Genomic DNA, 56224 nt, shown 5'->3' with positions numbered 1-56224 from the left:
AACACCCCGGCCCGGCTGCTGCGGGCCGCCCGCTGGGTCCGCGCCGAGGCCCCGGAGGACACCGCCGTGCTGCTCAAGGGGGCGCTGCGCGGACTGCTCGGCGAACGCCTGCGCGCGGCCCGCCGCTGACCCGCGCACCGACGCCGGCCGGGCGGTCCCGCAGGAGCACCACCCCCTTCCCCCATCCCCCGACACCGATCGCCGTAGCGCCACCGTCCGGGCGGGCACCGCCCGGTGCGAGACCGACCCCGCGACACCGCCCCTCACGAAGGCGGCCGTCGCGGGGAGACGACCGACAAGGAGACAGGACATGGAGCCACGGGGCACGCAGAGGTACGACGTCGCGATCCTCGGGTCGGGGGTGGCCGGGTCGATCCTGGGCGCGATCCTCGCCCGGCAGGGGGTCAGGACGCTGCTGCTGGACGCCGGCTCGCACCCACGGTTCGCCATCGGCGAGTCGACGATCCCGTTCACGCTCGTCTCGCTGCGCACGCTCGCCGAGCGCTACGACGTGCCGGAGATCGCGCACCTGGCGTCGTTCACGGACACCACCCGGGCGATCGGCCCGCGCTTCGGCGTCAAGCGCCACTTCGGGTTCCTGCTGCACCACGAGGGCGCCCCGCAGAACCCGCGCGAGGTCAACGAGTTCGCCACCCCGCCCCAGCTGCTGCACGAGGCCGCGCACCTGTTCCGGCAGGACACGGACTCCTACCTGTTCCACGTGGCGGTGAAGTACGGCTGCGTCGCGCGGCAGAACTTCCGCGTCACCGACATCGACTTCGACGGCTCGGGCGTCACCCTGTCCGGCCAGGACGGCGAGTACCGGGCCCGCTACCTGGTGGACGCGAGCGGCTTCCGCTCCCCCGTCGCCGAGAAGTTCGGCCTGCGCGAGGACCCCTGCCGGTTCAAGCACCACTCGCGCTCGGTGTGGAACCACGTCGTCGGCATCACGCCCACCGACCGGCTCTTCGACACCGTGCCCGAGAACTGGCGCCCGCCGGTGCCCTGGTACGAGGGCACCGTGCACCACATGTTCGAGCGCGGCTGGGGCTGGGTGATCGCCTTCGACAACAACAAGTGGTCCAAGAACCCCCTGTGCAGCGTGGGCATGACCGTCGACCCGCGCCGCTACCCCAAGCCGGCCGGGCTGACGGCCGAGGAGGACTTCCACGCGCTGGCGGCGCCGTTCCCGGACGTCGCCCGGCAGTTCGAGGGCATCAAGCCGGTGCGCGAGTGGACGGCGACCGGCCGGCTGCAGTACTCCTCCTCGAAGACCGCGGGCGACCGGTGGTTCCTGCTGTCGCACGCGGCCGGCTTCATCGACCCGCTGTTCTCCCGCGGCCTGTCCAACACCACCGAGGCCCTGAACCTGCTCGCCTGGCGGCTGCTGCGGGCCGTGCAGGACGACGACTTCTCGGCCGAGCGCTTCGCCCCGGTGGACCGGCTCCAGCAGGGCCTGCTCGACCACAACGACACCCTGGTCAACTCGTCGTACATCTCCTGGACCGACTACGACCTGTGGAGCGCGGTGTTCAGGATCTGGGCGTGGGGCGCCAACGCGGGGGTGTACCGCATGCAGAGCGCGCTGACCAAGTTCCGCCGGGACGGCCGCGACAGCCACTTCACGGACCTGGAGGAGGTGCCCAACCCGGGCCTGTACTGGCCCGACCACGACGGTTTCGCCGACCTGTACGAGACGATGGTCAAGCAGTGCGAGGCCGTCGAGGCCGGCGCGGTGACCGCCGCCGACGCCGCCGACCTGCTCTACGACCGGCTGCTGGCCGCCGACTTCGTCCCGAAGAACTTCGGGTACGCCGAGCGCGAGGTGCGCTTCCTCAACCCGCGGCCCAAGACCCTGCTGAAGATGGTCCGCTGGGCCGCCACCGAGGCCGACCCGGTCGTGCGCCGGATGATCCTCGGCAACGGCCGCGAGGCGGTCAAGGCGCGGCTGAAGGGCACCAAGCTGTTCTGAGGCACCCCGCCCACGGGCGCACCCCCGGGCCCGGCCGGTCAGGCACCGGCCGGGTCCGGGCCGTTGGTCAGGGCGCGCAGGCTGTCCGGGTCGGGCTGGCCGTTCGGGGACTGCTGCTCGCGGGCGGCGTCCCAGAGCTGGTCGAAGCGGCGGATCAGCGGCTGCACCAGGTCGGCGCGGGCGTTGACGGTCGTCGAGGAGTTCACGCTGAGCTGGTCGGCGTGTATCTCGTAGCTCAGCGCCCCGTCGAAGACGATGAAGTCGATCATCTTGCCCCGGCGCAGGTGCGCGGGCAGCTGGTCCAGCGCCACCACCCGCACCTCGATGCCCATCAGCCGCTGCTCCTCGCAGATCGGGGCGAGGGCGGCCCGCTCCCCGCGTTCCTTGACGATGAACAGCCGCCGCACGGTGATGTGCCGCTCCAGGATCGCCTCCCGCTGCGCGGTGAGGTAGCGGCTGGCGGGCTCGGTGGACCAGAAGCCGTCGTCGACGACCGTGGTGCTGATCGCGTCGATGCTGCTGCGGGTGCACTTGGTGAGCGTCATCAGCCAGTCGTGGTTCTCGCCCGGCGTCTCGGCGCTGAGGTTGGTGAGGTCCTCCATCTGCGCGGCGAGGCGGTTGATCTCCTCGTGCGCGAAGTCGTGCAGGATGTCGGGCCCGGTGGAGACGACCTTGGTGGCGTGCTCGGCGAGCCGGGGCACGCCGTCGCCGCGTAACTTCTCCACCTCGTTGAACAGCTTGGTCGCCTCGCCGATGTCGGCGAAGCGCTTCTCGACCACGTACTTCAGCTCGGTGAGCTGGTGCGCGAACGAGATCATGAACTGGGTGAGCAGCACCGCCCCGCCGCACAGCACCGACAGCACGAGCTGCCAGGGGCCGTCGTCCTCGGGCAGCAGGACGTTGGTGAGGACGTAGACGACTCCACCGATGACGATGGTGACCAGGACCTTCTGGGTCACCCGGCGGGCGCTGTCGGCGTCGGAGCGGCGCGGTACGTCGGTGCGGTCGGGATGGTGCGGGTGCGTCGGGCCAGGCATCTCGTGTGTCCCCCCGTTGGGATGGTGCGCGGACCGTCTGTCTGTCGTGGGTCGTGCCGTGTGGTTCCTTCTCGTGCCGTGGTGGTGCGTGCGGGTGGCTCAGCGGGTGGTGAGCCGGGCGTCCAGCGCCTCGCGGCGGGCGAGCAGGGCGCGCAGGGCCAGCTGGTCGCGGATGCGCTGGGCCAGGGCGTCCCACTGGCGGGTGAAGCCCGGCGCCTCCTCCAGCGCGTCCCACAGTCCCGCGAGGACGCGTTCGAGGCGGGCCCGGGGCATCCACAGGTGGAGCAGGTGGTCGACGAGCGGTCCGAGCACCTTGCGCACGGCGGCCTGGTCGTCGGTGCCCAGCCGCACCCCGTCGAGTTTGTCGCCGACGGTGGTGAGCAGCCAGTCGTGCAGCGCCAGGTCCTCGCAGAGCCCGGCGACGGCGGCGGGCGCCGTGCCCTCGGGCAGCCGCAGGGCGACGGTGCGCAGTCCCTCCTCGCCGACGGTGAAGCGCAGGGACGGCTCGCCGTCCGCGGGCGCCGGCCGGGCGGACCAGCGCAGGACGGTGCTCGCCGTGTTGAGCGGGGTGTCGTAGTCCAGCAGCGGGGCGCGCGAGATGCGGGCCAGCAGGCTCTCGGCGACGGAGCCGACGTCCAGCTCCCCCTGCCGGTGCCCGGCGAGGAAGCCCTCGGCGACGGCGGGCGCGGGCAGGCGGCCCACCGGTACCAGCAGGCCGGGCCGCACCAGGTAGTAGCCCCAGGGGCGGCGGCCGTCGGGGCCTTCGGCGGGGGCGGCGAAGTACGCCGTGGACTGGAGCACCCGGCCCTCGGTGAGGACGGCGCGGGCGGCGACCGTGCCGATCGCGCGGACCTTTGCGCCGTTGGCGGTGGGCAGCCGGCAGTCGATGCCGGTCAGGACGTCCGGGGAGACGGCGCAGCGGTTGGGGCGCCGGGAGACCCGGACGCGTTCGTCGGCGCGCAGCCGCAGCAGCGCCTCGGCGGCCCGCTCGTCCACGGCGTCCCGGGTGGGCAGCAGACAGGTGCGCACCTCGCCGCAGGCGAGGACCGGACGCACCGGACGCGGGGTGCTCTCCTGGGCGCCCACGTCACAGTCCCGGCGGGAACACGTAGGAGGTGCGCTCGACGACCCCGCCCGGTAACGGGTACCCCTCGGCTTCGGAGCGCCGCGCGGCCTGGTCGAGCACGTCGGGTTCGAGCTGCACCTGGTCCAGGACGACCCGTACGGCGTGCTCGACGGGCAGGAAGCGGCCCGGGAGCACGCTGCACGTGCCGTAGGCGGTGAACGGCGCCGCGTCCGGGGTGAGCCGCACGACGGGCGGCAGGGCGTCCCAGTCGGCCGGGAAGGCGGCGGGGTCCCACGGGGCGGGGGTGAGGACCGCGCGTCCGTTGTCGCGGAGCAGCCCCAGGCGGGCCAGCTGCCACACCGAGGCCAGGAAGGCGCAGGACCAGGTGCGGTCCTCCTCGGTGCCGCTGAACAGCTCGACGTCCATGAAGACGGAGTGGCCCCGGGCGAGGGTCTCGCTGGGCGGCTGCCAGACGTCGCTCGCGTCGAGCGCGGCGGAGGTGCGCCGCGAGGGGGTGCGGCGGCCGTTGGTGAGCCAGCCGGTGCGGCCGACGGGCGGGCGGTACCCGGTGCTGCCGGGCGGCGGCGACTCGACCAGCCGGTGCAGCACGGACTCGGCGAGCGGCGCGCTGCCCGGGTGGGCGGGGTCGGGTGCGGCGCAGCCGGACTCGCGGGCCAGGTAGTCGATGGTCAGGCCGGCCTCGCGGGCGGCGGCGAGCAGCGGCGGGAGCAGCTCGGCCGGGGTGGCCAGACGGCTGAAGTAGTCGTCGACGAGGAAGCAGGTGCTGATCCGGGGGCGCCGGCCCTCGGGCAGCGGTCCCACGCCGGCCCGGACGGCGTCCGCCCAGGGCCGTACGGCGGCGAAGTGGCGGCGCAGCCGGTCCGGGCCCTCGGCGAAGTCCTCCATGTACAAGTGCCCCAGTTCCAGGGACAGGTGGGAGAACGGCACGGACGCGGTGTGCGGCTCGGCGCTGGTCTCCCGGAAGGAGGTCTCCTCCTCGGGGAGGGAGCCCTTCACAGCTGCCCCCAGTACTTGTCGTCGCCCAGCCGCTGCGCGAGGTCCCCCATCGCCTGCCAGGTCTCGAGGTTGGCGACGCGGCTGTCGACGACGTCCTCGTAGGTGATGAGCTGTTCCCGCCATTGCAGGACGGGTTCCAGCGGAATGGACGCCAGCGCGCGGGTCTTACCGATCCCCAAACCCGCTGCCATTGCTTCCAGTTGACGGTCGCGTTCGTGCATCCACACGGATTGTTCGGGGCGCGCCTGGGACCACAGCGGTGATTGCAGATCGGGCACGGCGGCCCGTACGAAGCGGATCGATCCGGAAAGGGCCGTCTCGTCGTGGCCCATGGCGACTCCGGCCCGGACAATGCCCTGTTTTCCTGACACGAGTTCGGCGGCCGCCATCACGTGCTGGCGGGTCCAGCGGTGATAGACGAGCCAGCGCGTGGTGATGCGGGCGAGCGCGCTGCGCGGAACGGTCGCGGCGAGTGCGAGGTCCATGGCATAACTGCGGCCGGCGCTCAAGTCGACCACGATGACGTCGAATTCGCGTTTCAACCGCAGGACGAGGTCCACGCACCGGTGCAGGTTCTCCTCGTCGGTGACGAATTCCCCGCCGGTGCGGTCGCCGGGCAGCAGCACCAGGCGGCCGGACCCGGAGGGCCGGGTGCGCAGCACGGGGTGTTCGGTGCGGGCCCACACGTCGACCCGCAGGGGTTCGCCGGTCTTGCCCTTCAGGTACGAGTGCAGCCCCTTGCCCTCGGCCTCGGCGAGGACGTCGGGCAGGTCGAAGACGGCCGGGGCGGTGGGCGAGCCGAAGTCGAAGTCCAGGTAGCAGACGTCGTCCCCGTCCAGCGCGCGGTGGTAGGCGAGGTTGGCGCTGGTGACCGAGCGGCCGGTGCCCCCCTTGTCGGAGGCGGCGAAGACGAGCACGCCTCACACCCCCGAGCCGGTGTTCTCCCGGGCGCGCGCCAGGGAGTCGAGCCGGGTGAGCACCCCGAGGGCCAGCGCGTAGGCGGTGCCGGGCTGGACGTCGACGAGGGCACGGGCGCGGCGCAGGTCGACCTCGACGGCCATCATGGCCTCGCCCTGCCGGCTCTTGGCGGGCGGCGCGGGCTGGTCCATCTGCACCTTGCCGAACAGGTGGGCCGCCTCACTGATCATCTCCCGGGCGAGGCCGGCGAGTTGGGCGCTGCGGATCGGTGGCTGGGCGTACAGGCCGTACGCGGCGACCATGCACTCGGTGACGCGCTCGGTGACGCTCCAGGAGATGCCCTGGGGGACCGGGCCGCCCTGGCGGGTCGGCGACTCGGGGTAGACGGCGTGGACGTTGTCCCACAGGCCGGTGCCGGACCCGTCGGCGATGCGGCGCTGCCAGAGGTGTTCGAGGATGTCCTCGGCGAGCCGGAGCAGCCGGTCCTGGGCGTCGCTGCGCCGGGACAGCGAGCACAGCTGCACCGTCCGTTTGAGCAGCTGCGCGGAGAAGTCGGACATGGTCCACTTCATGGCCGGGCCGATGTCCTCGCTGCCGAGCAGCGGCAGGCTGATGCCCGGGTTGTGCAGGGCGATCGCCGGGTCGTCACGGGTCATGCCGCTGGTGATGCGGCCGCGTTCGGCGAGGCGCTCCATGACGGCGACGGTGCGGGTGAGGTCGTCGTCGGTGGCGCGGCGGCGGACCAGGTCGTGCACCAGGATGGAGGCCACGGACAGGGAGAAGTACTCGGACTCCAGCTGCTGGAGCGTGGTGCGCCAGGGGATCTCCTCCAGCGGCCAGGTGCCGTCGCCGAAGCGGGCGATGGCCGACCAGTACTGCTGGGTGATCTCCCAGCGCAGCCGGAGCGCGTCGGCGAGCTTCTGCTGTTCGGCGTTGAGCAGGCCGAGGACGAGGGTGCGCTCGGAGAACAGGTCGGGGATGCCGTCGAGGGCGACGACGGTGAAGTACAGGTAGGGCACCGCGCCGGCGACGCCCTGGGGCTGCTTGCCGACCGGTTCGCCGGTCTCCACCTCGGGGGCGTCGCGCACCACGCTCCAGGACCAGCCGCACTCGAACAGGCGGTTGTCGTTGCGCAGTTGGTCGGCGATGTCGCTGTCGAGGCCGAGGGTGACGCTTTCGCTGATGACGGCGCGCAGGGCCTTGAAGCGGTCCTGGAAGCGCTGCACGACCTGCCGTTCGGAGAGCCGGCCCTGGCCCAGCAGCCGGACCAGGGACTGGCCCTGCGGGGAGGGCACGTCGACGACGTTGACCGTGAAGGAGCGCAGCAGGGCGACCATGGCGGCGGTCAGCCGGGTGCTGGTGGCCTCCTGGAGCCGGTCGATCAGCTCCAGGGTGCTCGGGCGCTGGGTCTTGGTCCGGTACACCTTGAGGAAGCCGAGGGTGGCCAGGCACAGCGTGACCGACATCGAGTAGGAGTCGACCACGCCGGTCTCGCGCTGCTCCTTGGCCAGCTCCTGGGCGGGGTCCGCGGCGGTGAAGTAGTGGCCGCCGGAGAAGGTGGGGCTGTCGCCGGTGCGGTGCCGGTCCATGAACGCGGTGAGGACCTTCACCAGGTTGCCGGGGATCTCCGCGGAGTCGCCCGCGGCGCGCAGGGCCCGCTCCACGTCCTCCTGGGTGGTGTCCGGGTCGTCCAGGCGGAACGAGGTGATCTCCGTCGCCGGGTACAGCAGGCAGAGCAGCCGCTCCGCGTCGGCGACACTGCTGCGCCCTCCCGCCTCACCCCAGTCCCACTCCCCGTCCTCGAAGGAGTGGCGGGCCACTGACTGCCACACCTCGAGCAGGTTCTGACGCGGTTTGATCTGCATGCCCATTCCCCTCAAACAGGCCCGACTCCCTGGCGGCGAAAAGGAGGCCGGTCATTCCTTCCGGCGGCCGCAGACGAGAATCATTCCGGTGTGCCCGTGGCGCACGAGATGGCCGACGTCGGCCATGCGGTGCACGTCTTTCTTGTCGATGTAGGCGAATTTCTGGAACGCGGTCAGCACCTCGGTGGTGTCGATTTCATAGGTGGCCGGGAATTCCAGATCGCCCACCCGATACCCCTCGGAATGCTCCATGAACGCGGCGGCGAAAGGCGCGCCGGGCCTCAGGACGTGCATGAAGCAGCTGACTCCGCGCCGGAATTCTTCCAGGGATTCAGTGATGGACTCGGCGACGAAGAACATGGTCCCGACGTCCCATTGCGGATCTTTCCGGCAGAGGTCGAAAAGGCTGCCCTGAACGGGTTCGGCGGCCCTACGAAAATAAGCCTTGGGATCGAACCCTCGGTATGCCCGGTCCTCGCGCAGCACCTTCCAGAACGGCTCCCAGTGCGCGTCGTAACTGGGCCGCTGGCGCTCCAGGTACTCGATGTTGTTCGCCGACCACTCCAGCAGGGTGATGCGTTCGCACCACGGGAGCATGGCGAGCGAGGGGTAGAGGTTGGGACCCGCACCGACGTCGATCCCCGCCAGGACCCGGCCGCTCCCCCGCAGCCGATCACTGAAATGATCGCGTACACGGGAAACGATCTCCTCGTCCACGGCCTTCATGTCGAGGTAGTTATTGCCGATGTACGCACCGGGGTCAAAGGAGTCCCATGGAACATCCTTATTGAGCGTCGGCTGCTCAGCGGTGTGCGGTCCCGAGGTCATGGTTCAGCCTAGCAGCAGCCCGGGGGTTGTAGGACCTGCCCACATGGGGCAATCATGGACGATCATAAGGTAATCACGCAAGGTCCGATGCGTACTTAAGGGGAACTCATGATTCCTCCCAGGGATCGCTATCCGTCGGCCCCGGGTTCGTTTCTGAGCCGGACCGCACGGAATAGACCAGCACGGATCAGAGCGGTCACCGAGACGGACCTACCCGAGATCGTCCGTGTCGACAAGGAGGCATTTCCGGCCGCGCCCTATCCATTCTTCGTGGTGCGCCAGTTCTTCGACGCCTTCCGTGAGCACATGTTCGTGCTGGAGGACGGCGACGGCGAGCTCAGGGGCTACGTGATGTCCACCGGCACCGACGACGCCGAGAGCTGGATCCTCAGCCTCGCCGTCACGGCGGAGATGCGCCGGCAGGGGTGGGGGCGGCAGCTGATGACCGAGGTGCTGAGCCACCTGCGCGGCCGGGGCGCGCACACCGTGGTGCTGTCCGTCGAGCCCGACAACGCCACCGCCGTCGCGCTCTACGACTCCCTCGGCTTCACCCCGTCCCCCGGCGGCCCCGTGCGCGACTACTTCGGCCCGGGCGAGCACCGCCTGCTGATGACCCTGGCCCTGTGAACGCGGGAGCGGGTGAGCCTGTGACCGGAACCGGAACCGGTGCCGTCGACCTCGGAGCGGCGCCGGTTCCGGTCAACTTCCCTGAGCATCAGGGGCGTTGTCCCCCTACCGCTCCGAACCGCCGTACGTAGCGCGCCTGCCAGGGGGTCTCCACCGCGCGCCGGTGGTAGTGCCGGCGCACGTAGGCCACCGCCTCCTCCGCCGGGACGCCGTCCAGCACCGCCAGACACGCCAGCGCCGTCCCCGTCCGGCCGCGCCCGCCACCGCAGGCGACCTCCACCCGCCCGGTCGCGGCGCGCCGCCACGCCTCGGTGAGCGCGTCGGCCGCCGCGTCCGGGTCGGCGGGCAGCCGGAAGTCGGGCCAGCGGATCCAGCGCGCCTCCCAGGGGACGGCCGGCGGCGGCCCGCCGAGCAGGTAGAGCCCGTACGTCGGGTCCGGACCGCTGGTCCCCGGCCCCCGCCGCAGCCCCCGTCCGCGCACCAGCCGCCCGGACGGCAGCCGCAGCACCCCGGCCCCGCCCGCCTCCCAAGGGCTCACCCCACCGTCACTCCCCATCGACCTTCACGCTCCCCTCCTCCGACCGGGCTCCCATCCGAGCGCACGCCCCGCTCGCCGGGCAACCGGCGCCGCCCCCGAAAAACCTCCGCGCCCCGGGCAACCCCCCGCCACCCCCCGGTGGTCTGGTGGGCGAGGAGGGGGTGCTGGATGCAGGACGGGCTGGAGGACCAGTTCCAGGAGTTCGTCAGGGCGCGGTGGTCACGGCTGGTGCGTACCGCGTACCTGCTCACGGGCGACGCCCACCACGCGGAGGACCTGACACAGACCGCGCTGGCCAAGGCGTACCGCTCGTGGCGGCGCGTGGCGCGCGCCGACAACCCGGAGGCGTACGTCCGGCGGATGCTCGTCACCTGCAACAGCGACCGCTTCCGCAAGCGCCGGGTCACGGAGTCGCTGACGGCGGCTCCGCCCGAGGTGGCCTGGCGGGACGAGGGCGCCGGTCGCGTCGAGGAGCGCGGGGTTCTCCTCGACGCGCTGGCCGCCCTGCCGCCGAAGCAGCGGGCGGTGGTGGTCCTGCGCTACTGGGAGGACCTGTCCGAGGCGGAGGTCGCCGAGGTGCTCGGCTGTTCGCCGGGCACGGTCAAGAGCCAGGCGTCCAAGGGCCTGGCCAAGCTGCGTGCCTGCCCGGGGCTGGCCCCGGCGGTGGGCGCGTCCACGAGGGCCGCGGGTCAGGGAGGCGAGCGGTGAGCGAGGAACCGCGCACGACGGAAGAGGACCAGGACGGCGAGGGGATGCGGGACTTCGAGGAGCGCCTGCGCCGGCTGCTCGCCGAGGACGCCTACGCCTTCCACCCCGCGCCGGCGCCGTACCCGGTGATCCGGCGGCGGGGCGTGCTGGAGCGGCGGCGCCGGCTGGCGGTCGCCGGGCTGGCACTGGCCGTGCTGGCGGTGGCGCCCGTGGGGGCGTACGCGTGGGCCGGGGGGAGCGGGGGACGGGGCGCCGGCCCGGCGGCGGCAAAGCCGTCGGCCGGCGCCTCGCGGACCCCCTCGCCGACGGCCGCGGCGACGCCCGCCGGGCCCGGACGGCCCGCCACGCCGGGGCAGTTGCTGGACGGCATCACGTTCGAGCAGGCCGCGGACGGCCTGGCCAAGTGCCTCGTCTACGGCCGGGAGGGCGACACGACCGCGGGTGCCGAATCCCTGGGCGTGCCCGCCGACTACCGGATCCTTCTCGCCCAGCGCAGCACGGGCGACTCCAACTCCCCCGGTGACGGGCGGTTCCTGGTGGCCGTCTCGTCGTCGTACCGGCTGATCTGCAAGCTGGTGGACGGCGCGGTGACCGCCATGAACACCAGCGGCGGCGCCCTGTCCGGCGACGGTCCCGGGCCGGTCTTCCCCGACATGAACGGCGGCAAGCTGTACCAGCAGTCGCTGCTGGACAGCGGCCACTGGAAGCTGCCGTTCCGCTGGGGGGCCGTCGGCACGGTGGAGCCGTCGGTGGCGAAGGTGACCGTGTCCTACGGCGGCGCGACGGCCCGGGCCGTGCTGGACCACGGCTGGTTCGTCGCCGCGGGCGAGCTGGACCGGCAGGTCACGGCGGCGCCGCACGTCAAGGGCTACGACTCCTCGGGCAAGCTGGTGTACGACTCGGACCACGACCCGTCGTACCAGCGCACCCTCCCGTAGGGTCCGCCCGGCACCAGGAGGACCATGTCGCTCCCCGCCCCGCTCACCGGTGTGATCCCGCCCGTCTGCACCCCGCTGGACCCGGACGGCGAGGTGGACGTGGACTCGCTGCTGCGGCTGGCCGACCACCTGGTGGCCGCCGGGGTGGACGGCCTGTTCCTGCTCGGGACGACGTCGGAGGCCGCTTTCCTGACCGACGGGCAGCGGCGGCGGGTGGTGGAGGCGGTCACCGGGCACCTGGGCGGGCAGCTGCCCGTGCTGGCCGGGGCGATCGACACGACCACGCCCCGGGTGCTGGAGCACATCGCGTCGGTGACGGCGGCGGGCGCGGACGCGGTGGTCGTGATCTCCCCGTTCTACGCCCGGCTCGGGCCGGCGGAGACGGCCCGCCACTTCCGGCTGGCCGCCGCGGCGAGCCCGGTCCCGGTGCTCGCGTACGACCTGCCGTCCGCGATCCCCACCAAGCTGTCCGCCGACCTCGTCGTGCAGTTGGCGTCGGACGGGGTGGTGGCGGGGCTGAAGGACTCCAGCGGCGACCTGGCCGGCTTCCGCGACGTGGTCACCGGCACCCGCCACCTGCCCGGGTTCAGCGCCCTGACCGGCTCCGAACTGCTGGTCGACGCGGCCCTCGCGCTGGGCGCCCACGGGGCCGTGCCCGGCCTCGCCAACGTCGACCCGGACGGCTACGTCCGCCTGGACCGGCTGTGCCGGGCCGGACGCCGGGAGGAGGCCCGCGCCGCACAGGAACGGCTCTGCGCGCTGTACGGCCTGGTCCACGTCGGCGCGGGCCGGATGGGGGCCGGCTCGTCCGCGCTGGGCGCGTTCAAGGCGGCGCTGCACCTGCGCGGCGTGATCGCCTGCCCCGCCACGGCGGAGCCCCAGGTGCCGCTGTCCCCCGCCGAGGTGGCGGAGGTGCGGCGGCACCTGGTCGAGGCCGGACTCCTCTGACCCGGTCCGTCCGACCCCGGCCCCTCCGACCCGCGCCCGCGTTACAGCTCCGCCAGCGGCAGCCGCCGGAACGCGATCGTCTCGTACGGCCCCGTCCCGCCCGTCTCGTACAGCACCCCGGCCGTCCGCGCGTCCACCTGCACCAGGTCGGAGTAGGCGGCGGGCCGGTCCGACAGGGTGAGCGCCCGGGTGAACGTGGCCCCGCCGTCCGTGCTGCGCCAGACGGCCAGGGCCTCGCGGACGGTGGGCCGGGACGGCGCCGAGAACAGCAGCGGGGCACCGGCGTCGCCGTCGAGCTGGAGCACGCTGCCCTGGACCACCGGGACGTCCGCGAGCGTGGGCTGCGCGGCGTACGGGCGGGTGAGGGTGCGGCCGCCGTCGCCGGAGTGGGCGTCGACGCGGTTGCCGGGCACCGTGCCGCCCTGGTCGCGCGCGTTGAAGTACAGGCGCCCGTCGGGGAGTTGGGCGGCGGTGGTCTCGTTGACGTGCACGGTGCCGGCCGGGTCGTCGGGGTGGTCGTCGGTGAAGCCCAGGTCCCAGGTGCGGCCGCCGTCGTCGCTGACCAGGCAGTGGCCGGCGTAGTAGCGGGACTCCCGGCCGGTGTCGGGGGAACCGGGCGGCGGGGACGTGGAGTGGTCGGCGGGTACGACCAGCCGCCCCGCGTACGGGCCCCGGGTGAGGGCCACGGCGTGTCCGGGGCCGGTGGCGTACCAGCGCCAGGACGCGGGCTTGACCGAGGCGGTGATCTCGCGCGGCGCGCCGAAGTGCCGGCCGTCGTCGTGGCTGTGCTGCACCCACACCCGGCGGCCCTGCCCGGGCGGGACCTCGCCGCGCATGATCTGTGCCTCGGTGACGGTGCCGCCGTTGGAACAGCTGACCAGGACGACGGCGCCGGTGCGCGGGTCGACCACGGGCGCCGGGTTGCCGCGGGTGTCCCCGTTCCCGGCGGCGACCACCGTAGGTGGGCCCCAGGTGCCGCCGCCGTCGGTGGAGCGGCGGACGACGAGGTCGATGTCCCCGGTGTCGCCGGGACCGTCGCGCCGGCCCTCGGCGAAGGCGAGCAGCGTGCCGCGCGGGGTGCGGACGACGGCGGGGATGCGGAAGGCAGCGTAGCCGTTCCGGCCGGAGACGTAGGGCACGGAGGTGTCAGGTGCGGGCGTGTCGGGTGCGGAGGGGTCCGGTGCGGAGGAGTCCGCTGCGGAGGGGCTCGGTGCGGAGGGGTCCGGTGCCGGGGTGTCGGGTGCGGTGCCGGGCGGGCGGCGGCCGGCGGCCGAGGCCGGGCGGGCGGCGGCGTACGGGGTGAGCAGGACGGCGGTGGCGAGGACGGCTCTGCGCAGGAGTGTCATCCCTGTCCCTCGGGAGGCGGGCCGGTGTCGCCCCCATGCTGCCCGGGCGGGACGGCCGGGACCGGGCACGCCACGGCCTGGCCGTCCAGGGCCGCCTGCGCTCAGGACGGTGTGCGCGCCGCCGCCGCCATCAGCCGGGTCACGTCGTCCGTGCAGAGGGTGAGGGCCGCGCCGACCGTGGCCAGCACCTCCCGCTCCGCCGGGGTGTAGGGCCCGTCGGCCAGGGCGATCCGGGCGCCCTGGAGCAGGATCGCCTCGCGGCCGATCGTGGCGAGGTGCGGGGCGAGCGGATCGAGGGCCTCGTGCAGCTCTATGGCCAGCCCGGCGCCGCAGGGCTCCCCGAAGACCCGGCCGGTGTCCGCGGCCAGGGCCTCCACCAGGGCGTCGAGCTGTTCCTCGGTGCAGTCGTCGAACCCCGCCGCGCGCACGGCGCAGGCGGCCGCCTCCAGGGACGCGCGGGCGCAGGTGCCGCCCGCCGCGAGGACCGCGAGGGCGACCGTGTGGACGGCGTCGCGGAGCATCGCGGAGAAGCGGGTGGTGGTCGGGTGGTCGAGGACGTCCGTGCCGAAGTGGCGGTGGCAGGCCGCGCAGGCCACGACCGGCCCGGTCTCGCCGCGCAGGAGGACGGGAACGCCCAGCAGGGTGAAGCGCCGACGGCCGGTGAGGCGCTGGTAGTTGCGGTCGCCCCCGCAGCCGGGGCAGAAGAACTCCCCGTCGCCCACGGGCGTCCACGCGGTGCGGGTGCCCAGGATGCGCGCACCCCTGACGGCACGGCCGTCTCGTCCCCGTACTGGCAGCACGTCGCACCTCCGTAACCACGCGGCAACATCGCCGCGCTTGCGTGATGTTAGCCACATCACGGACGCGGAGTCAGCACCCCGGACGAGACCTTCCCGTGACCCGCGCGGTCCTCTGGCCGAAAACAAGAGGTCCCGCCCCACCGGAACCGGCGGGACGGGACCTCCCGGACGAGCTAGCGCGCGGCCCGGTTCACGGCGGAGACGACCGCCTTCAGGGACGCCCGCGTGGTGTTGGCGTCGATGCCGATGCCCCACAGGACCTGGCCGTCGATCGCGCACTCGATGTACGAGGCGGCCTGCGCGGAGGCGCCCTCGCTCATCGTGTGCTCCTGGTAGTCCAGCAGGCGTACGTCGATGCCGATGGACTGCAGGGCGTCGAAGAAGGCCGAGATCGGACCGTTGCCCGAGCCGGACAGGACGGTGTCCTCGCCGTCGACGGTCGCCTCGACGGTCAGGGTGTCGATGCCGTCCGTGTCGGTGGTCGACTGGCCGGTGCGGACCTGGATGCGGCCCCAGGGGTTGTCGGGGTTGGGCAGGTACTCGTCCTGGAAGACGGCCCAGATGTCCTTCGGCGTGATCTCGCCGCCCTCGGCGTCCGTCTTGGCCTGGATCAGCTTGGAGAACTCGATCTGCATCCGGCGGGGCAGTTCCAGCTTGTGGTCGTTCTTCAGGACGTACGCGATGCCGCCCTTGCCGGACTGGGAGTTGACGCGGATGACGGCCTCGTAGGAGCGGCCGACGTCCTTGGGGTCGATCGGCAGGTACGGCACCGCCCACTCGATGTCGTCGACCGTGACGCCCCGGGCCTTCGCGTCGGCCTCCATGGCGTCGAAGCCCTTCTTGATGGCGTCCTGGTGGGAGCCGGAGAAGGACGTGTAGACCAGGTCGCCCACGTACGGGTGGCGCGGGTGGACCTCCATCTGGTTGCAGTACTCCCACGTACGGCGGATCTCGTCGATGTCGGAGAAGTCGATCTGCGGGTCGACGCCCTGGGAGAACAGGTTCATGCCCAGGGTGACCAGGTCGACGTTGCCGGTGCGCTCGCCCTGCCCGAACAGGCAGCCCTCGACGCGGTCGGCGCCGGCCATCAGGGCCAGCTCGGCCGCCGCCACGGCCGTACCGCGGTCGTTGTGGGGGTGGACGGACAGGCAGACGTACTCGCGGCGGGACAGGTTGCGGTGCATCCACTCGAAGCGGTCCGCGTGCGTGGAGGGCGTGGAACGCTCCACGGTGGCGGGCAGGTTGAGGATGATCTCGCGGCCCGGGCCGGGCTGCCAGACGTCCATGACCGCCTCGCAGACCTCCAGCGCGAAGTCCAGCTCGGTGTCGGTGAAGATCTCCGGCGAGTACTGGTAGCCGAACTCCGTCTCGGGACCCAGCAGTTTCTCGGCGTACTCCATCACCAGGCGGCTGCCGTCGACGGCGATCTGCTTGATGTCGTCCCGGGAGCCGCGGAAGACCACCCGGCGGAAGACGGGCGCGGTGGCGTTGTACAGGTGGACGGTGGCCCGGCGGGCGCCCTTGAGGGACTCCACGGTCCGCTCGATCAGGTCCTCGCGGGCCTGGGTCAGTACGGAGATCGTCACGTCGTCCGGGATCGCGCCCTCTTCCTCGATGATGGAGCGCACGAAGTCGAAGTCGGTCTGGCCGGATGCGGGGAAGCCCACCTCGATCTCCTTGTAGCCCATCGCGACCAGCTGGTCGAACATCCGGCGCTTGCGCTCGGGCGACATGGGGTCGATCAGTGCCTGGTTGCCGTCCCGCAGGTCGGTGGACAGCCACCGGGGAGCGGCGGTGATCCGCCGGTCGGGCCAGGTGCGGTCGGGGATGTCGACCTGCTCGTACTGACCGTACTTGTGGACCGGCATGGAACTGGGCTGCTGGCGGTTGGCCATGATGCTTCGGGCTCCTCAGGGTGTCCGGAATGGACGGCCGACGACGCAACACCGAGCTCCGCGGGGAGGGGGTCGGCCTCGACTACAGGCCCTCGCCGCGGCAGCTAAGGAGAAGCAGCCCGAAACGCATGATGCCTCGCAGCCTAGCGAAGGGATCCGGTGCGCGCGGGCCCGTATCAGTATGCGGGACCGCAGGGACGTGAGCGGACGATCGCGACAAAAAGTGCGCCATACCACTGGCCCGCCCGGTCCCGGCCGCCATGTCCGGGTATTTCACCAATCATGGTGGCGAGTAGTGACAGTGCGGTCACCCGGTGCAAGGGTGCCGGGCATGACCACCCACGGGGGCTTCCAGCCCGTCTTCTGCACCGTCGTCCCGCCCCACGTCCTCGACAAGCTGGCCCGCAGCGACGACCCCGCCCGCTCCGGCCCCGCCCGCCGCACCCTGCGGCGCGACGGCGAGCTGCGCGCGCTGCGCCAGGTGACCACCGAGTTCCGCCTCGCGGCGCAGCCGGACACCCGGGCGCCGTCGGACCAGCCGGCGCGCACCATCCACGACGCCGGGCACCGCACCGAGCTGCCCGGCACCCCGGTGCGCCGCGAGGGCGAGCCGCCCGGCCAGGACGCCACGGTCAACCGCGCCTACTCCGGCCTCGGCGCCACCTTCGAGCTGTTCCTGCGCGTCTACGGGCGCCACTCCATCGACGGCGAGGGCCTGCCACTGGTCGCGACCGTCCACTACGACGAGCAGTACGACAACGCCTTCTGGAACGGCGAGCAGATGGTGTTCGGCGACGGCGACGGCGAGGTCTTCCTCGACTTCACCCTGCCCTTGGACGTCATCGGGCACGAGCTCACCCACGGCGTCACCCAGCACACCGCGAACCTCACCTACTACGGCCAGTCGGGCGCCCTGAACGAGTCGGTGTCCGACGTCTTCGGCTCGCTCATCAAGCAGTACGCGCTCGGCCAGACCGCCGGCGACGCCGACTGGCTGATCGGCGCGGGGCTCCTCGCCCCCGGCGTCACCGGCTCGGCGCTGCGCTCGATGAAGGCGCCGGGCACCGCGTACGACGACGACGTGCTCGGCAAGGACCCGCAGCCCGCAACCATGGCCGACTACGTGCGCACCGGCCGGGACAACGGCGGCGTCCACATCAACTCGGGCATCCCCAACCACGCGTTCTACCTGGCCGCCACCGCGCTCGGCGGCCACGCCTGGGAGAAGGCCGGCCAGATCTGGTACGACGTCCTCACCGGCGGCGAACTCGCCGAACGCGCCCTGTTCGCCGACTTCGCCGGGCTCACCGTCAAGGCGGCGCGGGAGCGGTTCGGGGACGGCGGCGACGAGTTCGAGGCGGTGCGCAAGGCGTGGGAACAGGTGGGCGTGCGGGCCCTGTGAGCGGGAACCCGCCCGGAAGGGCACGGGTGCGGATCGCGCCCGTCCGTACTAGACAGGACCCATGCGGATTCAGGTGAGGCGCACAGGCGGGTTCGCCGGTATCGAGCGGCGGGGCGAGGTGGACACCTCGGGACGGCCGGACGCCGCGGAGTGGCGGGCCCTGGCCGAGCGCGCGGTCGCGTCCGGCCGGGGCACGCCCCCGGCCGGCGTGCCGGACGGGTTCGGCTACCGGATCACGGTGGACGACCGGACGGTGTACTGCGCGGACCCCCGGCTGACGGAGGACCAGCGGGAGTTGATCTCGCGGGTGCTGAAGGAGGGCGCCTGAGCGGCGGCCCCCGCCGGGGTCGCCGCGCGTGCCCCGCTCAACCGCCTCTTGCCGCCCGCCCGTTGACTTCCGTTACCGCCGGTACGGATGATCCGCGCATGGCGACCGACCGACGCACCGCGCTCCCCCCGTTCCCGCCCGGCTTCCTGTGGGGCGTGTCGACCTCCGCCCACCAGATCGAGGGCGCCGCGGACCTGCGCGACCCGTCCGTGTGGGACGAGTTCACCGCCGGGCCGGGCCGGGTGAAGGACGGCTCGACGGCCGCCGTGGCCTGCGACCACTACCACCGCTACCGCGAGGACGTGGCCCTCCTCGCCGGGCTCGGGGTGGACGCGTACCGCTTCTCGGTCTCCTGGCCGCGGGTGAACCGCCCGGGCGGCCTCGACTTCTACGACCGGCTGGTGGACGAGCTGTGCGCGGCGGGCGTCCGCCCCGTCCCCACCCTCTTCCACTGGGACCTGCCCGCCTCGCTGGACTGGCTGCGCCGGGACACCGCCGCGCGCTTCGCGGACCACGTGGCCGCCGTCGCCGACCGGCTCGGCGACCGCGTGGGTACCTGGATCACCCTCAACGAGCCCGCCGAGCACACCCTGCTGGGCCACGCGCTCGGCGTGCACGCCCCCGGGAAGCGGCTGCTGTTCGACGCGCTCCCGGTGGCCCACCACCAGTTGCTGGCCCACGGCCTGGCCGTCCGGGCGCTCCGCGCGGCCGGCGCCACCGACGTCGGCATCGCCAACTCCCACGGCCCGACCTGGCCGGCCTCCGGGGACGGGCCCGACGTCGAGGCGGCGGACTTCTACGACCTGCTGCTCAACCGCCTGTTCGCCGAACCGGTCCTGCTGGGCGCCTACCCGGACGGGATCGGCGAGCTGATGCCCGGGGACGTGGCGGCCGACCTGGAGGTGATCGCCGAGCCCCTCGACTGGTACGGGATCAACTACTACGCCCCGACGCGGGTGGGCGCCCCGCAGGGCACCGACATCGAGTTCGGCGGCGTCCGCATGCCCGCCGAACTCCCCTTCACCGTCCGGGAGATCGAGGGCCGGCCGGTCACCGACTTCGGCTGGCCGGTGGTCCCCGAGGCGCTGACGGAACTGCTCACCACCTTCAAGGCCCGCTACGGCGCCCGGCTCCCGCCCGTGATCATCACCGAGAACGGGTGCAGCTACGACGGCGTCGACGACCAGGAGCGCATCGCCTACCTCGACGCCCACGTCCGCGCCCTGCACGACGCCCACACCGCCGGCGTCGACGTGCGCGGCTACTTCGTCTGGTCCCTGCTGGACAACTTCGAGTGGGCCGAGGGGTACGCCCGCCGCTTCGGCCTGGTCCACGTCGACTTCACGACGAAGGAGCGCACGCCCAAGGCGTCCTACACCTGGCTGCGGGAGGCGCTGCGCACCAGGGGGTGACCGGCCTGTCCCCTAGAGGGCGCCCGCGTCCCGGGCCGCCCACACCGACGGGTGGACCGGGCGGTAGCCGAGCTCCCGGCGGATCCGCTCGGTGGACAGGACCCCGAAGAACGGGTCGGGGTCCGTGCGGGCGGACACCTCCGCGGGCACCTCCGCGCCGTTGAGCCGGTACAGCTCGACCGTGGTGACCGGGGCGTCGTCGGCGATGTTGTAGACGCGGCCGCCGATGCCCGGCGCGTGCAGCAGCCGCAGCAGGCCCTGGGCGACGTCCGCGTGGTGGACCATCTGGAGCCGCTGGGCCGCCGCCCAGTGCGCGGCCCAGCGCAGCGACTCCGCCAGGTGCGGGTCGCCGTCGCCGTAGACGAACGGCAGCCGCCCGATCCGTACGTCGAGTCCGTCCAGGGCGAGCAGGTCCCGCTCGGCCCGGATCTTGGACTCGGCGTAGGCGCCCCACATCTCGCCGCCGGGCCGGCTCTCGTCGTCCTCGGTCAGCGGGCGGCCACGGCCGACGCCGTACACGTTCGCCGTGCTCACCTGCACGAAGCGGCCCACTCCGGCGGCCAGCGCGGCGCGGCCGAGCTCCACGGCGGCGCCGTGGTTCACCGCCCACGCCTCCTCGTCGGGCACCCCGCGGAAGGTCGCGGCGACGTTCACCACCGCGTCCGCCCCGGCCACCGCCTTGCCGAGCGCCTCCGGGTCGCGCAGGTCGCCGGTGACGACCTCGGCGCCCAGCGCGGCGAGCCGCTCCGCGCGGGCGGCGTCGCGCACCAGGACGCGCACCGTGTCCCCCGGCCGCCGCTGGGCCAGCAGCCGCGGCGCGAACCTGCTGCCGACACGTCCCGTCGTCCCCGTCACCAGTGTCAGCATGATCTTCTCCTCGTCTCCGTCCGGTACGACCACCCTCCGGCCGGGAGGGCGGGACCGGGAGAGACCCGTGGATCGGGGGACCGGCAGTCCCTGGATAACCCGCACGCCGTGACGGACGCTGGAGGGGTGAACCGAGCCGAACTCGCCGACTTCCTGCGCCGCGGCCGCGCCCGGCTGAACCCGTCCGACGTGGGCCTCGCACCCGGCGCCCGCCGCCGCACGCCGGGGCTGCGCCGCGAGGAGGTGGCGGCGCTGGCCGGCATGTCGGTGGACTACTACACACGGCTGGAGCAGTCCCGCGGTCCGCGCCCGTCCCGGCAGATGCTCACCGCGCTCGCCCGGGCCCTGCGCCTGACCGACGACGAGCGCGACCACCTGTTCCACCTGGCCGGCGAGGAGCCCCCGCGCCGGGACGCGCCGGCCGCCCACGTGCGTCCGGGCCTCCTTCTGGTCCTGGACCGGCTGCACGACACGCCCGCGCTGGTGATGACCGACGTGGGCGAGGTGCTGGCGCAGAACGCGATGTCCCGGGCGCTCAGCGGGGACGTGCTGGCCCGCCCGCCGCACGAGCGCAACGTGGTGCGACGGTTCTTCCTCGACCGCGCGGGCCGCGACCTGTTCCCCGCGGAGGACCGGGCCGAGCACGCCCGCGCCCACGTGGCGAACCTGCGCGCGGTGGCCGCGGCCCGCCCCGACGACCCGGAACCGGCCGCCCTGGTGGCCGAACTACGGGCGTCCAGCGAGGAGTTCGCCGAGCTGTGGGACCGGCACGAGGTGGCGGTGCGCCGGGCCTCGGTCAAGCGCTTCCAGCACCCGGTGGTCGGTCTGCTGGAGCTCGACTGCGAGCTGCTGCTCACCGACGACCACCACCAGCACCTGCTCATCCACACGGCCCGCCCGGGCACGGACTCCCACGAGCGCCTGCAACTGCTGCGGGTGGTGGGGCTGCAGGACCTGACGCCGGGCGTCGTCTGAGCCGGGGCGCGCCCCGGGGCTCAGAAGCCCAGGCGGCGGAGCTGCTTGGGGTCGCGCTGCCAGTCCTTGGCCACCTTCACGTGCAGGTCGAGGAAGACCGGCGTGCCGAGCAGCGCCTCGATCTGCTGGCGGGACTTCACGCCCACGTCCTTCAGCCGCTTGCCCTTCGGGCCGATGATGATGCCCTTCTGGCTGGGCCGCTCGATGTAGATGTTGGCGTGGATGTCCACCAGGGGACGGTCCGCGGGGCGGTCCTCGCGCGGCAGCATCTCCTCCACGACCACGGCGATGGAGTGCGGCAGCTCGTCGCGCACGCCCTCCAGGGCGGCCTCGCGGATCAGCTCGGCCACCATCACCTGCTCGGGCTCGTCGGTGAGGTCGCCCTCGGGGTACAGCGCCGGGCCCTCCGGCAGCAGCGGCACCAGGAGGTCGGCGAGCAGCGCGACCTGCTGGTCCCCGACCGCCGACACGGGCACGATCTCCTGCCACTCGAACCCGAGCTCGCGCGCCATCTGGTCCACCGCGATGAGCTGCTCGGCCAGCGCCTTGGAGTCGACCAGGTCGGTCTTGGTGACGATGGCGATCTTGGGCGTCCGCTTGATCCCGGCCAGCTCCTTGGCGATGAACCGGTCGCCGGGCCCGATCTTCTGGTCGGCGGGCAGGCAGAAGCCGATCACGTCGACCTCGGCCCAGGTGGCGCGCACCACGTCGTTCAGCCGCTCGCCGAGCAGCGTCCGCGGCTTGTGCAGCCCCGGCGTGTCCACCAGGATCAGCTGGGCCTCGGGCCGGTGCACGATGCCCCGCACGGTGTGCCGCGTGGTCTGCGGCCGGTTGGAGGTGATCGCCACCTTCTTCCCGACCAGAGCGTTCGTGAGGGTGGACTTGCCCGCGTTGGGCCGCCCCACGAAACAGGCGAAACCGGCCCGGTGCGCGGCCTCGGCCGACTGCTCGGATGACTGGGTACGAACGCTCATGCCGCCCATTCTCCCTGATCCCCGGAGCTCCGCCGCACCACGCCCGCGACGCCGCCCCGCCGGTGAGGGTCCGGAAACCCGCCCGCAACGAAACGTCACGGAAACACACCCGTACGCAACCGGAAACGCGCAGCGGTGACCCTCTGACGAGCCCTCGCGAGCCCTCGCACCGTTGGAGACCCCGTGACGACCTTCGCCGCACCGCGGATCGACACCGGCGACACCGCCTGGCTGCTCGCCGCCACCGCGCTGGTGCTGCTCATGACGCCGGGCCTGGCCCTGTTCTACGGCGGCATGGTCCGCACCAAGAGCGTCCTGAACATGCTGATGATGAGCTTCGTGTCGATCGCCCTGGTCACCGTCGTGTGGCTGGCGGCCGGCTACTCCCTCGCCTTCGGCGGCGACACGGCCGCCGGCCTCGTCGGCGGCCTGGACCACCTGGGCCTCGCGGGGATCGGCCCGGAGAGCGTCACGGGCACGGTCCCCACGCTGCTGTTCGCCACGTTCCAGCTGACCTTCGCGATCGTCACGGCGGCCCTGGTGAGCGGCGCCGTCGCCGACCGCGCGAAGTTCGCCGCGTGGCTGGTCTTCGTGCCGGTGTGGGCGCTGCTGGTATACGTTCCGGTCACCCACTGGGTGTGGGGTCCGGGTGGCTGGATCCTGACCCACCTGGGCGCCCTGGACTTCGCCGGCGGTCTGCCCGTGGAGATCACCTCGGGCGCCTCGGGGCTCGCCCTGTGCCTGGTGCTGGGCCCGCGCCTGGGCTTCAAGAAGGACGCGATGCGTCCGCACAACCTGCCGATGGTGGTGCTGGGCGCCGGCCTGCTGTGGTTCGGCTGGTTCGGCTTCAACGCGGGCTCGGTGCTCGCCGCGAACGGCCTGGCCGCGGCGGTCTTCCTCAACACCCTCGCCGCGGGCTGCACCGGCCTGCTCGGCTGGCTCTTCGTCGAGCAGCGGCGCGACGGCCACCCCACCACGCTGGGCGCCGCGTCGGGCGCGGTCGCGGGCCTGGTGGCGATCACCCCGTCCTGCGGCTCGGTGTCCCTGCTCGGCTCCCTGGTGGTCGGCCTCACCGCCGGCGTCGTCTGCTCGTACGCCGTGGGCTGGAAGTTCAAGCTGAACTACGACGACTCGCTGGACGTCGTCGGCGTCCACCTGGTCGGCGGGATCGTCGGCACCCTGCTCATCGGCGTCTTCGCCGAGCGGGCCATGACCGGCGGCACGGAGGGCCTGCTGTACGGCGGCGGCCTCGCCCAGCTGGGCAAGCAGCTCGTCGCCGTGGTGGTGGTCGCGGTGTACGCGTTCGGCGTGACCTTCGCGATCGGCAAGGCGCTCGACCGCGTGATGGGCTTCCGCGCGAGCGAGGAGCAGGAGCACACCGGCCTGGACCTTACGGTGCACGCCGAGACCGCCTACGATCACGGGGTCCTGGGGCACGGCGCCCCGGTCGCCCACTCCGTCCTCCCCTCCGCCCAGAAGGTCAAGCCGCAGGCATGAAGCTGATCACCGCCATCGTCAAGCCGTACCGCCTCGACGAGGTCAAGAACGCCCTGCAGGAACTCGGGGTGCAGGGCCTGACCGTCACCGAGGCCAGCGGCTACGGCCGGCAGCGCGGCCACACCGAGGTGTACCGGGGCGCCGAGTACCGGGTGGACCTGGTGCCGAAGGTGCGCATCGAGGTGGTCGTCGAGGACGCCGACGCGGACCCGGTGATCGACGCGATCGTCCGGGCCGCGCACACCGGCAAGATCGGGGACGGCAAGGTGTGGGCGCTGCCGGTGGAGACGGTCGTCCGGGTCCGCACGGGCGAGCGCGGGCCCGACGCGCTCTGAGCCACCGCGGGGAAAGGCAGTGACGGGCCGTCAGTTGCCCGCGTCCTGACGGGTCTTCGCCCTCCTCACTCCGCCGGGACCGTCGAGCGCACCGTGCCGTCCGGGGCCGCCAGCAGCACCGGCGTCCCCGCTCCGCCCAGGTCACGGACGGCCGCCAGGTCCTCCGCCGGGACGGTGTCCGCCCCGGTCACCACCGCCGCCGCCTCCAGCGAGCTCGCGCCCGAGGCCACCGCCATCGCCACCGCCGTGCGCAGCGCGCTCAGCCGCAGCGACGCCAGCTCCACCGTCCCGGCGACGTAGGTGCGTCCGGTGTCGTCGCGCACGGCCGCCCCCTCGGGCACGCCGTTGCGGGCCCGCGCGGAACGGGCCAGCGTGACGATCTTGCGGTCCTCGGGGTCAAGCGCGTTGCTCTCGGTCATGCCCCGAGCATACGAACACCCCGCCCCCGACACGGGGCTGGGCCCGGCCACGTGCGGGGTGACCTGTGCTCAGGGGCGGTCGAGGCGGAGTCGCTCGGCGCGCGGCAGGCCGGCGACCACGAGGTCGTAGGAGTCCTCCACGAGCTCGCGCACCAGGCGGTCCGGGAGACCGCCGTCCACGACGACGGTGTTCCAGTGCCGCTTGTTCATGTGCCAGCCGGGCAGGACCAGCCCCGGGTGCTCCCCGCGCAGCCGCACCGCGTCCTCCGGGTCGCACTTGAGGTTGACCCGCAGGGGCCGGGCGTCCAGGGCGGACAGCGCGAAGAGCTTGCCGAGGACCCGGAAAACCGAGGTCTCCGGGCCGAACGGGAAGTCCTCCTCGGCCGCGTTGAACGACAGGCACAGGGACCGCAGCTCCTGGGGCGTCACGCCGGTTCCGCCCCCGTCCCGTCGACCCCCGCGTGCTCCTTGTGCTGCTCGCCGGTCCGGGCGGCCGGACCGACGGGCTCCACCAGCACGGTCACGATCTTGTTCCGGCGCCCGGCCGCCGCCTCGGCGGTCAGCCGCAGCGCACGGCCGTCGGGCAGGTCCACGACGCTGGACGCCCCGGCGATCGGCACCCGGCCGAGGGCCTTGGCGAGCAGGCCGCCGACGGTCTCCACGTCCTCGTCGTCGTACTCCTCCAGGCCGTACAGCTCGCCCAGGTCGGTGATGTCGAGGCGGGCCGTGACCCGGTAGCGGTCGTCGCCCAGCTCCTCCACGGGCGGCAGCTCCCGGTCGTACTCGTCGGTGATCTCGCCGACGATCTCCTCGAGGATGTCCTCGATGGTGACGATGCCGGCGGTGCCGCCGTACTCGTCGATCACCACCGCGACGTGGTTGCGCTCCTCCTGCATCTCGCGCAGCAGGTCGCCCGCGTTCTTGGTGTCGGGCACGAAGAACGCCGGCCGCATCGCCGTGGAGACCAGCTCGCTCTCCGCGTCCCGGCTGATGTGCGTCTTGCGGGCCAGGTCCTTCAGGTACACGATGCCGACGATGTCGTCCTCGCTCTCCCCGGTGACCGGGATGCGCGAGAAGCCCGAGCGCAGCGCGAGGGTCAGGGCCTGGCGGATCGTCTTGTAGCGCTCGATCACCACCAGGTCGGTGCGCGGCACCATCACCTCGCGCACCAGGGTGTCGCCCAGCTCGAAGACGGAGTGCACCATGCGGCGCTCCTCGTCCTCGATCAGCGACTCCTTCTCGGCGAGGTCGACCAGCGCGCGCAGTTCGGCCTCGGAGGCGAACGGGCCGCGGCGGAAGCCCTTGCCGGGGGTGAGGGCGTTGCCGATGAGGATCAGCAGCGACGGGATCGGGCCCATCACCCGGGCCAGCGGCAGCAGCACGTACGCGGCGGCCGTCGCCGTGTTCAGCGGGTGCTGGCGGCCGATGGTGCGCGGGGAGACGCCCACGGCGACGTACGACACCAGGACCATGACGCCGATCGCGGCGAGCAGCGCCTGCCAGGTCGTGTCGATGCCCCGCAGGCACGCGTAGGTGACGAGGGCGGCGGCCGCCATCTCGCAGGCGACGCGCACCAGCAGCGCCACGTTGAGGTAGCGGGTCGGGTCGGCGGCGATCTGGGCGAGCTTGGCGCTGCCCCGCCGGCCGGTGCGCACGGCTTCCTCGGCCCGGAAGCTGGAGACGCGCGCGAGGCCCGCCTCCGCGCAGGCGGCGAGCCAGGCGACGACGACCAGGGCGATCGCGCCGGCGACGAGCTGGGGGCTCATGACACGGTCGGCGCGGGCGACGGGCCGGTCAGGCCCTTCTCCGCACGCCAGCCGTCCACGATGGCCGCCTGCAGGCCGAACATCTCGGCCTTCTCGTCGGGCTCCTCGTGGTCGTACCCCAGCAGGTGCAGCACCCCGTGGACGGTGAGCAGCTGGAGCTCCTCGTCCATGGAGTGCTGCGTGGCGGCCTCCGCGCCCTGCCGGGCGGCGACCTCCGGGCACAGGACGATGTCGCCGAGGAGTCCCTGCGGGGGCTCCTCGTCGTCCTTGGAGGGCGGGCGCAGCTCGTCCATCGGGAAGGACATCACATCCGTGGGGCCCGGCAGGTCCATCCACTGCACGTGGAGCTGCTCCATGGCGTCGGCGTCCACGACGATCACCGAGAGCTCGGAGAGCGGGTGGATGCGCATCCGTGCGAGCGCGTAGCGGGCGATGTCGAGGATCGCCTGCTCGTCGACCTCGGTTCCGGACTCGTTGTTGACGTCGATCGACATGCCGTGCTGTGTCTACTTCCCCTTGCGCGCGGACTTCCCCCGGCCGCCCTGGTGCGCGCCGTTCTCCGTGCCGTGCTGGCTGTCGTACTGCTCGTACGCGTCGACGATACGGCCCACCAGCTTGTGCCGGACGACGTCGTGCGAGGACAGCCGGGCGAAGTGGACGTCCTCGACGCCCTCCAGGATCTCCTGCACCTGCCGCAGGCCCGACTTGGTGCCGCTCGGCAGGTCGACCTGCGTCACGTCACCGGTGATCACGATCTTGGAGTCGAAGCCGAGGCGGGTGAGGAACATCTTCATCTGCTCGGGGCTGGTGTTCTGCGCCTCGTCCAGGATGATGAACGCGTCGTTGAGCGTGCGGCCGCGCATGTACGCCAGCGGGGCGACCTCGATCGTGCCCGCCGCCATCAGCCGCGGGATCGAGTCGGGGTCGATCATGTCGTGCAGGGCGTCGTAGAGCGGGCGCAGGTAGGGGTCGATCTTCTCGTAGAGCGTGCCCGGCAGGAAGCCGAGGCGCTCGCCGGCCTCGACCGCGGGGCGGGTCAGGATGATGCGGTTGACCTGCTTGGACTGCAGCGCCTGGACGGCCTTGGCCATCGCCAGGTACGTCTTGCCGGTGCCGGCGGGGCCGATGCCGAAGACGACCGTGTGGTGGTCGATCGCGTCGACGTACCGCTTCTGGTTGAGGGTCTTCGGGCGGATGGTGCGTCCCCGGGAGGACAGGATGTTCTGCGTGAGCACCTCGGCCGGGGTCTCCTGACCGTCGTTGGTGCCCGCCTCGCTCGCCCGCAGCATCGCGATCGACCGTTCCACTGCGTCCTCCGTCATCGGCTGCCCGGTGCGGAGCACCAGCATCATCTCTTCGAACACGCGCGAGATGAGGGCGACGTCGACCGGGTCGCCGACCGCGCTGATCTCATTGCCCCGGACGTGGATGTCGGCCCCCGGGAAGGCCTTCTCGATCACGCGCAGGAGGGCGTCTCCGGATCCCAGCACGGTCACCATGGGGTGCTGGGCGGGAACGGTGAACTGCGCTCGCGCCTGCCCCTGCGCGGGGCTCTGAGCTGTGGGTGTCTGAGTCATGGGCCGGCTCTGTAGGCCTTGCTCGTCCTCCTCGATACGGCACGCGCGCCACACGGGCGGCCTGGCGCATTCAAGGGTACGCCGGGCCACCGACAACGCCGTAGGCGTTTTATCGGCCCGGCGTCCGGGCCGACGAGGGGCCGGTGTCCGACCCGCTCAGTTCGAACGGCCGAAGCCGATCGTCGGGACCGCCCGGCGCAGCGGCCAGGGCCGCGCCGCGTCCTCGGGGAGCAGCCGCTCCAGGAACGCGTACCGGCTCAGGGCCGCCCGGTCCTGGCCCTCGACCGACTGCACCTCGCGCCACCAGGTCGCGATCTCCGACCAGCCGGGCGCCGACAGCGACCCGCCGAACTCCTGCACCGACAGCGCCGCCACCAGCCCGGCGAAGGCGAGCCGGTCCGCCAGCGGCCAGCCGGCGAGCGAGCCGGTGACGAACCCGGCCACGAACACGTCCCCGGCCCCCGTGGGGTCGAGGGCCTCCACGGCGATCGCCGGCACCTCGGCCGTCTCCCCCGTCCGCCGGTCCACCGCGTACGCGCCCTCCGCGCCCAGCGTGACCACCGCGACCGGCACGTGCGCGGTGAGGGCGTGCGCGGCGGCGCGCGGGGAGTCGGTGCGGGTGTAGCGCATGGCCTCCTCGGCGTTGGGCAGGAACGCCTCGCAGTGGGCGAGGTCGGACAGGCCGGCCAGGTCCCACGCGCCCGTGTCGTCCCAGCCGACGTCGCCGAAGATCCGGGTGCCCCGGGCCGCGGCCTGCGCGATCCAGGTGGCCGGCCGGCCCGGCACCAGCGAGGCGACCGCGGCCCGCGCGCGGGGCGGGCAGTCGGGGGCGGGCTCCTCGGGGGGCGGCTCGTGGCCGTGGGAGACCATCGTGCGCTCCCCCTCGTACGCCATGGACACCGTGACCGGCGAGTGCCAGCCGGGGACGCTGCGCGACGGGGTGAGGTCGATGCCCTCGCCCTGCGCGAGGGCGTCCCAGCAGTACTCGCCGTAGTGGTCGTCGCCGAAGGCCGCCGCGAGGCTGGTGCGCAGGCCGAGGCGGGCCAGCGCGGTGGCCATGTTGGCGACCCCGCCGGGGCTGGAGCCCATGCCGCGCGCCCAGGACTCGGTGCCGCGCACCGGCGCGGAGTCGAGGCCGGTGAAGACGATGTCGAGGAAGACGGTGCCCGTGAGGTACACGTCCCACGGGGGGTCGCCGGGCGCGCGCAGGGCGGCCAGGGGATCGACGTGGGCCTGGCGGTGCGGGCCCTCGGTGAGGGGCGACGGTCCCTTTCCGTGGGACGGGCCGGACGCGGTCACGGTGCACTCCCTGACATGGTGCGGATCAGGCCAGTGTGCACCACCCCGCCGACAGCCGGGCGGCGCTCGCGCCCCGCGCTCGCGTCGCGTCCGGCGGCTCCCGGCGCGCCGTCCTCACCAGCGGGGCACGGCCGGCGTGACCCACTCGGGGTCGACGACGCGCAGCGCCGCCGCGTCGTCACGGTCGCGCAGCCGGCCGTCGTCCTCCAGCCACCGCCGGTGCAGGAACGCCAGCCGGTCCCGGTCGAGTTCGACGCCGAGGCCGGGTCCGTCGGGCACGGCGACCCGGCCGCCGGTGATCGGGACGCGCGCGGTGAGGACGTCCTCGGACTGCCAGGGGTAGTGGGTGTCGCAGGCGTGGTGGAGGTTGGGCACGGTGGACGCGACGTGGGTCATCGCGGCCAGGCTGATCCCGAGGTGGGTGTTGGAGTGCATGGACACCCCGACGCCGAACGCGGCGCAGACCGCGGCCAGGTGCCGGGTGGCGCGCAGGCCGCCCCAGTAGTGGTGGTCGGACAGGACGACCTGGACGGCGTCGCGGGTGAACGCCTCCTTGATCTCGGCGAACGTCGTCACGCACATGTTGGTGGCCAGCGGCACGTCGGTCCCGGCGGCGACCTCCGCCATGGCCGGGGTGCCGAGCGCGGGGTCCTCCAGGTACTCCAGGAGACCGCCCACCTCCTCGGCGACCTTCAGCGAGGTCGCCACCGACCAGGCGCCGTTGGGGTCCAGGCGCAGGGGGTGGCCGGGGAAGGCCGCGGCGAGGGCGCGGACCGCGGCGACCTCCTGGTCGGGCGGGAAGACGCCGCCCTTGAGCTTGAAGGAGGTGAAGCCGTAGCGCTCGGTGAACCGGCGGGCCTGCGCGACGATCCCGGCCGGGTCCAGGGCGGCGCCCCAGTCGTCCCGCTCGGCGGGCACGCCCTCGGGGTGCTGCGCCCACTTGTAGAACAGGTAGGCGCTGTACTCGACGGTGTCGCGCAGCTTGCCGCCGAGCAGTGCGTGCACGGGCAGCCCGAGCGCCTTGCCGAGGGCGTCGAGGCAGGCCACCTCGAAGGCGGAGACCACGGACAGGCGCAGCTTGTCGGCGGTCTGGACGCCGCGCAGCCCGCCGACGTCGACCTGTCCCGAGACCCGGGAGGCGTCCACGGCGACCTCGTCGGCGAGGGCGGACAGGGCGTTGAGCCCGCTGACCCGACGCCCCTTCAGCTTCTCGGCGAACGGCCGGGCCAGCTCCAGGTACTTGGTGTCGCCGTAGGTCTCGCCGACGCCGGTGGTCCCGTCCGCGGTGACGACCTCGACGACGAGCCGGGGGGTGTACGGCTGGTGCACGCCCTGGGTGTTGAGCAGGGGCGGGTCGGCGACCAGGATCGGGGTGAGGATCACGTCGGTGACGGTGAGGTTCACAGGGCGGCTCCCACGAGGTCGAGTCCGGCGGCGAGCAGGGTCCGCAGGTCGGCCAGGTCGGCCGCCGACGGGTCGGTGAGCGGGGCGCGCACGGGCCCGACGGGACGGCCGCGCAGCCGGGCCGCGGCCTTCACCAGGGACACGGCGTACCCCGGCGCCCGGTCGCGGAGTTCGACGAACGGGACGTAGAAGACGCGCAGCAGCTTGTCGACGGTGCCGTCGTCGCCGTCGCGCAGGGCGGCGAAGAAGGCGTTGGCGATCTCGGGCGCGAAGGCGTGGACGGCGGAGGAGTAGGCGCTCACGCCGACGGCGGCGTAGGCGCGGGCCTGGACCTCGGCGGTGGCGGCGCCGTTGAAGAACAGGAAGCCCTCGGGGGCGGCGAGGGTGAGCCGCTGGAGGCGGTCGAGGTGGCTGTGGCCGTCCTTGAGGCCGATGACGGACGGGATCCGCGCGAGGCGCCGGAACGCGTCGAGGGAGTAGTCGACCTGGCCGCGCTGGTAGACGACCAAGGGCAGCCGGGTGCGGGCGGCGAGCTGTTCTAGCTGGGCGACCAGGCCGTCCTGCGGTGCGGCGACGAGGTAGTGGGGCAGCACGAGCAGCGCGTCGGCGCCGGCGTCCTCGGCCTGGCGCGCGAACCGGACGGCCTGCGCCCAGCCGTACCCGACGCCGGCCACCACGGGCACCCGGCCCGCCGCCTCCTCGACGGCGATCTCGACGACCCGCCGGTACTCGTCCTCGTCCAGCGCGTGGAACTCGCCGGTGCCGCAGGCCGGGAACACGGCGCCGGGAGCGGCCGCGAGCCGGTCGGCGACATGGGCGCGGAAGCCGTCCGGGTCGAGCGAGCCGTCCTCGCGGAAGCTCGTGAGCGGGAACGACAGCACCCCGCGCGCCATGCCCTCCCGCAGCCGCCGGGCCGTGTCGGTGTCGAGGCTCACCCTCGCTCATCTCCCCATGTAGACGTCATCCACGTACAGGGATGAAGGTTAGGTACGCGAACGACACCCGTCAATGGCGCCGGCACCCCCGCCCTCGCGGCCCGCCCCGGCCACCCGCTTACGATCGGCACATGGCGGAGACAGACGGCGGCACGGGAGGCGTCCGCGAGGTGAAGTCCGCCGCGCGCACGGTCGAGCTGCTCGAACTGCTCGCGGGGCGCGGTGACCGCCCGGCCCGGCTGCAGGAGCTGGCCGACGAACTGGGCGTGCCGCGCAGCTCGATGTACGCGCTGCTGCAGACCCTCGCCGCCCGCGGCTGGGTGCGCACCGACGTCACCGGCTCGCTGTACGGCATCGGCATCCGCGCCCTGCTCACCGGCACGAGCTACCTGGACTCCGATCCGCGCGTGCGCGCCGCGCGCCCCTACCTCGACGAGGCGTCCGAGGCGCTCGGCGAGACGATCCACCTGGGGCGCCTGGACGGCCGGGACGTGGCGTACCTGGCGACGCGGGAGTCGCACGCCTACCTCAGGACGATCAGCAGGGTCGGCCGGCGCCTGCCCGCCCACGCGGGCGCGCTGGGCAAGGCGCTGCTGGCGGAACGCCCGGACGCCGAGCTGCCCGAGGGGCCGTACGCGGCGCTCACCCCGCACACGCACACCACCCGGGCGTCCCTGGCCGCCGACCTCGCGGCGACCCGCGCCCGCGGTCACTCGGTGGACCGCGAGGAGGGCGTCCCGGGCCTGGTCGGCTTCGGCTTCGCGCTGCGCTACGACACCCCCGCGCGGGACGCGGTCAGCTGCTCGGTGCCGTTGGCGCGGCTGTCGCCGGAGCACGAGGCGCGCATCGTGGCCGTCATGGCGGAGATCCGCACGAAGATCGAGGCGACGGCCGCGGCACCCACGGCGGGCGGCACCGTGCAGTGGAGGTAGCCGGCGCCGCGGCGGCCCCGGGGACGCGTCAGAAGCGGTACGCCTCCACCTCGGCGAGGTAGCGCGCCCGGCGCTCCTCGTCGTCGTCCAGGAAGGACGCGAGGAAGGAGTTGCGGGCCAGCTCGCGCAGCCGCTCCTCGTCCAGCCCGAGCGTGCGCCGGACGGCGTCGAGGTTGTCACCGGCGTAGCCGCCGAAGTAGGCGGGGTCGTCGGAGTTGACCGTGCACAGCAGACCGGCGTCCAGCATGGCGGGCAGCGGGTGGTCGGCGAGGGTGTCGACCGCGCGCAGGCGGACGTTGGACAGCGGGCACAGGGTGAGCGGGATCCGCTCCCGCACCAGCCGCTCGACCAGCGCGGGGTCCTCCAGGCAGCGCAGGCCGTGGTCGACGCGCTCGACGCCGAGCACGTCGAGGGCCTCGGTGATGTACGCGGGCGGCCCCTCCTCACCGGCGTGGGCGACGCGCCGCAGTCCGAGCGCTGCGGCGGCCTCGTACACCTCGCGGAACTTCGCCGGCGGGTGCCCGACCTCCGCCGAGTCCAGGCCGACGCCGGTGATCCGGTCCAGGTGCGGCTCGGCGGCCTTCAGTGTCGCGAGGGCCGACGCGGCGGACTCGTCGCGCAGGAAGCACATGATCAGCCGGGTGGAGACGCCGTGCCGCTCCTCGCTGCGCCCGAGGGCCCGCCACAGCCCCTCGACCACCGTGCCCAGCTCCACCCCGCGCTGGGTGTGCGCCTGCGGGTCGAAGAAGACCTCCGCGTGCCGCACGCCCTGCGCGGCGGCGCGGGCCAGGTAGGCGTCGGCGAGGTCGGCGAAGTCCTGCTCGGTGCGCAGGACGTCCATCAGCGCGTAGTAGAGGTCCAGGAAGGACTGCAGGTCCTGGAAGTCGTACGCCCGGCGCAGGGCGTCGGTGTCGGCGTGGGGCAGGGTCACCCCGTTGCGCGCGGCCAGCGCGAAGGCCAGCTCGGGCTCCAGGGTGCCTTCGATGTGCAGGTGAAGTTCGGCTATCGGCAGAGGCATCAGAGCATCGTACGGCCCGTTCACCGTCGATTGTTAACGTCGATCCCTACCGTCGCTTGGGAACCGGCACCCGGAGCAGGTCGTGGGCCACGGTCAGCTCGCCCTCGAACCCGGCCGCGCGGGCCTGCCGCTCGAACTCGTCGGGGTCGGAGTAGCGCTGGCTGAAGTGCGTCAGCACCAGGTGCCGCACCCCGGCGTCCCGGGCCACCGCGGCGGCCTGACCGGCCGTCAGGTGGCCGTGCTCGACGGCGAGCTGCTCGTCCTCGTCGAGGAAGGTCGACTCGATGACCAGCAGGTCGCAGTCCTCGGCGAGCGCGTGCACCCCCGGGCACAGCCGGGTGTCCATGATGAACGCGAACCGCTGTCCGCGCCGCACCTCGCTGACGTCCTCCAGCCGCACGTCCCCGAGGACGCCTTCGCGCTGGATGCGGCCGACATCGGGTCCCCGCACGCCGAGCGCGGCCAGCCGGTCGGGCAGCATCCGGCGGCCGTCGGGCTCGACCAGCCGGTAGCCGTAGGACTCCACCGGGTGGGACAGCCGGCGGGCCTGGAGGGTGTACGAGCCGGTGACGGCGAGCGTGCCGTCGGCGTCGACGGGCGCCTCGGTGATGCCGACGGTCTCCCGGTAGGCGGTGGAGTACCGCAGCCGGGTGAAGAAGTGCTGACCGGAGCGCGGGTAGTGGGCGGTGACCGGGTGCGGGACCCGGTCGAGGTTGATCCGCTGGATCACCCCGGCGAGCCCCAGGGAGTGGTCGCCGTGGAAGTGGGTGACGCAGACCCGGTTCAGGTCGTGCGCCGCGACCCCGGCGCGCACCATCTGGCGCTGGGTGCCCTCGCCGGGGTCGAACAGGATGCCCTCGCCGTCCCAGCGCAGCAGGTAGCCGTTGTGGTTGCGGTGCCGGGTCGGGACCTGGCTGGCGGTGCCGAGGACGACCAGTTCACGGACGGACATCGCGGCCTATCCGGGGGGCCATTCCAGGCCGCGCCCGCCGATGACGTGCGCGTGGGCGTGCCAGACGGTCTGGCCGGCGCCGCTGCCGGTGTTGAAGACGGTGCGGTAGCTGTCCAGTTGCTCGTCCTCCGCGACGGCCCGCGTCTCGCGCAGCACGTCGGCGGCGAGCTCCGGCGCGTCGGCGGCGAGGGCGGCGGCGTTCTCGTGGTGCGCCTTGGGGATCACCAGGACGTGCGTGGGCGCCTGGGGGTTGATGTCCCGGAAGGCGAGGGTCGTCTCGGTCTCCCGCACGACCGTGGCCGGCACCTGCCCGCCGACGATCTTGCAGAACAGGCAGTCGTCCTGCGGCTCCCCTGCCATGCGTGTGCCTCCTGACGCCGGTCGGATCTCCGGTCGGATCTCCGGTTGGATCTACGGGGCATGGTAGTCGCCCCGGGGGTGCCCGCCGTCACGGCAGGGTGGGCGGGGTCTTCGCCGGGGCGGTCTCCAGGGCATCGAGCGCCATCCGGATCGCCTCGTCCAGCTGGACGTCCCGGCCGGCGGCCCAGTCCTGCGGCCGTACGACCACCTCGACGTCCGGGTCGACGCCGTGGTTCTCCACGCCGAAGCCGTAACCCTCCAGCCAGATCGCGTACTTGGGCTGGGTGACGAGGGTGCCGTCGACCAGGTGGTAGCGGCTGTCGATGCCGACGGTGCCGCCCCAGGTGCGGGTGCCGACCACCGGGCCGATGCCCAGCGCCTTGATCGCCGCGTTGACGATGTCGCCGTCGGAGCCGGAGAACTCGTTCGCCACCGCGACGACCGGGCCGCGCGGCGCGTCCTCCGGGTAGCTGACCGGCCGCATCCCGCGCGGCAGGTCCCACCCGACGATCCGCCGGGCCAGCTTCTCGATCACCAGCTGCGAGGTGTGGCCGCCCCGGTTCTCCCGGACGTCCACGACCAGCCCCTCCCGGGCCACCTCCACCCGCAGGTCGCGGTGGATCTGGGCCCAGCCGGGCGCCTGCATGTCGGGCACGTGCAGGTACCCCAGCCGGCCGCCGGAGCGCTCGTGGACGTACGCGCGCCGGTCGGTGACCCAGGCGTGGTAGCGCAGCGCCTCCTCGTCGGCGAGCGGGACCACGACCGCGTGCCGCGGCTCGCCGCCGCCGGACGGCGAGATCGTCAGCTCGGTCGGCCGGCCCGCGGTCCCGACCAGCAGCGGCCCGGGCCCGGTGACCGGGTCGACCGGCTGCCCTCCCACGGCGACGATCGCGTCGCCCGCGCGCACCGCCACGCCCGGCGCGGTGAGCGGCGAGTGCGCGTCGGGGTCGGAGGTCTCGGAGGGCAGGATCCGGTCGATGCGCCAGGTGCCGTCCTCGTGCCGGGAGAGGTCGGCGCCGAGCAGCCCCTGCCGGGGGCCGCGGCCGGAGCCGCCGCGCGGGATGACGTAGGCGTGGGAGGTGCCGAGTTCGCCGTGCACCTCCCACAGCAGGTCGACGAGGTCGTCGTGGGTGGCCACGCGGTCCAGGACCGGGCGGTAGCGGTCGAGGACCCCGTCCCAGTCGACGCCGCCGAGGTCCGGGCGCCAGAAGTTGTCCCGCATGATGCGGCCGTTCTCGTCGAACATCTGCCGCCACTCGGCGGCCGGGTCGACGGTGCGGCGGATCCGGCCGAGGTCCACGGTGACGTTGCCGTCGCTGTCCTCGTCGCCGGAGGCCCGCCGGTCGCTGGGCACCACCTTCAGCTTGCCGTCGGTCCACAGCAGCAGCCACTTGCCGTCGCCGCTGACCTCGAAGTCGTCGGCGTCGGCGGCGAGGTGGTCCAGGCGGTGCTGGACCAGGTCGTAGCGCTCCAGCTCGGTGCGCGGGTCGGGGTCGTCGGGGGTGGCCCGGGAGGCGCCGAGGACGCCCCGCACCGGGTGCCGCAGCCACAGCACCCCGTCCTTGGCGGCCCGCAGCGAGGAGTAGCGGCCGGCCTCCACCGGGAACGGCACGACCCGCTCGCCCAGCCCGTCGAGGTCGATGCGGGTCGCCGGGGTGCCCTCGCCGTCGGGGGTCTCGTCCTTGTCCGGCGCGTCGAAGGGGCGGCCGTGGCGCTGCGGGCCGAACGGCGAGGGCGTGGTCGCGGCCAGCGTGATCAGGTAGGGGCGGGCCGCGACCACGAAGGACAGGTCGAAGGCGTGCTGGTCGTAGACCGGGTCGAAGGCGCGCGTGGACAGGAACGCCAGGTGCTTGCCGTCGAGGGTGAAGGTGGGCGCGTAGTCGCGGAACCGCAGCGGGGTCGCCTCGGTGACCGACAGGTCGGTGGTGTGGGCGAGCCGGAGCTGGCTGAGCGGGCGCGGGCCGGGGTGCGACCAGCCCAGCCACGTCGAGTCGGGCGAGAAGACCAGGTCGGACACCTCGCCGTCGTCGCTGCGGTCGACCTCGCGGACCTCGCCGGTCTCCCGCTCGACGAGCAGCAGCCGACCGTCGTGCGCGGCGACGGCGGCGCGGCTGCCGTCGGGGGCCACGGCCAGTTCCAGGACCCGGCCGAGCCGTCCGGCGGCCAGCCGGCGCGGGGTGGAGCCGGGCGTCACGCCGGTGGCGGGCGCGAACTCCAGGGCGTCCTCGCCCTCGGCGTCCGTCACCCACACCACCCACTCCTCGCCCTCGGCGCGGAAGGTGCGCGGCAGCCGGGCCCGCACCCCGGGCTCGGCGGCCAGCGCGCGGGCCGGGCCGGAGCGGTGGGTGATCCAGTGGACGGCGCCGCGCACCTCGACGGCGCTGCCGCGCGCGGTGTGGTCGGGGGCGGCCCCGCCCAGCCAGCGGGCGGCGGCCACGGGGTGCGGCCGACGGTCGGCGCGCTGTCCGCCGAGCCGGACGTCGAGCCGGCGCGGCCCGTCGCCGTCGAGGTCGTCGAGGATCCACAGCTCGCCCGCGCTGCTGTAGACGACGCGCCGGCCGTCGCCGCTCGCCTGCCGGGCGTAGAAGCCGCCGAGGGGCGTGTGGCGGCGCAGGTCGGAGCCGTCGGCCAGGGAGGAGTACAGCGCGCCGGTGCCCTCGTGGTCGGACAGGAAGGCGATGCGGTCGCCCACCCACTGCGGGTACTCGATGTTGCCGTCGAGGTCCTCGTGCAGCCGCGTGAACTCCCCGCTGTCCTCCCGGTCGATCCACAGCTTGCCCGCCGTGCCGCCCCGGTAGCGCTTCCAGTGGGCGGCCTCGCGGCCCATCGGCGCGGACTGGAGCACGGTGTGCGGACCGTACGCGACGTCACCGACGGGGCCGTACGGCAGGGTGGTGGCGGGGCCGCCGTCGAGCGGGACGGCGCGGGCCCAGGTGCGGCGCAGCGTCGCCTGGTCGTGGCTGCTGAGCGCGAGCACCCGCCCGTCGGGGGTCCAGCCGCGCACCCGGGTCTGCCAGCTCCCCCAGTACGTCAGCCGGGTGGAGGGCCCGCCGTCGACCGGCGCGACGTGCACCTCGGGGGCGCCGTCGCGGGTGGAGGTCCAGGCGACGGTGGTGCCGTCGGGCGAGACGCGGGGCGCGGTGACGGGCCGGTTGTCGGCGCTGACCCGCCAGGCGCGCCCCCCGTCCAGGGGCGCCAGCCACACGTCGTCCTCGGCCGTGAAGGCCACCAAGTCGCCGTGCAGGTGCGGGAATCGGAGATACGCGGCAGGGGCAGCGGACTGTGTCACGCGATCACCCTATGCAAGCACGCCGCTCGTCGACAGGGGGCCGGGACGATCTGATCACGGCCGCCCCTGCCTGCCTGAGGGGGCGCGGGGAACTGCGCGACCGGCCACGACGGCGCCGCACGGGTCCGCCGGCGCCGGCCGCACGGCGCCGTGCGCGGCACGGGGCGCCGGCCCTCGCCGCCCCGAACGGCCGGAGGCGTGCGCTCACTTGCCCCGGGACGGGCACTGCGGGTCGCCCGGGCACCACACGGTGACGGTGACCGTGGCGGTGGGGCGGGCCGGCTGCCCGGAGCGGGGCCGCTGGACGGGCGAGGGGGTGGCCGACGCGCAGTCGCCGAGGCCGCTGACCCGGAACAGCTGCTTGTCGCCGAGGTCGGCGGTGACGTCCCCGCGCACGCAGTGCCCGTCCACGGCCCGGGTGATCTCGCCGTCGACGGTGATGTCCCTGCCGTCGTCCGTCTTCCCCTTGCAGTCCACGGAGGCGACCGTCCCGTGGGCGCCGCCGTCGTCGTAGCCGCCGGTGCAGGTCAGCCAGCGCACGGCGACGTCACGGTGCTGGAGCTCCCGGGTCGCGGCCTGGTCGGTGGTGTACGCCACGGACGCCGCGTTCAGCCCGCCCGGGTCGCAGCCCACGGCCGCGCCGACGGCGAGCGCCCCGAGCCCCGCCCCGGCGAGCGCCCGCGCCCCGCGCGCCCGTCCTGCCCGCGCCCACGTCACCCCCATGCACAGCAGCCTGCCACCGCCGCCCCCGGCCCGGTAGACCGCATCGGCCAACGACGGGCGGGAGCTGACGGACCGTCCGCGCGGACGGAGTCCTTACGGTGGGCGACCCGCATCCGGTCGGTCAGGACCACCGGCCGGTGCGGCCGAGCACCAGGGCCGCGGCCGCCGTCCCCGCGGTCGACGTGCGCAACACGCTACGGCCCAGCACGTACGCCCCCGCACCCGCCTCCAGGAACAGCGCCAACTCGTCCGCGGCGACTCCCCCTTCGGGCCCCACGACCAGCACGATCTCGCCCTCGGCGGGCAGTTCGGCGGTGGCCAGCGGCGCGCCGGGGTGGTCGAAGTCGGAGTGCAGCACGGCGGCGAAGTCGGCGTCGGTCAGCAGCGCGGCCACCTGCTTGGTGCTCGCCGCGTCCGCGACCCGGGGGAAGCGCACCCGGCGGGACTGCTTGCCGGCCTCGCGGGCGGTGCCGCGCCACTTGCCGAGCGCCTTCGCGCCGCGCTCGCCGCGCCACTGGGTGATGCAGCGGGCCGCCTGCCACGGCACGATCGCGTCGACGCCGACCTCGGTCATCATCTCCACGGCCAGTTCGCCCCGGTCACCCTTGGGCAGGGCCTGCACGACCGTGATCCGCGGGGACGGCTCGGGTTCCTCCGTCACCGGCGCCAGCCGCACCAGCAGCCGGTCCTTGCCCTCCGTGCCGGTCACCTCGCCCGTCGCGTGGCGCCCGGCGCCGTCGGTGAGGACGACCTCCTCGCCCGGCTCCAGCCGCTTCACGGAGACCGCGTGCCGGCCCTCGGGACCGTCGAGCACGAAGGGACCGCCGTGCGCGTCGAGGTGGTCGACGACGAAGACCGGGGCCGTCATCGGACACCGCCCCAGGAGGACAACGCTGTCCGGGCGGCGGCGAGTTCGTCGGCCAGCACCTCCACCAGGTGCCCCGCGGGCAGCTCGCGGGCCAGCCGGTGGCCCTGCCCGGCCCACAGCGCCATGCCCTGCGCGTCCCCCGCCTTGGCGGCGGCCCGGCGCAGCGGCGCGGTGAGGTGGTGGACCTCCGGGTAGGCGGCGGGCGCGTAGGGCCCGTGCTCCCGCAGGAAGCGGTTGACCAGACCGCGGGCCGGGCGCCCGGAGAACGCCCGGGTCAGCTCGGTGCGGACGAACAGCGGGTTGGTCAGCGCCTGTTTGTGCACGGCGGGGGCGCCCGACTCGGGCGTGACGAGGAACGCGGTGCCCAGCTGGGCCGCGCTCGCGCCCGCCGCGAGGACGGCGGCGATCTGCCCGCCGCGCATCAGGCCGCCCGCGGCGACCAGCGGGATGCCCACCGTCTCGCGGACCTGCGCGAGCAGGGCGAGCAGCCCCACGCCGGTGCCGTCGTTCTCGCGGACGTCGCGGTGGGTGCCCTGGTGGCCGCCCGCCTCCACGCCCTGCACGATCACCGCGTCGGCGCCCGCCCGCTCCACCGCGAGCGCCTCCTCGGCGGTGGTCGCGGTGACCAGGGTGACGGTGCCGGCCCGGCGCAGCGCGTCCAGCACGTCCCGGCGCGGCACGCCGAAGTGGAAGGAGACGACCGGCACCGGGTTGTCGAGCAGCACGGCGAGCTTGGCGTCGTAGCCGTCGTCCCGCCCGCTGTCGGGGTCGCCGAGCTCGGTGTCGTACCAGCTCGCCTCGCCGGCCAGCTGGTGGGCGTAGACCTCGACGGCGCCCGACTCGGCGTGCTCGGGCTGCGGCAGGAACAGGTTGACCCCGAAGGGGCGGGAGGTCAGGCTCCGCAGTTGCTTGATCTCCTGGTACAGCCCGTCGGCGGTCTTGTACCCGGCGGCCAGGAAGCCCAGCCCGCCCGCCTCGCTCACCGCGGCGGCGAGCACGGGCACGGAGACGCCGCCCGCCATGGGGGCCTGCACGATCGGGTGGGGGAACAGATCGGTCAGTGCGGAGGACATGACGGCATGGTGTCATGTCCTCAGGACAACGCCGAATCGGGAGGCGCGGGACGGCCCGCGCCTCCTCGGCGTCGGTTCAGCGGGTCCGCTCAGCGGCCGTTGAACGCGTCCTTCAGCCGGCTGAACAGGCCCTGCTGGCCGGGCTGGAACTGGCCCTGCGGCCGCTCCTCGCCGCGCAGCTTGGCCAGCTCCCGCAGCAGCCGCTCCTGTTCGGGGTCGAGCTTGGTCGGCGTCTGCACCTCGACGTGCACCACGAGGTCGCCGCGGCCACCGCCGCGCAGGTGCGTGACACCCCGGTTGTGCAGCGGGATCGACTGGCCGGACTGGGTGCCGGGCCGGATGTCGATCTCCTCCAGGCCGTCCAGCGTCTCCAGCGGCACCTTGGTGCCGAGCGCCGCCGCGGTCATCGGCAGGGTGACCGTGCAGTGCAGGTCGTCGCCGCGCCTCTGGAACTGCGCGTGGGGCAGCTCGTGGATCTCCACGTACAGGTCGCCGGCGGGGCCGCCGCCGGGGCCCACCTCGCCCTCGCCCGCGAGCTGGATGCGGGTGCCGTTGTCGACGCCGGCCGGGATCTTCACGGTGAGCGTCCGCCGCGAGCGCACCCGTCCGTCGCCCGCGCACTCCGGGCACGGGGTCGGCACCACGGTGCCGAAGCCCTGGCACTGGGGGCAGGGCCGGGACGTCATGACCTGGCCCAGGAAGGACCGGGTCACCTGGGACACCTCGCCGCGGCCGCGGCACATGTCACACGTCTGGGCGGTCGTGCCGGGGGCCGCGCCCTCGCCGTTGCAGGTGCCGCAGACGATCGCGGTGTCGACCTGGATGTCCTTCGTGGTGCCGAAGGCCGCCTCCTCGAGGTCGATCTCCAGCCGGATCATGGCGTCCTGGCCGCGGCGGGTGCGCGAGCGCGGGCCGCGCTGCGACGCCGTGCCGAAGAACGCGTCCATGATGTCGGAGAAGTTGCCGAAGCCGCCGGCCCCGAAGCCCGCGCCGGCCCCGCCGGCCTGCGAGAGCGGGTCGCCGCCGAGGTCGTAGACCTGCTTCTTCTGCGGGTCCGAGAGCACCTCGTAAGCGGCGTTGATCTCCTTGAACCGCTCCTGGGTCTTCGGGTCCGGGTTGACGTCCGGGTGCAGCTCGCGCGCGAGCCGCCGGAAGGCCTTCTTGATCTCTTCCTGCGACGCGTCGCGGCGCACGCCGAGAACGGCGTAGTAGTCCGTGGCCACTTACGACTCCGCCAGGATCTGTCCGACGTACCGTGCCACTGCGCGTACCGCTCCCATCGTTCCCGGGTAGTCCATGCGGGTCGGTCCGACCACGCCGAGCTTGGCCACTGCCTCGCCGCCCGAACCGTAGCCGACCGACACGACGGACGTGGAGTTGAGTCCTTCGTGGGCGTTCTCGTGACCGATGCGGACGGTCACGCCCGGATCCTTCGCCTCGCCCAGCAACTTGAGGAGCACGACCTGCTCCTCCAGCGCCTCGAGCACCGGCCGGATCGTGAGGGGAAAGTCATGTCCGAAGCGGGTGAGATTGGCGGTGCCACCGATCACCAGCCGCTCCTCGTTCTCCTCGACGAGTGTCTCCAGGAGGGTGGAGAGCACCGTGGAGACCGTACCGCGGTCCTCGGCCTCGAACGCCTCGGGCAGGTCCTCCACCAGCCCCGGCACGTCCGCGAAACGGCGGCCCGCGACCCGGCTGTTGAGCCGCGCCCTCAGGTCCGCCAGCGAGGACTCCCCGAACGGCGCCGGGCAGTCGACCAGCCGCTGCTCGACCCGGCCGGTGTCCGTGATCAGCACCAGCATCAGCCGGGCGGGCGCCAGCGACAGCAGTTCGACGTGGCGCACCGTGGACCGGGTCAGCGACGGGTACTGCACGACGGCGACCTGCCGGGTGAGCTGCGCGAGCAGCCGCACCGTGCGGGCCACCACGTCGTCGAGGTCGACGGCGCCCCCCAGGAAGTTCTGGATGGCCCGCCGCTCGGGCGCCGTCATCGGCTTGACGCCCGCGAGCTTGTCGACGAACAGCCGGTAGCCCTTGTCGGTCGGGATGCGCCCGGCGCTGGTGTGCGGCTGGGCGATGTAGCCCTCGTCCTCCAGGGCCGCCATGTCGTTGCGCACGGTGGCCGGGGAGACGCCGAGGTTGTGCCGCTCGGTGAGCGCCTTGGAACCCACCGGCTCCTCGGTCCCCACGTAGTCCTGGACGATGGCGCGCAGCACCTGAAGCCTGCGTTCACTCAGCATCGCGCGCACCTCCAGAAATCGTCCCCGAGACGTCCACCTGGCACTCTTCGATCGTGAGTGCCAGCATTCCCCGGCCCAGTGTACGGCGGTGGGGTACCGGCTGGGCAAGGTCGGCCTCGCGGCCGGGGGCAGTACCGCTAGCGTCCCGGTATGACGGTGACTTGGGAAGAGCTGGGCTGGGAGCGCGTCGCACCGGGCGTGGGGCGGGTGCGGCTGCCGGGCTGGGACTGCACGGCGGGACTGGTCCCCGGGCGGGACGGGGCGCTGCTGATCGACGCCGGGTCGAGCCTCGCCGAGGGGGCGCGGCTGCGGTCGGAGGCGGAGCGCCTCACCGGGCGCCGTGTGACCCATCTCGCGCTCACCCACCCCCACTTCGACCACGTGTTCGGCGCGGCCGCCCTGGCGGGCGCCGAGGTGTACGCCGCGGTCGGCACGGACGCGGTGCTCGCCGCGGGCGCCGAGGAGCTGCGGGCGGACGCGGTGCGCAACGGGCTGGACGAGGCCACCGCCGAGGAGGCCGCGAGCGCGCTGGTCCGGCCCCGTCACCCGGTCTCCGGCGAGCTGACCCTCGACCTGGGCGGCGGCCGGCAGGTGCTGCTGGCCAACGTGGGGCCCGGCCACACCGCCCACGACCTCGCCGTGCTGGTCCCCGGGGAGACCGAGGTGGTCTTCTGCGGCGACCTCGTCGAGGAGTCCGGTGAGCCCCAGGCGGGCCCGGACGCCGTGCCCTCGCGCTGGCCGGCCGCGCTGGACCGGCTGCTGGCGTTCGGCGGCGACGACGCGCTGTACGTGCCCGGACACGGCGCGGTGGTGGACGCGGCCTTCGTCCGCGCCCAACGCGACGCGCTGGCGGCCCGGTTCGGCGTGTCGCCGTAACGGCGCCGGAGCTTCTCCTATCGTCATCCGAATGCGCCCACCCGTCTCCCGCCACCGCCCTTCCAGCGAGGGCCCTTCGGGCCCGCGCCCTCGTAGGTACTCCGCCGACCTGACCCCTCCGTGGAAGAAGTCCCAGCCGGTCCCCGAGGTCCCGGCGGAGCCGGACCTGGTGGTCGAGGAGCCCCGCACCGGCTTCTGCGGCGCGGTCGTGCGCTGCGAGGCCGGCACGGTGACCCTGGAGGACCGCTTCGGCAAGCACCGCGTGTTCCCGCTGGAACCCCGGGGCTTCCTGCTGGAGGGCAAGGTGGTCACCCTCGTCCGGCCCACCGCCTCCGCCCCCGCACGCCCCACCCGCACGGCCTCCGGCTCCGTCGCCGTCCCCGGCGCCCGGGCCCGCGTCGCCCGCGCCGGACGCATCTACGTGGAAGGCCGGCACGACGCCGAGCTGGTCGAGAAGGTCTGGGGCGACGACCTGCGCGTCGAGGGCGTCGTCGTGGAGTACCTGGAGGGCGTGGACGACCTCCCGTCGATCGTGGACGACTTCGCCCCCGGCCCCGACGCCCGCCTCGGAGTCCTGGTGGACCACCTGGTCCCCGGCACCAAGGAGTGGCGCATCGCACAGTCGGTCACCAGCGAGCACGCGCTGGTCGTCGGCCACCCGTACATCGACATCTGGGAGGCGGTGAAGCCGTCGTCCCTGGGTATCGAGGCGTGGCCGCGGGTCCCGCGCGGCCAGGACTGGAAGACCGGGGTGTGCCGGGCGCTGGGCTGGCCCTCGGACAACACCGGTGCGGTGTGGCAGGCGATCCTCAAGCGGGTGCGGTCGTACAAGGACCTGGAGCCGGAGCTGCTGGGCCGCGTCGAGGAACTGATCGACTTCGTGACGGGCGACGGCGGGGCCTGACGGCGGCGCCGGCCCGGACGTCGTGACCGGCCCGGTCGCTCAGTCCACCAGGTCCCGCACCACCGCGTCCGCCAGCAGCCGCCCCCGCAGGGTGAGCACCGCTCGGCCCCCCGCGTACGGCCCCTCCTGGAGCAGGCCGTCGGTCAGGGCCCGGCGGGACGCCGCGAGGCCGTCCTGCTTGAGGAGGGACAGCGGGACGCCCTCGCGCAGCCTCAGCTCCAGCAGGACGCGCTCGACCCGCCGGTCCTCCTCGGACAGCAGCTCACGCCCCGCACCCGGCGTGCGCCCGGACGCCAGCGCGGCCGCGTACGCGCCGGGGTGCTTGACGTTCCACCAGCGCACCCCGCCGACGTGGGAGTGTGCGCCCGGCCCCGCGCCCCACCAGTCGGCGCCCCGCCAGTACAGCTCGTTGTGCAGGCAGCGCCCCGCCTCGGAGGTGGCCCAGTTGGACACCTCGTACCAGGCGAAGCCCGCCGCCGACAGCACCTCCTCGGCCATCAGGTACCGGTCGGCGTGCACGTCGTCGTCGGTCATCGGGACCTCGCCGCGGCGGATCCGGCGGGCCAGCTGGGTGCCCTCCTCGACGATGAGCGCGTAGGCGCTGACGTGGTCGGGGCCGGCGCCGATCGCCGCGTCCAGCGAGGCCCGCCAGTCCTCGTCGCTCTCCCCGGGGGTGCCGTAGATCAGGTCGAGGTTGACGTGGTCGAAGCCCGCCCCCCGCGCCTCGGCGACGCACCGCTCGGGGCGGCCGGGCGTGTGGGTGCGGTCGAGCACCTTGAGGACGTGCTGCCGCGCGCTCTGCATGCCGAAGGAGATCCGGTTGAAGCCGCCCGCCCGCAGCTCCGCGAGGTAGGCGGGGTCGACCGACTCCGGGTTGGCCTCCGTGGTGACCTCCGCGTCCGGGGCGAGCCCGAACTCCTCCCGGATCGCGCCGAGCATCCGCACCAGGTCGCCCGCAGCCAGCAGGGTCGGCGTGCCGCCGCCGACGAACACCGTGCGGACCTCGCGCGGGTCGTCGCCCAGCACCTTGCGGGCGAGGCGGACCTCGTCGATCAGGGTGTCGGCGTAGTTGTCGCGGGAGGCCAGCACACCGCCCGTGCCGCGCAGCTCGGTCGCGGTGTAGGTGTTGAAGTCGCAGTAGCCGCAGCGGGTCGCGCAGTACGGGACGTGCAGGTAGAAGCCGAGGGGGCGGTCGGCGGCCCCGGCGAGCGCGGACGCGGGCAGCGCACCGTCGGAGGGGACGGGCTCGCCGTCGGGGAGTGCGGAAGGCATGCGTTCCATTGTCCCGCACCCGCGGGGTGACCTCGCCGGGCGTGACGCGACGGACGTCCCGCTACTCGGCCTGGAGCACCAGCAGCGCCAGGTCGTCCTCCGGGGGCCGGGCGCCGAAGGCGTGCACCTGCTGCCGGATCCGGGCCGCGATCCCGTCCGCGTCCAGCCCCACGCACCCGGCCAGGGCCTGCGCGAGCCCGTCGCCGTCGTCGAACTGGCGCGCGCCCGAGCGGCGCTCGGTGACCCCGTCGGTGACGCACAGCAGGCTGTCGCCGGACAGCAGCGCGCACGTCTCGCTGGTGTACGCCACGTCCTCCACGACCCCGAGCAGCGTCTGCGGCTGCGCGACCGTCCGTACGGTGCCGTCCGGGCCGAGGAGCAGCGGCAGCGGGTGCCCCGCCGAGGCGAGGGTGCAGTGGACGCCGCCGGGGAAGGGCACGAGCTCGCCGTAGAGGAGCGAGAGGAAGCGGGTCTGCGGGCCGTCGGCCGGTCCGGCGGGGCCCGTGGGGCCGGCGAAGGCGCGGGCCGCCGCGTCGGCCGCCTCGGTGGCGTCGTCGAGGAGGAGCTGGTTGAGCCGGTCGAGCACGTCGGCGACGCCGTACCCCTCGCGGGCCAGCAGCCGCAGCCAGGGCCGGGCGAGCCCGATGACCACAGCCGCCTCGGGGCCCTTGCCCTGCACGTCGCCGACGGCGAAGCACCAGCGGCCGTCGCCCGCCGGGAACAGGTCATAGAAGTCGCCGCTCGGGCCACCCTGGTCGCACGGCTCGTACACCAGCGCGCTGCGCACCCCGGGGATCTCGGCGACCGCGCCGGGCAGCAGGCCCCGCTGCAGGACGGCGCTGATGGTGGCCTGGCGGGCGTACTGGCGGGCCGCGCCGACGGCGAGCGCCACCCGGCGGCTGAAGTCCTCGACCAGGCCGGCGACCTCCTCGGGAAACCTTTCCGCTCCGGACCGCCCGATGACCAGCGTGCCCAGCGGGCGTCCGCCCGCGACCAGCCGGCAGGCGAGCACCGCACCCGGCCCGCCCGGCGCGGCGCCGGGCCAGGGCAGCTCGACCGGCCCGGCGAGGGCGGTTGAGCTGAGGGCAGTCGCGGCGAGGGAAGTGACGGCCAGGGAGGTCGCGGTGAGCGGGGTCTCCGTGAGGCAGGGCGGGTCCTTCTCCAGGGCCTGGCGCAGTTCCTCGACGTGGCCCTCGCTGCCGTGCCGGACGCGGGCGAGCCGCTGCCCGGAGCCGTCGCCCCAGCCGCGCCCGCCGACCTCGTCCTCCAGCCACACCGCGCACCAGTCGGCGAGGCGCGGCACCAGGAGCTGGCCGGTGAGCGAGGCGACCAGGTCCTCGTCGAGCTGCCCGGCGAGCAGGTCGGACGCCTCGGCGAGGAACGACAGCGCGTTCCGGCCGAGCCAGTCCTGGTCGCGGTCGGGGAGGGCGCCGGGCGCGGCGGGGCGGGCATCGGGGGCGGCTGGGCCGGCGGATGACGGGGCGGGCGTCCGGGACACTCCGGGCACGGATGACGGGTCGGGCGTCCGGGACACGCCGGGCGCCGGGTCCGGGTGCGCCCCCGACACGGCGGGCAGGCCCTCGCCGGCCTCCCCGTCCGCGTCCGTCCCGGTCGTCTCCGTCCCGGTCGCCTCCGTCCCGTCCGGTCCCGGCGCGCCGGGCAGGCGGGCCCACACCGTCTTGGCGCCGCGGCGGTAGGTCACGCCCCACTCCTCGGCCAGCGCCGCGACCAGGCGCAGCCCCCGGCCGTCCTCCGGGAGGGCCGCGGACGGCGCGTGGGGCGGGGGCGGGCCGTCGGCGGGGGGACGCGCGGGGTGCCGGCCAGGGTGCCGGTCGGAGATCTCGACGACGACGTCGTACGCCGTCCGCGCCGCGCCCGTGCCGGGCTCCCACGGTTCCGCCAGTCGGCAGTCGAGGTCGACGTCCGTACCGGCGTGCAGGACCGCGTTGGTGACCAGCTCGCTGACGACCAGCACCGCGTCCTCGGCGAGCCGGGCGGACACGGGCAGGCCGAGGCCGGCCCATTCCCGCAGGGCCCCGCCGAGCAGCCCGCGGGCCGTGCCGGGCGCCAGGGCGCCGCCCGGCAGCGTGGCCCGCACCCGGGGGAGCGGCCGGGCCGGCGCCGGCGTGCCGCCGGTCCGGGACACCGTCTCCCGTTGCGTGGGAAGGACCCCCATCGACAGCTCCCGCACAGTTCGGCGCCGCACACCCGTCGCTCGTCGCCGACAGGGTGCCAGCCGGGGGCGTGCGTGAGCGCCCGGTGGCCGAAGTGGGCCGTACGGGGCGACAGAGCGTCGGCATCTGTCCGGAAGAGGATCGAAAAGGGCGCGAAGGGGGCCGGTCCGGGGGCGCATTCCGAACATCGACCGACGGACCGCCGGCCGACGGGCGGAGTACGCCCCCTCCCTCCCGGAGGGCTACGCCTCCCGCGTCCCCGCGTACATCTCCTCGATCAGGTGCTTGTACTCGCGCTCCACCACGGGCCGCTTCAGCTTCAGGCTCGGGGTGATCTCGCCGTGCTCCACGTCCAGGTCCCGCGGCAGCAGCCGGAACTTCTTGATCGTCTGCCAGCGCTGGAGACCGGAGTTGAGCTCCTCGACGTAGCCCTGGACGAGGGAGACCGTCGAGGGGTCGGCGACGACCTCGGCGTACGACTTCCCGGCCAGCCCGTTCTCCTTGGCCCAGTCGAGGATGGCCACCTCGTCGAGCGAGATGAGCGCGGTGCAGTAGTTGCGGTCGGCGCCGTGCACCAGGATGTTCGAGACGTACGGGCAGACCGCCTTGAACTGGCCCTCGACCTCGGCCGGCGCGATGTACTTGCCGCCCGAGGTCTTGATCAGGTCCTTCTTGCGGTCGGTGATGCGCAGGTAGCCGTCGGGCGACAGCTCGCCGATGTCCCCGGTGTGGAACCAGCCGTCCGCCTCCAGGACCTCCGCGGTCTTCTCAGGCAGCTTGTGGTAGCCCTGCATGATGCCGGGGCCGCGCAGCAGGATCTCCCCGTCGTCGGCGATCCGCACCTCCGTGCCGGGCAGCGGCTTGCCGACCGTGCCGGTGCGGTAGGCCTCGCCCGGGTTCACGAAGGAGGCGGCCGAGGACTCGGTGAGGCCGTAGCCCTCCAGGATGTGGATGCCGGCGCCGGCGAAGAAGTAGCCGATCTCCGGCGCGAGCGCGGCCGAGCCGGACACACAGGCGCGCAGGTTGCCGCCGAACGCCTCGCGGATCTTGGAGTAGACGAGCGTGTCGGCGACCTTGTGCTTGGCCGACAGGCCGAACGGCGCGGTGCGGTTGCCGGTGCGGCGGAAGTTGTCCTGGGTGACCTTCGCGTACTCGCGGGCCACCTCGGCGGCCCACTGGAAGATCTTGTACTTGGCCCCGCCGCCCGCCTTCGCCTTGGCGGCGACGCCGTTGTACACCTTCTCGAAGATGCGCGGCACGGCGGCCATGTACGTCGGCTGCACGACCGGCAGGTTCTCGATGATCTTGTCGACGCGGCCGTCGACGGCGGTGACGTGGCCCACCTCGATCTGGCCGGAGGTCAGCACCTTGCCGAAGACGTGCGCGAGCGGCAGCCACAGGTACTGCACGTCGTCCGGGCCGACCAGCCCGGTCGCGGCGATCGCCTTCGCCATGTACGACCAGTTGTCGTGCGGCAGCCGCACGCCCTTGGGGCGCCCGGTGGTGCCAGAGGTGTAGATGAGGGTGGCGAGCTGGTCCTTGCCGATCTTGCCGACCCGCTCACGGATCAGGTCGGGCTCCTGCTGGAGCCGGGCCGCGCCGCGCTTCTCCAGTTCGTCGAGGGTGAGGACCCACTCCTGGCCCTCGCCGTCCCCCGCGCCCGCGACGTCTTCGAGGCCCGCGGCGTCCACCACGACCACATGGGTGAGGTCGGGCAGCTCGGCGCGCTTCGCGACCGCTTTGGCGAGCTGGTCGGCGTTCTCGGCGATCAGCACCCGGCTCTCGGAGTCGGAGAGGATGAACGCCGACTCGTCCGCGTTGGTCTGCGGGTAGACCGTCGTGGTGGCGGCGCCGGCGCACATGATGCCGAGGTCGGCGAGGATCCACTCCAGGCGGGTGGAGGACGCCAGCGCGACGCGCTGCTCGGGCTGCACACCGAGCTCGATGAGACCGGCCGCGATCGCGTACACCCGCTCGGCGGCCTGCGCCCAGCTCAGCGACCTCCACTCGTCCGGGCCCTCGCCCGAGGCGGGCGGCACCGGATGGCGGTAGGCCTCCGCGTCCGGTGTGGCGGCCACGCGCTCCAGGAAGAGGCCCGCGACGGACGGCGGACGGTTCTCGATCAGTGTCTGTGTGTCGCTCACGACATCCTCCGGGCCCGCGACGGTGCGGCTGGCTCGTGCGGCCAGCCCGGCCGGCTGGCTCTGTCTGGCTGATTCCTCCCCCGCGAGCCCTTGTTTAACTCGCGAGTAACTACCGAGCAGGCATCAGGGTAAGGCCCGACCGGCTGGTATGTAAGGGGCAGCGGCCTGTCACTTCCTCCAGGAATCCGCCGGGAAACACCCGCTTACATGCCGAAGGGCCTGCCGTTCTTCGTCCGGCAGACCCTTCTGTGGCCGGCTTGTGGCGCCGGATTCTGGCTGGCGGGCGGCCGTGACCGCCGGTTACTTCTTGCCCTTGGCCGATCCCGCGCTGTCGTCGCTGGACAGCACCGCGATGAAGGCCTCCTGCGGAACCTCCACGGAACCCACCATCTTCATCCGCTTCTTGCCCTCCTTCTGCTTCTCCAGCAGCTTCCGCTTGCGGGAGATGTCACCGCCGTAGCACTTGGCGAGGACGTCCTTGCGGATGGCGCGGATGGTCTCGCGGGCGATCACCCGCGAGCCGATGGCGGCCTGGATGGGCACCTCGAAGGCCTGCCGCGGGATGAGCTCGCGCAGCTTGGCGACGAGCCGCACACCGTAGGCGTAGGCCGCGTCCTTGTGGGTGATCGCCGAGAACGCGTCCACCTTGTCGCCGTGCAGCAGGATGTCGACCTTGACCAGGGAGCTGGTCTGCTCGCCGGTGGGCTCGTAGTCCAGCGAGGCGTAGCCGCGGGTCTTGGACTTCAGCTGGTCGAAGAAGTCGAAGACGATCTCCGCGAGCGGCAGCGTGTAGCGGATCTCGACCCGGTCCTCGGAGAGGTAGTCCATGCCGAGGAGGGTGCCGCGCCGGGTCTGGCACAGCTCCATGATCGAGCCGATGAACTCGGTCGGCGCGAGGATCGTGGCCCGCACGACCGGCTCGTACACCTCGTTGATCTTGCCCTCGGGGAACTCGCTCGGGTTGGTGACGACGTGCTCGCTGCCGTCCTCCATCACGACCCGGTAGACCACGTTCGGCGCGGTGGCGATCAGGTCCAGGCCGAACTCGCGCTCCAGCCGCTCCCGGATCACGTCCAGGTGCAGCAGGCCGAGGAAGCCGACGCGGAAGCCGAAGCCGAGCGCCGCGGAGGTCTCCGGCTCGTAGACCAGCGCCGCGTCGTTGAGCTGGAGCTTGTCCAGCGCCTCGCGCAGCTCCGGGTAGTCCGATCCGTCCAGCGGGTACAGGCCCGAGAAGACCATCGGCTTGGGGTCCTTGTAGCCGCCGAGCGCCTCGGTGGCGCCCTTGGCCTGGCTGGTGACGGTGTCACCGACCTTGGACTGGCGGACGTCCTTCACACCCGTGATCAGGTAGCCCACCTCGCCGACGCCGAGGCCGTCCGCGGCCAGCATCTCGGGCGAGTTGGTGCCGATCTCCAGCAGCTCGTGGGTGGCGCCCGTCGACATCATCCGGATGCGCTCGCGCTTGTTGAGCTGGCCGTCGATGACACGGACGTACGTCACGACACCGCGGTAGGAGTCGTAGACCGAGTCGAAGATCATGGCGCGGGCGGGCGCGTCCTTGACGCCGACCGGGGCCGGGATCTCGGCGACCACCTTGTCCAGCAGCGCCTCCACGCCCAGGCCGGTCTTCGCGGAGACCTTCAGCACGTCGTCCGGCTCGCAGCCGACGAGGTTCGCGAGCTCCTCGGCGAACTTCTCGGGCTGCGCGGCCGGCAGGTCGATCTTGTTCAGCACGGGGATGATCGTGAGGTCGTTCTCCATCGCCAGGTAGAGGTTGGCGAGGGTCTGCGCCTCGATGCCCTGGGCGGCGTCGACGAGGAGGATGGTCCCCTCACAGGCGGCGAGCGACCGCGAGACCTCGTACGTGAAGTCGACGTGCCCCGGCGTGTCGATCATGTTGAGGATGTGCGTGTTGCCCTTGTCGTGGGTGGGGGCCCACGGCAGCCGCACCGCCTGGGACTTGATCGTGATGCCGCGCTCGCGCTCGATGTCCATCCGGTCGAGGTACTGGGCACGCATCTGCCGCTGCTCGACCACACCGGTCAGCTGGAGCATCCGGTCGGCGAGCGTGGACTTGCCGTGGTCGATGTGCGCGATGATGCAGAAATTGCGGATCAGCGCCGGGTCGGTACGGCTCGGCTCGGGCACGTTGTTAGGGGTCGCGGGCACGCAGGGTCCTGTCTCTTGAGGCGCCTTATGCCTCGGGTCGGATCGATACGTAGCCTCCATGGTCCCACGGGCGCGGACCGGCGACCGGTTTGGGCCACTCGCCCGGCCACTGGTAGCCTGGGTGGCTGTGTCTCATGCCCTCTCAGCGCGAGGCACAACCCAAGAAATCACCTGGCACGGGACCCTCGCGGCTCCGTGCCTGAACCTGAAAAGGCTCATTCGTGGCGAACATCAAGTCCCAGATCAAGCGGATCAAGACCAACGAGAAGGCCCGGCTGCGCAACAAGGCTGTCAAGTCCTCCCTCAAGACCGCGATCCGCAAGGCCCGCGAGGCCGCTGCCGCGGGTGACGTCGAGAAGGCCACCGAGTACCAGCGCGTCGCCGCGCGTCAGCTCGACAAGGCCGTCTCGAAGGGCGTCATCCACAAGAACCAGGCCGCCAACAAGAAGTCGGCGCTGGCCGCCAAGGTCGCGTCCCTCCAGGGCTGAACCTCTCTGTGATCTGACCGCCGGACGGACCCAGAGCGGGCCCTCTCTCATCCGCTCCCGACCGGCATCCCGGATCCACGCGCGGCCTGCGTTCGCCACGCGGGCGTGGATCCAACACCAGCTGTAACCCGAGGACCCCGCCGCCCGCCCTTCCCCAGGGCGGCCGACGGGGTCCTCGGCGTGTGCGGTGTCGGTGTGCGGTGTCGGCGTGCCGTGTGCTGTGTCTCGTGTGCGCTGTCCGGGGGTGGGTCGTCCCCGTCACGCCCAGAACGCGTCGATCTGCTCGATGTCCGCGACGCACTCGTCGAGGTCGGTGATCTTCTCCCCGACGATCCGGAAGACGATGCCGCCCATCGCGTCGACGTGCCGCCCGCCCCGGTCCGCGGTGAAGCGGTGCACCGACACCGCGTGCCCCCGGCCGTCGACGAGCACGTCCCGCAGCTCCACCCGGAACGACCCGTCCGTCTCCGAGCCGAGCCGCCCGTAGTGGTCGAGGACCGCGTCGATCCCCTTGTGGTCCCCCGAGAGCGGGTGTGAACCGGGCACGTGGTGGGTGCAGTCCCCGGTCATCAGGCCCCGCATCGTGTCCATGTCCCCGCGCTGGAAGGCGTCGTAGCCCTTGCGGACGAGAGCGGCGTGCGGGTGTTCAGCCATGGTGATCGCCACCTTTCCGTCTCCGGCGGTGTACGGCTGACAGCACGATTGTCCTCCGGGTGACGGGGGTTCGCGCTGCGGGGAGACCGACGCCTCCGACCTGTCCGGCGACCACGCGCGCCCCCGCGCGGGCGGCTCGTCCTCCCGGTGACGCTGTTCGCGCTGCGGGGAGACCGACGCTCCTGACCTGCCCGGTGACTACCCGCGGCCCCGCGAACGCGCCGCGCGGGCGATCGCCACGACCGCCTTCTCCAGCGCGTACTCCGGGTCGTCGCCGCCGCCCTTCACGCCCGCGTCGGCCTCGGCCACGGCCCGCAGCGCGTACGCGACGCCGTCCGGGGTCCAGCCCCGCATCTGCTGCCGCACCCGGTCGATCTTCCACGGCGGCATGCCCAGCTCCCGCGCCAGGTCGGCGGGACGCCCGCCGCGCGCCGACGACAGCTTGCCGATGGCCCGCACGCCCTGGGCGAGCGCGCTGGTGATCAGCACGGGCGCCACCCCAGTGGCCAGCGACCAGCGCAGCGCCTCCAGCGCCTCGGCGGCCCGCCCCTCCACGGCCCGGTCGGCCACGGTGAAGCTCGACGCCTCCGCCCGGCCGGTGTAGTACCGGCCCACGACGGCCTCGTCGATCGTCCCCTCCACGTCCGCCACCAACTGCGACACGGCGGACGCCAGCTCCCGCAGGTCGCTGCCGACGGAGTCGACCAGCGCCTGGCACGCCTCGGGCGTCGCGGACCGCCCGGTGGCCCGGAACTCCTGCCGCACGAAGGCCAGCCGGTCCGCGGGCTTGGTCATCTTGGGGCAGGCCACCTCACGGGCCCCGGCCTTGCGCGCGGCGTCCAGCACCGCCTTGCCCTTGGCCCCGCCGGCGTGCAGCAGCACCAGCGTGATCTCCTCGGCCGGCGCCGAGAGGTACGCCTTGACGTCCTTGACCGTGTCGGCCGACAGATCCTGCGCGTTGCGTACGACGACGACCTTGCGCTCCGCGAACAGCGACGGGCTGGTCAGCTCGGCGAGCGTCCCGGGCTGCACCTGGTCGGGGGTCAGATCACGCACATCGGTGTCGGCGTCGGCGCTCCTCGCCGCCGCGACCACCTCCTGCACGGCCCGATCGAGCAACAGCTCCTCCTGCCCCACGGCAACCGTCACCGGGGCAAGGACATCCTCGTACGCACTCTTCCTGGCCATCGCCCCAAGGATGACACGCCCCACCGACAGCGCCGCCGAGCCGTTCCCGCGCCCGAACGGGCACGTCCCGCTCAGGGCTCCTCGCGCCACCCCTCCCACTCCCCCGCGAGCGCGTCCAGCTCGGCCGCGTCCAGCCGCCCTTCCTCGTCCCGCACCGGCACCAGCCACTGCGCGTCCTCCGCGTCGTCCTCCCCCGCCAACGCGTCGCGCACCACCCTCAGCTCCTCCCGCACCCCGAACCGCTCCCGCAACGCCTCCGCCGCCTCGTCCGCGGCATCCCGGTCCGGCAGCACCAGCACATGTCTCACATCACTCACGCCCCCATTCTCCCGCTCACCCCGCCACGTCCTGCCGCCCGGCCTCCCGCACGTCCGGCACCCGGTCCAGCACGATCCCGAACCACTCCCGGTACGCCGCCAGCACCTCCGCGTCCCGCGCCAACTCCCGCTCCTCCACGGCCCCGTCGGCCCGCGTCACCTTCAACCGCCGCCCGCTCAACGTCACCCTCCCCCCGTCCTCCGTGACCCGCGAACACACCGACGACCGCGTGAAGTGCGACTCGGGCGACGTCCGGTGCCACCACGCGCCGGCCACGAAGTCCCGCAGCTCACGCGGCCGCACCTCCAGCCGGTACTCGGGGCTGCCGTCCCGGACGACGTCCAGGTCCCCCGCCTCCCCCGCCTCCACTATCCGGAAGACCCCGCCCGGATCCTTCTGCTCCTCCCTCTCCCCGAACGCCAACGGGAAGTGGCTGTGCGCCCCGAACCCCACGTCCGCCAGCCACTCGCTCCCGTCCACCGCCCGCACCCGCAGCGCCATGTGGTCGTACGGCACCCCGAGCCGGTCCTCGCCGAACACCCGCCCCGCGAGCAGCGCGACCTCGTACCCGAGCGCGCCCAGCAGCGCCCCGAACGCCCCGTTCACCTCGTAGCAGAAGCCACCCCGGCCGGCGCCCACCACCTTCTCCAGCAGCCGTTCCTCCTCCAGCACGATCTCCTCGCCGAGGTGGATCGAGAGGTTCTCGAACGGCACGCTGCGCAGGTGGCGCAGGTGCAGCTCGCGCAGAGTGTCGGCGGTCGGTCGCGCGGGCCGCTCGGCCCCGATGCGACGCAGATAGGCATCAGCCTGTGCGGAATCCATGCGGCCAGTCTCCCGCCCGCCCTCCCGCCTCCTCAATCCACGGCCACCCGCAGGTCCCCTCCCTCCC

At 73.4% G+C, this 56224-nt stretch carries 54 protein-coding genes (2 of these 54 cut by a window edge); 16 read left to right on the top strand and 38 right to left on the bottom strand.

Going from position 1 to position 56224, the window contains the following annotated elements; all coding sequences use genetic code 11:
* On the top strand, positions 1–129 hold the 3' portion of the coding sequence (locus AQJ30_RS33155; protein ID WP_067241275.1) for an FAD-dependent monooxygenase. Its footprint begins 1530 nt before the window's first position; only the last 129 of its 1659 coding nucleotides appear in the window; its start codon lies off the left edge, out of view; it ends in the stop codon at positions 127–129.
* A 181-nt stretch (positions 130–310) separates the two neighbouring features.
* The gene (locus AQJ30_RS33150; protein ID WP_067241273.1) at positions 311–1972 is read left to right on the top strand and encodes an NAD(P)/FAD-dependent oxidoreductase; all 1662 of its coding nucleotides are present in this window, start codon (positions 311–313) and stop codon (positions 1970–1972) included.
* Between the two features lie 38 nt (positions 1973–2010).
* Here the strand turns inward: AQJ30_RS33150 and AQJ30_RS33145 are convergent, their stop codons facing one another.
* The 6 genes from AQJ30_RS33145 to AQJ30_RS33120 form a co-directional block, all read right to left on the bottom strand.
* On the bottom strand, positions 2011–3009 hold the full coding sequence (locus AQJ30_RS33145; protein ID WP_067241271.1) for a hypothetical protein: 999 nt from the start codon (positions 3007–3009) through the stop codon (positions 2011–2013).
* A 99-nt stretch (positions 3010–3108) separates the two neighbouring features.
* A complete protein-coding gene (locus AQJ30_RS33140; protein WP_067241270.1) occupies positions 3109–4095 on the bottom strand; it encodes an SCO2521 family protein in 987 nt (328 codons plus the stop codon).
* A 1-nt stretch (position 4096) separates the two neighbouring features.
* On the bottom strand, positions 4097–5092 hold the full coding sequence (locus tag AQJ30_RS33135; RefSeq protein WP_067241268.1) for an SCO2522 family protein: 996 nt from the start codon (positions 5090–5092) through the stop codon (positions 4097–4099).
* Positions 5089–6009 carry an SCO2523 family variant P-loop protein gene (locus AQJ30_RS33130; RefSeq protein WP_067241267.1) on the bottom strand — a complete coding sequence of 307 codons (921 nt, stop codon included), beginning with the start codon at positions 6007–6009 and terminating at the stop codon, positions 5089–5091. The genes AQJ30_RS33135 and AQJ30_RS33130 overlap by 4 nt, the downstream gene beginning before the upstream one ends.
* A 3-nt stretch (positions 6010–6012) precedes the next feature.
* Positions 6013–7875, bottom strand: a complete 1863-nt coding sequence (locus tag AQJ30_RS33125) for an SCO2524 family protein (RefSeq protein ID WP_067241354.1) — start codon at positions 7873–7875, stop codon at positions 6013–6015.
* A 51-nt stretch (positions 7876–7926) separates the two neighbouring features.
* Positions 7927–8703: an SCO2525 family SAM-dependent methyltransferase gene (locus AQJ30_RS33120; protein WP_067241265.1), complete on the bottom strand. Its 777-nt coding sequence runs from the start codon at positions 8701–8703 to the stop codon at positions 7927–7929.
* 108 nt (positions 8704–8811) lie between these two features.
* On the opposite strand from AQJ30_RS33120, the gene AQJ30_RS33115 reads away from it, so the two are divergent.
* Entirely contained in the window at positions 8812–9330 is a 519-nt protein-coding gene (locus AQJ30_RS33115) for a GNAT family N-acetyltransferase (RefSeq protein ID WP_079084460.1), read from the top strand.
* Positions 9331–9418: 88 nt separating this feature from the next.
* Here the strand turns inward: AQJ30_RS33115 and AQJ30_RS33110 are convergent, their stop codons facing one another.
* Positions 9419–9886 (bottom strand): phosphatase domain-containing protein, encoded by a 468-nt coding sequence (locus tag AQJ30_RS33110; protein ID WP_067241263.1) that lies wholly within the window; start codon positions 9884–9886, stop codon positions 9419–9421.
* 150 nt (positions 9887–10036) lie between these two features.
* Between AQJ30_RS33110 and AQJ30_RS33105 the strand changes: the two genes are divergently transcribed.
* Genes AQJ30_RS33105 through AQJ30_RS33095 form a run of 3 tightly spaced genes read left to right on the top strand, consistent with a single transcriptional unit; the run spans position 10037 to position 12462 of the window.
* Positions 10037–10576 carry a SigE family RNA polymerase sigma factor gene (locus AQJ30_RS33105; RefSeq protein WP_067241262.1) on the top strand — a complete coding sequence of 180 codons (540 nt, stop codon included), beginning with the start codon at positions 10037–10039 and terminating at the stop codon, positions 10574–10576.
* Entirely contained in the window at positions 10573–11514 is a 942-nt protein-coding gene (locus AQJ30_RS33100; RefSeq protein ID WP_245727237.1) for a hypothetical protein, read from the top strand. Before AQJ30_RS33105 ends, AQJ30_RS33100 begins: the two co-directional genes overlap by 4 nt.
* Before the next feature lie 24 nt (positions 11515–11538).
* A complete protein-coding gene (locus tag AQJ30_RS33095; RefSeq protein ID WP_067241260.1) occupies positions 11539–12462 on the top strand; it encodes a dihydrodipicolinate synthase family protein in 924 nt (307 codons plus the stop codon).
* 41 nt (positions 12463–12503) lie between these two features.
* On the opposite strand, the gene AQJ30_RS33090 is transcribed toward AQJ30_RS33095, so the two are convergent.
* The 3 genes from AQJ30_RS33090 to leuA form a co-directional block, all read right to left on the bottom strand.
* A complete protein-coding gene (locus tag AQJ30_RS33090) occupies positions 12504–13808 on the bottom strand; it encodes a sialidase family protein (protein WP_079084459.1) in 1305 nt (434 codons plus the stop codon).
* Between the two features lie 101 nt (positions 13809–13909).
* Positions 13910–14608: a tellurite resistance TerB family protein gene (locus tag AQJ30_RS33085; protein ID WP_067241258.1), complete on the bottom strand. Its 699-nt coding sequence runs from the start codon at positions 14606–14608 to the stop codon at positions 13910–13912.
* Positions 14609–14781: 173 nt separating this feature from the next.
* Complete coding sequence (gene leuA / locus AQJ30_RS33080) at positions 14782–16503, bottom strand: 2-isopropylmalate synthase (protein ID WP_067241256.1); 1722 nt, start codon at positions 16501–16503, stop codon at positions 14782–14784.
* Between the two features lie 331 nt (positions 16504–16834).
* Here leuA and AQJ30_RS33075 point away from each other — a divergent pair, with 331 nt between their 5' ends.
* The 3 genes from AQJ30_RS33075 to AQJ30_RS33065 all read left to right on the top strand — a co-directional run bounded on the left by AQJ30_RS33075 (position 16835) and on the right by AQJ30_RS33065 (position 19645).
* Positions 16835–17905: a M4 family metallopeptidase gene (locus AQJ30_RS33075; RefSeq protein ID WP_067241254.1), complete on the top strand. Its 1071-nt coding sequence runs from the start codon at positions 16835–16837 to the stop codon at positions 17903–17905.
* 61 nt (positions 17906–17966) lie between these two features.
* On the top strand, positions 17967–18233 hold the full coding sequence (locus tag AQJ30_RS33070; protein ID WP_067241252.1) for a protealysin inhibitor emfourin: 267 nt from the start codon (positions 17967–17969) through the stop codon (positions 18231–18233).
* A 98-nt stretch (positions 18234–18331) separates the two neighbouring features.
* The gene (locus AQJ30_RS33065) at positions 18332–19645 is read left to right on the top strand and encodes a GH1 family beta-glucosidase (protein WP_079084458.1); all 1314 of its coding nucleotides are present in this window, start codon (positions 18332–18334) and stop codon (positions 19643–19645) included.
* Positions 19646–19657: 12 nt separating this feature from the next.
* Here AQJ30_RS33065 and AQJ30_RS33060 read toward each other — a convergent pair whose 3' ends face one another.
* On the bottom strand, positions 19658–20512 hold the full coding sequence (locus AQJ30_RS33060; RefSeq protein WP_067241346.1) for an NAD-dependent epimerase/dehydratase family protein: 855 nt from the start codon (positions 20510–20512) through the stop codon (positions 19658–19660).
* 126 nt (positions 20513–20638) lie between these two features.
* On the opposite strand from AQJ30_RS33060, the gene AQJ30_RS33055 reads away from it, so the two are divergent.
* Complete coding sequence (locus tag AQJ30_RS33055) at positions 20639–21487, top strand: helix-turn-helix transcriptional regulator (RefSeq protein ID WP_067241250.1); 849 nt, start codon at positions 20639–20641, stop codon at positions 21485–21487.
* 20 nt (positions 21488–21507) lie between these two features.
* Here AQJ30_RS33055 and era read toward each other — a convergent pair whose 3' ends face one another.
* Positions 21508–22461: a GTPase Era gene (era, locus tag AQJ30_RS33050; protein ID WP_067241249.1), complete on the bottom strand. Its 954-nt coding sequence runs from the start codon at positions 22459–22461 to the stop codon at positions 21508–21510.
* A 183-nt stretch (positions 22462–22644) separates the two neighbouring features.
* Between era and AQJ30_RS33045 the strand changes: the two genes are divergently transcribed.
* Positions 22645–23958, top strand: a complete 1314-nt coding sequence (locus AQJ30_RS33045) for an ammonium transporter (RefSeq protein ID WP_067241247.1) — start codon at positions 22645–22647, stop codon at positions 23956–23958.
* A complete protein-coding gene (locus AQJ30_RS33040; RefSeq protein WP_067241245.1) occupies positions 23955–24293 on the top strand; it encodes a P-II family nitrogen regulator in 339 nt (112 codons plus the stop codon). The genes AQJ30_RS33045 and AQJ30_RS33040 overlap by 4 nt, the downstream gene beginning before the upstream one ends.
* Before the next feature lie 65 nt (positions 24294–24358).
* Here AQJ30_RS33040 and AQJ30_RS33035 read toward each other — a convergent pair whose 3' ends face one another.
* The 8 genes from AQJ30_RS33035 to AQJ30_RS33000 form a co-directional block, all read right to left on the bottom strand.
* Positions 24359–24712: a cytidine/deoxycytidylate deaminase family protein gene (locus AQJ30_RS33035; protein WP_067241243.1), complete on the bottom strand. Its 354-nt coding sequence runs from the start codon at positions 24710–24712 to the stop codon at positions 24359–24361.
* Between the two features lie 69 nt (positions 24713–24781).
* On the bottom strand, positions 24782–25141 hold the full coding sequence (locus AQJ30_RS33030; RefSeq protein ID WP_067241241.1) for an MmcQ/YjbR family DNA-binding protein: 360 nt from the start codon (positions 25139–25141) through the stop codon (positions 24782–24784).
* Complete coding sequence (locus tag AQJ30_RS33025; RefSeq protein ID WP_067241240.1) at positions 25138–26478, bottom strand: hemolysin family protein; 1341 nt, start codon at positions 26476–26478, stop codon at positions 25138–25140. The genes AQJ30_RS33030 and AQJ30_RS33025 overlap by 4 nt, the downstream gene beginning before the upstream one ends.
* Entirely contained in the window at positions 26475–26972 is a 498-nt protein-coding gene (gene ybeY / locus AQJ30_RS33020) for an rRNA maturation RNase YbeY (RefSeq protein WP_067241238.1), read from the bottom strand. The genes AQJ30_RS33025 and ybeY overlap by 4 nt, the downstream gene beginning before the upstream one ends.
* A gap of 12 nt (positions 26973–26984) precedes the next feature.
* Positions 26985–28055, bottom strand: coding sequence for a PhoH family protein (locus tag AQJ30_RS33015; protein ID WP_067241236.1), 1071 nt, complete (start codon positions 28053–28055; stop codon positions 26985–26987).
* Positions 28056–28211: 156 nt separating this feature from the next.
* Positions 28212–29354 carry a carbohydrate kinase family protein gene (locus tag AQJ30_RS33010; protein WP_067241235.1) on the bottom strand — a complete coding sequence of 381 codons (1143 nt, stop codon included), beginning with the start codon at positions 29352–29354 and terminating at the stop codon, positions 28212–28214.
* Between the two features lie 114 nt (positions 29355–29468).
* Complete coding sequence (locus AQJ30_RS33005) at positions 29469–30758, bottom strand: glucarate dehydratase family protein (RefSeq protein ID WP_067241233.1); 1290 nt, start codon at positions 30756–30758, stop codon at positions 29469–29471.
* Entirely contained in the window at positions 30755–31693 is a 939-nt protein-coding gene (locus AQJ30_RS33000; RefSeq protein WP_067241232.1) for a 5-dehydro-4-deoxyglucarate dehydratase, read from the bottom strand. Before AQJ30_RS33000 ends, AQJ30_RS33005 begins: the two co-directional genes overlap by 4 nt.
* A gap of 131 nt (positions 31694–31824) precedes the next feature.
* Here AQJ30_RS33000 and AQJ30_RS32995 point away from each other — a divergent pair, with 131 nt between their 5' ends.
* Positions 31825–32625, top strand: coding sequence for an IclR family transcriptional regulator (locus AQJ30_RS32995; protein ID WP_067241230.1), 801 nt, complete (start codon positions 31825–31827; stop codon positions 32623–32625).
* Positions 32626–32653: 28 nt separating this feature from the next.
* Here AQJ30_RS32995 and AQJ30_RS32990 read toward each other — a convergent pair whose 3' ends face one another.
* The 9 genes from AQJ30_RS32990 to hrcA all read right to left on the bottom strand — a co-directional run bounded on the left by AQJ30_RS32990 (position 32654) and on the right by hrcA (position 43148).
* On the bottom strand, positions 32654–33643 hold the full coding sequence (locus AQJ30_RS32990; protein WP_067241228.1) for an adenosine deaminase: 990 nt from the start codon (positions 33641–33643) through the stop codon (positions 32654–32656).
* Positions 33644–33689: 46 nt separating this feature from the next.
* Positions 33690–34595 carry a ribonuclease Z gene (locus AQJ30_RS32985; protein ID WP_067241226.1) on the bottom strand — a complete coding sequence of 302 codons (906 nt, stop codon included), beginning with the start codon at positions 34593–34595 and terminating at the stop codon, positions 33690–33692.
* A gap of 6 nt (positions 34596–34601) precedes the next feature.
* Complete coding sequence (locus AQJ30_RS32980; protein WP_067241225.1) at positions 34602–34955, bottom strand: HIT domain-containing protein; 354 nt, start codon at positions 34953–34955, stop codon at positions 34602–34604.
* 88 nt (positions 34956–35043) lie between these two features.
* Entirely contained in the window at positions 35044–38244 is a 3201-nt protein-coding gene (locus tag AQJ30_RS32975) for a S41 family peptidase (RefSeq protein ID WP_079084457.1), read from the bottom strand.
* A gap of 204 nt (positions 38245–38448) precedes the next feature.
* Complete coding sequence (locus AQJ30_RS32970) at positions 38449–38967, bottom strand: hypothetical protein (protein WP_067241221.1); 519 nt, start codon at positions 38965–38967, stop codon at positions 38449–38451.
* A gap of 121 nt (positions 38968–39088) precedes the next feature.
* Positions 39089–39835 carry a 16S rRNA (uracil(1498)-N(3))-methyltransferase gene (locus tag AQJ30_RS32965; RefSeq protein WP_067241219.1) on the bottom strand — a complete coding sequence of 249 codons (747 nt, stop codon included), beginning with the start codon at positions 39833–39835 and terminating at the stop codon, positions 39089–39091.
* Positions 39832–40908 (bottom strand): nitronate monooxygenase, encoded by a 1077-nt coding sequence (locus AQJ30_RS32960; RefSeq protein WP_067241217.1) that lies wholly within the window; start codon positions 40906–40908, stop codon positions 39832–39834. Before AQJ30_RS32960 ends, AQJ30_RS32965 begins: the two co-directional genes overlap by 4 nt.
* A gap of 89 nt (positions 40909–40997) precedes the next feature.
* A complete protein-coding gene (gene dnaJ / locus AQJ30_RS32955) occupies positions 40998–42131 on the bottom strand; it encodes a molecular chaperone DnaJ (RefSeq protein ID WP_067241215.1) in 1134 nt (377 codons plus the stop codon).
* Positions 42132–43148, bottom strand: a complete 1017-nt coding sequence (hrcA, locus tag AQJ30_RS32950) for a heat-inducible transcriptional repressor HrcA (RefSeq protein WP_067241213.1) — start codon at positions 43146–43148, stop codon at positions 42132–42134. It lies immediately after the preceding gene.
* A 150-nt stretch (positions 43149–43298) separates the two neighbouring features.
* On the opposite strand from hrcA, the gene AQJ30_RS32945 reads away from it, so the two are divergent.
* On the top strand, positions 43299–44024 hold the full coding sequence (locus AQJ30_RS32945; RefSeq protein WP_067241212.1) for an MBL fold metallo-hydrolase: 726 nt from the start codon (positions 43299–43301) through the stop codon (positions 44022–44024).
* Between the two features lie 31 nt (positions 44025–44055).
* Positions 44056–44928 carry a DUF3097 domain-containing protein gene (locus tag AQJ30_RS32940; protein WP_067241210.1) on the top strand — a complete coding sequence of 291 codons (873 nt, stop codon included), beginning with the start codon at positions 44056–44058 and terminating at the stop codon, positions 44926–44928.
* A 39-nt stretch (positions 44929–44967) separates the two neighbouring features.
* Here the strand turns inward: AQJ30_RS32940 and hemW are convergent, their stop codons facing one another.
* From hemW to lepA, 4 genes are all read right to left on the bottom strand, one after another.
* Positions 44968–46200: a radical SAM family heme chaperone HemW gene (gene hemW, locus AQJ30_RS32935; protein WP_067241208.1), complete on the bottom strand. Its 1233-nt coding sequence runs from the start codon at positions 46198–46200 to the stop codon at positions 44968–44970.
* A gap of 61 nt (positions 46201–46261) precedes the next feature.
* Positions 46262–48376 carry a SpoIIE family protein phosphatase gene (locus AQJ30_RS32930; RefSeq protein ID WP_067241207.1) on the bottom strand — a complete coding sequence of 705 codons (2115 nt, stop codon included), beginning with the start codon at positions 48374–48376 and terminating at the stop codon, positions 46262–46264.
* Between the two features lie 240 nt (positions 48377–48616).
* On the bottom strand, positions 48617–50518 hold the full coding sequence (locus tag AQJ30_RS32925; RefSeq protein WP_067241205.1) for an AMP-dependent synthetase/ligase: 1902 nt from the start codon (positions 50516–50518) through the stop codon (positions 48617–48619).
* A 300-nt stretch (positions 50519–50818) separates the two neighbouring features.
* Positions 50819–52687 (bottom strand): translation elongation factor 4, encoded by a 1869-nt coding sequence (gene lepA / locus AQJ30_RS32920; RefSeq protein WP_067241203.1) that lies wholly within the window; start codon positions 52685–52687, stop codon positions 50819–50821.
* 221 nt (positions 52688–52908) lie between these two features.
* On the opposite strand from lepA, the gene rpsT reads away from it, so the two are divergent.
* Positions 52909–53175, top strand: a complete 267-nt coding sequence (gene rpsT, locus AQJ30_RS32915; RefSeq protein ID WP_067241202.1) for a 30S ribosomal protein S20 — start codon at positions 52909–52911, stop codon at positions 53173–53175.
* Positions 53176–53433: 258 nt separating this feature from the next.
* Here the strand turns inward: rpsT and AQJ30_RS32910 are convergent, their stop codons facing one another.
* From AQJ30_RS32910 to AQJ30_RS32890, 5 genes are all read right to left on the bottom strand, one after another.
* Entirely contained in the window at positions 53434–53829 is a 396-nt protein-coding gene (locus AQJ30_RS32910) for a nuclear transport factor 2 family protein (protein WP_067241344.1), read from the bottom strand.
* 198 nt (positions 53830–54027) lie between these two features.
* Complete coding sequence (holA, locus tag AQJ30_RS32905; RefSeq protein ID WP_079084456.1) at positions 54028–55017, bottom strand: DNA polymerase III subunit delta; 990 nt, start codon at positions 55015–55017, stop codon at positions 54028–54030.
* 71 nt (positions 55018–55088) lie between these two features.
* Positions 55089–55334: a hypothetical protein gene (locus AQJ30_RS32900; protein WP_067241200.1), complete on the bottom strand. Its 246-nt coding sequence runs from the start codon at positions 55332–55334 to the stop codon at positions 55089–55091.
* 16 nt (positions 55335–55350) lie between these two features.
* Positions 55351–56157, bottom strand: a complete 807-nt coding sequence (locus AQJ30_RS32895; protein ID WP_067241198.1) for an arylamine N-acetyltransferase family protein — start codon at positions 56155–56157, stop codon at positions 55351–55353.
* A 32-nt stretch (positions 56158–56189) separates the two neighbouring features.
* Positions 56190–56224, bottom strand: partial view of a ComEC/Rec2 family competence protein gene (locus tag AQJ30_RS32890; protein ID WP_067241196.1) — the end only. Its footprint extends 2572 nt past the window's final position; the window shows 35 of its 2607 coding nt (coding positions 2573–2607); its start codon lies beyond the right edge, outside the window; the stop codon is at positions 56190–56192.

It is taken from the genome of Streptomyces longwoodensis (assembly GCF_001514125.1).
Lineage (GTDB): Bacteria > Actinomycetota > Actinomycetes > Streptomycetales > Streptomycetaceae > Streptomyces > Streptomyces longwoodensis.
This window is presented reverse-complemented; position numbering and strand designations above follow the sequence as displayed.

Coding starts and splice junctions, on each gene's coding strand:
- AQJ30_RS33150 (WP_067241273.1), top strand. CDS start 311: ATGGAGCCACGGGGCACGCAGAGGTACGACGTCGCGATCCTCGGGTCG.
- AQJ30_RS33145 (WP_067241271.1), bottom strand. CDS start 3,009: ATGCCTGGCCCGACGCACCCGCACCATCCCGACCGCACCGACGTACCG.
- AQJ30_RS33125 (WP_067241354.1), bottom strand. CDS start 7,875: ATGCAGATCAAACCGCGTCAGAACCTGCTCGAGGTGTGGCAGTCAGTG.
- AQJ30_RS33120 (WP_067241265.1), bottom strand. CDS start 8,703: ATGACCTCGGGACCGCACACCGCTGAGCAGCCGACGCTCAATAAGGAT.
- AQJ30_RS33115 (WP_079084460.1), top strand. CDS start 8,812: ATGATTCCTCCCAGGGATCGCTATCCGTCGGCCCCGGGTTCGTTTCTG.
- AQJ30_RS33110 (WP_067241263.1), bottom strand. CDS start 9,886: ATGGGGAGTGACGGTGGGGTGAGCCCTTGGGAGGCGGGCGGGGCCGGG.
- AQJ30_RS33105 (WP_067241262.1), top strand. CDS start 10,037: ATGCAGGACGGGCTGGAGGACCAGTTCCAGGAGTTCGTCAGGGCGCGG.
- AQJ30_RS33095 (WP_067241260.1), top strand. CDS start 11,539: ATGTCGCTCCCCGCCCCGCTCACCGGTGTGATCCCGCCCGTCTGCACC.
- AQJ30_RS33090 (WP_079084459.1), bottom strand. CDS start 13,808: ATGACACTCCTGCGCAGAGCCGTCCTCGCCACCGCCGTCCTGCTCACC.
- leuA (WP_067241256.1), bottom strand. CDS start 16,503: ATGGCCAACCGCCAGCAGCCCAGTTCCATGCCGGTCCACAAGTACGGT.
- AQJ30_RS33075 (WP_067241254.1), top strand. CDS start 16,835: ATGACCACCCACGGGGGCTTCCAGCCCGTCTTCTGCACCGTCGTCCCG.
- AQJ30_RS33070 (WP_067241252.1), top strand. CDS start 17,967: ATGCGGATTCAGGTGAGGCGCACAGGCGGGTTCGCCGGTATCGAGCGG.
- AQJ30_RS33065 (WP_079084458.1), top strand. CDS start 18,332: ATGGCGACCGACCGACGCACCGCGCTCCCCCCGTTCCCGCCCGGCTTC.
- AQJ30_RS33060 (WP_067241346.1), bottom strand. CDS start 20,512: ATGCTGACACTGGTGACGGGGACGACGGGACGTGTCGGCAGCAGGTTC.
- era (WP_067241249.1), bottom strand. CDS start 22,461: ATGAGCGTTCGTACCCAGTCATCCGAGCAGTCGGCCGAGGCCGCGCAC.
- AQJ30_RS33040 (WP_067241245.1), top strand. CDS start 23,955: ATGAAGCTGATCACCGCCATCGTCAAGCCGTACCGCCTCGACGAGGTC.
- AQJ30_RS33035 (WP_067241243.1), bottom strand. CDS start 24,712: ATGACCGAGAGCAACGCGCTTGACCCCGAGGACCGCAAGATCGTCACG.
- AQJ30_RS33025 (WP_067241240.1), bottom strand. CDS start 26,478: ATGAGCCCCCAGCTCGTCGCCGGCGCGATCGCCCTGGTCGTCGTCGCC.
- ybeY (WP_067241238.1), bottom strand. CDS start 26,972: ATGTCGATCGACGTCAACAACGAGTCCGGAACCGAGGTCGACGAGCAG.
- AQJ30_RS33015 (WP_067241236.1), bottom strand. CDS start 28,055: ATGACTCAGACACCCACAGCTCAGAGCCCCGCGCAGGGGCAGGCGCGA.
- AQJ30_RS32995 (WP_067241230.1), top strand. CDS start 31,825: ATGGCGGAGACAGACGGCGGCACGGGAGGCGTCCGCGAGGTGAAGTCC.
- AQJ30_RS32990 (WP_067241228.1), bottom strand. CDS start 33,643: ATGCCTCTGCCGATAGCCGAACTTCACCTGCACATCGAAGGCACCCTG.
- AQJ30_RS32985 (WP_067241226.1), bottom strand. CDS start 34,595: ATGTCCGTCCGTGAACTGGTCGTCCTCGGCACCGCCAGCCAGGTCCCG.
- AQJ30_RS32980 (WP_067241225.1), bottom strand. CDS start 34,955: ATGGCAGGGGAGCCGCAGGACGACTGCCTGTTCTGCAAGATCGTCGGC.
- AQJ30_RS32970 (WP_067241221.1), bottom strand. CDS start 38,967: ATGGGGGTGACGTGGGCGCGGGCAGGACGGGCGCGCGGGGCGCGGGCG.
- AQJ30_RS32965 (WP_067241219.1), bottom strand. CDS start 39,835: ATGACGGCCCCGGTCTTCGTCGTCGACCACCTCGACGCGCACGGCGGT.
- AQJ30_RS32960 (WP_067241217.1), bottom strand. CDS start 40,908: ATGTCCTCCGCACTGACCGATCTGTTCCCCCACCCGATCGTGCAGGCC.
- hrcA (WP_067241213.1), bottom strand. CDS start 43,148: ATGCTGAGTGAACGCAGGCTTCAGGTGCTGCGCGCCATCGTCCAGGAC.
- AQJ30_RS32945 (WP_067241212.1), top strand. CDS start 43,299: ATGACGGTGACTTGGGAAGAGCTGGGCTGGGAGCGCGTCGCACCGGGC.
- AQJ30_RS32940 (WP_067241210.1), top strand. CDS start 44,056: ATGCGCCCACCCGTCTCCCGCCACCGCCCTTCCAGCGAGGGCCCTTCG.
- hemW (WP_067241208.1), bottom strand. CDS start 46,200: ATGCCTTCCGCACTCCCCGACGGCGAGCCCGTCCCCTCCGACGGTGCG.
- AQJ30_RS32930 (WP_067241207.1), bottom strand. CDS start 48,376: ATGGGGGTCCTTCCCACGCAACGGGAGACGGTGTCCCGGACCGGCGGC.
- AQJ30_RS32910 (WP_067241344.1), bottom strand. CDS start 53,829: ATGGCTGAACACCCGCACGCCGCTCTCGTCCGCAAGGGCTACGACGCC.
- holA (WP_079084456.1), bottom strand. CDS start 55,017: ATGGCCAGGAAGAGTGCGTACGAGGATGTCCTTGCCCCGGTGACGGTT.
- AQJ30_RS32895 (WP_067241198.1), bottom strand. CDS start 56,157: ATGGATTCCGCACAGGCTGATGCCTATCTGCGTCGCATCGGGGCCGAG.